At 46.8% G+C, this 57671-nt stretch carries 43 protein-coding genes and 3 CRISPR repeat arrays (1 of these 46 running past the window's edge); of the genes, 34 read left to right on the forward strand and 9 right to left on the reverse strand.

Going from position 1 to position 57671, the window contains the following annotated elements:
- A partial coding sequence (locus tag ACYVR3_RS09530) for a nuclease/transposase family protein (protein WP_461244048.1) occupies positions 1 to 590 on the reverse strand: 590 nt, incomplete at its 3' end.
- 977 nt (positions 591 to 1567) lie between these two features.
- Here ACYVR3_RS09530 and ACYVR3_RS09535 point away from each other — a divergent pair.
- The 4 genes from ACYVR3_RS09535 to ACYVR3_RS09550 are packed head-to-tail and all read left to right on the forward strand — an operon-like array spanning position 1568 to position 4469.
- A complete protein-coding gene (locus ACYVR3_RS09535) occupies positions 1568 to 2308 on the forward strand; it encodes an amino acid ABC transporter ATP-binding protein (protein ID WP_461244049.1) in 741 nt (246 codons plus the stop codon).
- A gap of 22 nt (positions 2309 to 2330) precedes the next feature.
- Positions 2331 to 3167, forward strand: a complete 837-nt coding sequence (locus ACYVR3_RS09540) for a transporter substrate-binding domain-containing protein (RefSeq protein ID WP_461244050.1) — start codon at positions 2331 to 2333, stop codon at positions 3165 to 3167.
- Positions 3164 to 3802, forward strand: coding sequence for an amino acid ABC transporter permease (locus ACYVR3_RS09545; RefSeq protein WP_461244051.1), 639 nt, complete (start codon positions 3164 to 3166; stop codon positions 3800 to 3802). The genes ACYVR3_RS09540 and ACYVR3_RS09545 overlap by 4 nt, the downstream gene beginning before the upstream one ends.
- 13 nt (positions 3803 to 3815) lie before the next feature.
- Positions 3816 to 4469: an amino acid ABC transporter permease gene (locus ACYVR3_RS09550; protein ID WP_461244052.1), complete on the forward strand. Its 654-nt coding sequence runs from the start codon at positions 3816 to 3818 to the stop codon at positions 4467 to 4469.
- A 424-nt stretch (positions 4470 to 4893) separates the two neighbouring features.
- Here the strand turns inward: ACYVR3_RS09550 and hflX are convergent, their stop codons facing one another.
- Complete coding sequence (gene hflX, locus ACYVR3_RS09555) at positions 4894 to 6180, reverse strand: GTPase HflX (protein WP_461244053.1); 1287 nt, start codon at positions 6178 to 6180, stop codon at positions 4894 to 4896.
- A 281-nt stretch (positions 6181 to 6461) separates the two neighbouring features.
- On the opposite strand from hflX, the gene ACYVR3_RS09560 reads away from it, so the two are divergent.
- The 7 genes from ACYVR3_RS09560 (at position 6462) to ACYVR3_RS09590 (ending at position 14957) form a co-directional block, all read left to right on the forward strand.
- Positions 6462 to 8117 carry a peptide ABC transporter substrate-binding protein gene (locus tag ACYVR3_RS09560; RefSeq protein ID WP_461244054.1) on the forward strand — a complete coding sequence of 552 codons (1656 nt, stop codon included), beginning with the start codon at positions 6462 to 6464 and terminating at the stop codon, positions 8115 to 8117.
- Positions 8118 to 8333: 216 nt separating this feature from the next.
- Positions 8334 to 8483, forward strand: a complete 150-nt coding sequence (locus ACYVR3_RS09565; protein ID WP_461244055.1) for a hypothetical protein — start codon at positions 8334 to 8336, stop codon at positions 8481 to 8483.
- Between the two features lie 640 nt (positions 8484 to 9123).
- On the forward strand, positions 9124 to 10758 hold the full coding sequence (locus ACYVR3_RS09570) for a peptide ABC transporter substrate-binding protein (RefSeq protein ID WP_461244056.1): 1635 nt from the start codon (positions 9124 to 9126) through the stop codon (positions 10756 to 10758).
- A gap of 162 nt (positions 10759 to 10920) precedes the next feature.
- The gene (gene opp3b, locus ACYVR3_RS09575; RefSeq protein WP_057151586.1) at positions 10921 to 11850 is read left to right on the forward strand and encodes an oligopeptide ABC transporter permease; all 930 of its coding nucleotides are present in this window, start codon (positions 10921 to 10923) and stop codon (positions 11848 to 11850) included.
- A gap of 15 nt (positions 11851 to 11865) precedes the next feature.
- The gene (locus ACYVR3_RS09580; protein ID WP_461244057.1) at positions 11866 to 12888 is read left to right on the forward strand and encodes an ABC transporter permease; all 1023 of its coding nucleotides are present in this window, start codon (positions 11866 to 11868) and stop codon (positions 12886 to 12888) included.
- Between the two features lie 12 nt (positions 12889 to 12900).
- Positions 12901 to 13998: an ABC transporter ATP-binding protein gene (locus ACYVR3_RS09585; protein ID WP_461244058.1), complete on the forward strand. Its 1098-nt coding sequence runs from the start codon at positions 12901 to 12903 to the stop codon at positions 13996 to 13998.
- A complete protein-coding gene (locus ACYVR3_RS09590) occupies positions 13998 to 14957 on the forward strand; it encodes an ABC transporter ATP-binding protein (RefSeq protein WP_057151584.1) in 960 nt (319 codons plus the stop codon). The genes ACYVR3_RS09585 and ACYVR3_RS09590 overlap by 1 nt, the downstream gene beginning before the upstream one ends.
- A gap of 854 nt (positions 14958 to 15811) precedes the next feature.
- On the opposite strand, the gene ACYVR3_RS09595 is transcribed toward ACYVR3_RS09590, so the two are convergent.
- Both ACYVR3_RS09595 and ACYVR3_RS09600 read right to left on the reverse strand, forming a co-directional pair.
- Positions 15812 to 16471, reverse strand: a complete 660-nt coding sequence (locus tag ACYVR3_RS09595; RefSeq protein WP_461244059.1) for a histidine phosphatase family protein — start codon at positions 16469 to 16471, stop codon at positions 15812 to 15814.
- A 16-nt stretch (positions 16472 to 16487) separates the two neighbouring features.
- Positions 16488 to 18344: a cation:proton antiporter domain-containing protein gene (locus tag ACYVR3_RS09600; RefSeq protein ID WP_461244060.1), complete on the reverse strand. Its 1857-nt coding sequence runs from the start codon at positions 18342 to 18344 to the stop codon at positions 16488 to 16490.
- Positions 18345 to 18801: 457 nt separating this feature from the next.
- Here ACYVR3_RS09600 and helD point away from each other — a divergent pair, with 457 nt between their 5' ends.
- The 6 genes from helD (at position 18802) to ACYVR3_RS09630 (ending at position 26537) form a co-directional block, all read left to right on the forward strand.
- The gene (helD, locus tag ACYVR3_RS09605) at positions 18802 to 21099 is read left to right on the forward strand and encodes an RNA polymerase recycling motor HelD (protein ID WP_461244061.1); all 2298 of its coding nucleotides are present in this window, start codon (positions 18802 to 18804) and stop codon (positions 21097 to 21099) included.
- A gap of 529 nt (positions 21100 to 21628) precedes the next feature.
- A complete protein-coding gene (gene coaA / locus ACYVR3_RS09610) occupies positions 21629 to 22555 on the forward strand; it encodes a type I pantothenate kinase (protein WP_461244062.1) in 927 nt (308 codons plus the stop codon).
- Positions 22556 to 22785: 230 nt separating this feature from the next.
- Positions 22786 to 24336 (forward strand): glutamine-hydrolyzing GMP synthase, encoded by a 1551-nt coding sequence (gene guaA / locus ACYVR3_RS09615; RefSeq protein WP_191982974.1) that lies wholly within the window; start codon positions 22786 to 22788, stop codon positions 24334 to 24336.
- 203 nt (positions 24337 to 24539) lie between these two features.
- A complete protein-coding gene (locus ACYVR3_RS09620; RefSeq protein WP_461244063.1) occupies positions 24540 to 25544 on the forward strand; it encodes an NAD-dependent epimerase/dehydratase family protein in 1005 nt (334 codons plus the stop codon).
- A gap of 12 nt (positions 25545 to 25556) precedes the next feature.
- Positions 25557 to 26093 carry a MerR family DNA-binding transcriptional regulator gene (locus tag ACYVR3_RS09625; protein ID WP_461244064.1) on the forward strand — a complete coding sequence of 179 codons (537 nt, stop codon included), beginning with the start codon at positions 25557 to 25559 and terminating at the stop codon, positions 26091 to 26093.
- A gap of 81 nt (positions 26094 to 26174) precedes the next feature.
- On the forward strand, positions 26175 to 26537 hold the full coding sequence (locus ACYVR3_RS09630) for a DUF1304 domain-containing protein (RefSeq protein WP_461244065.1): 363 nt from the start codon (positions 26175 to 26177) through the stop codon (positions 26535 to 26537).
- A gap of 60 nt (positions 26538 to 26597) precedes the next feature.
- Here ACYVR3_RS09630 and ACYVR3_RS09635 read toward each other — a convergent pair whose 3' ends face one another.
- The gene (locus ACYVR3_RS09635; RefSeq protein WP_461244066.1) at positions 26598 to 27974 is read right to left on the reverse strand and encodes a hypothetical protein; all 1377 of its coding nucleotides are present in this window, start codon (positions 27972 to 27974) and stop codon (positions 26598 to 26600) included.
- Positions 27975 to 28132: 158 nt separating this feature from the next.
- On the opposite strand from ACYVR3_RS09635, the gene nfsA reads away from it, so the two are divergent.
- Positions 28133 to 28873 carry an oxygen-insensitive NADPH nitroreductase gene (gene nfsA, locus ACYVR3_RS09640; RefSeq protein WP_461244067.1) on the forward strand — a complete coding sequence of 247 codons (741 nt, stop codon included), beginning with the start codon at positions 28133 to 28135 and terminating at the stop codon, positions 28871 to 28873.
- 14 nt (positions 28874 to 28887) lie between these two features.
- A complete protein-coding gene (locus ACYVR3_RS09645; protein WP_461244068.1) occupies positions 28888 to 29406 on the forward strand; it encodes a GNAT family N-acetyltransferase in 519 nt (172 codons plus the stop codon).
- 67 nt (positions 29407 to 29473) lie between these two features.
- Here ACYVR3_RS09645 and ACYVR3_RS09650 read toward each other — a convergent pair whose 3' ends face one another.
- The gene (locus ACYVR3_RS09650; RefSeq protein WP_054736931.1) at positions 29474 to 29923 is read right to left on the reverse strand and encodes a universal stress protein; all 450 of its coding nucleotides are present in this window, start codon (positions 29921 to 29923) and stop codon (positions 29474 to 29476) included.
- Positions 29924 to 30172: 249 nt separating this feature from the next.
- Between ACYVR3_RS09650 and cas4 the strand changes: the two genes are divergently transcribed.
- The 11 genes from cas4 to ACYVR3_RS09705 all read left to right on the forward strand — a co-directional run bounded on the left by cas4 (position 30173) and on the right by ACYVR3_RS09705 (position 50260).
- Positions 30173 to 30829 (forward strand): CRISPR-associated protein Cas4, encoded by a 657-nt coding sequence (gene cas4 / locus ACYVR3_RS09655; protein ID WP_461244069.1) that lies wholly within the window; start codon positions 30173 to 30175, stop codon positions 30827 to 30829.
- On the forward strand, positions 30826 to 31857 hold the full coding sequence (cas1c, locus tag ACYVR3_RS09660; RefSeq protein WP_461244070.1) for a type I-C CRISPR-associated endonuclease Cas1c: 1032 nt from the start codon (positions 30826 to 30828) through the stop codon (positions 31855 to 31857). The genes cas4 and cas1c overlap by 4 nt, the downstream gene beginning before the upstream one ends.
- A 12-nt stretch (positions 31858 to 31869) precedes the next feature.
- Positions 31870 to 32160, forward strand: coding sequence for a CRISPR-associated endonuclease Cas2 (gene cas2, locus ACYVR3_RS09665; RefSeq protein WP_461244071.1), 291 nt, complete (start codon positions 31870 to 31872; stop codon positions 32158 to 32160).
- Between the two features lie 443 nt (positions 32161 to 32603).
- On the forward strand, positions 32604 to 32906 hold the full coding sequence (locus ACYVR3_RS09670) for an IS607 family transposase (RefSeq protein WP_461244072.1): 303 nt from the start codon (positions 32604 to 32606) through the stop codon (positions 32904 to 32906).
- A 284-nt stretch (positions 32907 to 33190) separates the two neighbouring features.
- On the forward strand, positions 33191 to 33922 hold the full coding sequence (gene cas5c, locus ACYVR3_RS09675) for a type I-C CRISPR-associated protein Cas5c (protein WP_461244073.1): 732 nt from the start codon (positions 33191 to 33193) through the stop codon (positions 33920 to 33922).
- A 1-nt stretch (position 33923) separates the two neighbouring features.
- Positions 33924 to 35870, forward strand: a complete 1947-nt coding sequence (cas8c, locus tag ACYVR3_RS09680; protein ID WP_461244074.1) for a type I-C CRISPR-associated protein Cas8c/Csd1 — start codon at positions 33924 to 33926, stop codon at positions 35868 to 35870.
- A gap of 4 nt (positions 35871 to 35874) precedes the next feature.
- Positions 35875 to 36765, forward strand: a complete 891-nt coding sequence (gene cas7c / locus ACYVR3_RS09685) for a type I-C CRISPR-associated protein Cas7/Csd2 (protein WP_461244075.1) — start codon at positions 35875 to 35877, stop codon at positions 36763 to 36765.
- 177 nt (positions 36766 to 36942) lie between these two features.
- A CRISPR array of direct repeats spans positions 36943 to 39860; the repeat unit is 34 nt; unit sequence CGTGCCTCTTCGTAGGAGGTACGTGAATTGAAAT.
- A 191-nt stretch (positions 39861 to 40051) separates the two neighbouring features.
- Entirely contained in the window at positions 40052 to 42730 is a 2679-nt protein-coding gene (cas3, locus tag ACYVR3_RS09690) for a CRISPR-associated helicase Cas3' (RefSeq protein ID WP_461244076.1), read from the forward strand.
- Positions 42731 to 42894: 164 nt separating this feature from the next.
- Positions 42895 to 45077: a CRISPR direct-repeat array (repeat unit 32 nt; unit sequence GTCTCATCCTTCGTGGATGAGTGAATTGAAAT).
- A 100-nt stretch (positions 45078 to 45177) separates the two neighbouring features.
- A CRISPR array of direct repeats spans positions 45178 to 45676; the repeat unit is 32 nt; unit sequence GTCTCATCCTTCGTGGATGAGTGAATTGAAAT.
- A 185-nt stretch (positions 45677 to 45861) separates the two neighbouring features.
- Positions 45862 to 48396, forward strand: a complete 2535-nt coding sequence (locus ACYVR3_RS09695; RefSeq protein ID WP_461244077.1) for a M1 family metallopeptidase — start codon at positions 45862 to 45864, stop codon at positions 48394 to 48396.
- A gap of 236 nt (positions 48397 to 48632) precedes the next feature.
- The gene (locus ACYVR3_RS09700; RefSeq protein WP_461244078.1) at positions 48633 to 49742 is read left to right on the forward strand and encodes a GGDEF domain-containing protein; all 1110 of its coding nucleotides are present in this window, start codon (positions 48633 to 48635) and stop codon (positions 49740 to 49742) included.
- Between the two features lie 122 nt (positions 49743 to 49864).
- Complete coding sequence (locus ACYVR3_RS09705) at positions 49865 to 50260, forward strand: iron-sulfur cluster biosynthesis family protein (protein ID WP_461244079.1); 396 nt, start codon at positions 49865 to 49867, stop codon at positions 50258 to 50260.
- Here the strand turns inward: ACYVR3_RS09705 and ACYVR3_RS09710 are convergent.
- Both ACYVR3_RS09710 and ACYVR3_RS09715 read right to left on the reverse strand, forming a co-directional pair.
- Complete coding sequence (locus ACYVR3_RS09710; protein ID WP_054737448.1) at positions 50257 to 50571, reverse strand: hypothetical protein; 315 nt, start codon at positions 50569 to 50571, stop codon at positions 50257 to 50259. The genes ACYVR3_RS09705 and ACYVR3_RS09710 overlap by 4 nt on opposite strands.
- 106 nt (positions 50572 to 50677) lie before the next feature.
- Positions 50678 to 51379, reverse strand: coding sequence for a DUF3658 domain-containing protein (locus tag ACYVR3_RS09715; RefSeq protein ID WP_461244080.1), 702 nt, complete (start codon positions 51377 to 51379; stop codon positions 50678 to 50680).
- Between the two features lie 127 nt (positions 51380 to 51506).
- On the opposite strand from ACYVR3_RS09715, the gene ACYVR3_RS09720 reads away from it, so the two are divergent.
- A complete protein-coding gene (locus tag ACYVR3_RS09720) occupies positions 51507 to 52943 on the forward strand; it encodes a hypothetical protein (RefSeq protein ID WP_461244081.1) in 1437 nt (478 codons plus the stop codon).
- Positions 52944 to 53036: 93 nt separating this feature from the next.
- The gene (locus ACYVR3_RS09725; RefSeq protein WP_461244082.1) at positions 53037 to 53492 is read left to right on the forward strand and encodes a hypothetical protein; all 456 of its coding nucleotides are present in this window, start codon (positions 53037 to 53039) and stop codon (positions 53490 to 53492) included.
- Positions 53493 to 53937: 445 nt separating this feature from the next.
- Here the strand turns inward: ACYVR3_RS09725 and ACYVR3_RS09730 are convergent, their stop codons facing one another.
- Positions 53938 to 55350: a sugar porter family MFS transporter gene (locus ACYVR3_RS09730; protein ID WP_461244083.1), complete on the reverse strand. Its 1413-nt coding sequence runs from the start codon at positions 55348 to 55350 to the stop codon at positions 53938 to 53940.
- Between the two features lie 484 nt (positions 55351 to 55834).
- Here ACYVR3_RS09730 and ACYVR3_RS09735 point away from each other — a divergent pair, with 484 nt between their 5' ends.
- A complete protein-coding gene (locus ACYVR3_RS09735; protein ID WP_461244084.1) occupies positions 55835 to 57586 on the forward strand; it encodes a thiamine pyrophosphate-dependent enzyme in 1752 nt (583 codons plus the stop codon).
- A gap of 17 nt (positions 57587 to 57603) precedes the next feature.
- On the forward strand, positions 57604 to 57671 hold the 5' end (the start) of the coding sequence (locus ACYVR3_RS09740; RefSeq protein WP_461244085.1) for an RluA family pseudouridine synthase. 808 nt of this gene lie beyond the right edge of the window; 68 of the gene's 876 nt are visible here — the first part of the coding sequence; it begins with the start codon at positions 57604 to 57606; its stop codon lies beyond the right edge, outside the window.

The raw sequence follows: 57671 nt of genomic DNA on the forward strand, positions 1-57671 counted from the left end.
ATTTGAAAGGACACATACCAAGCACCATTCGGTTCCTGTTTAATGGTGGTTACGCCAATTCGGACACCTTTTTCATGTGGCAAATGCTTAATATTGTTAGCCGACGCTTTTAAACGCCCAACTTTAGGGATTTGAATATGGTGAGAATCAGTCACTTTAACTTTCGCACCATTAAAAATATCCTCACCAGCTTTACGAGACTTAGCCGGATAGCTGTTCTTTGTTTGATAACTGAATCGATATTGGTCTTTACGTTTGGGTTTTGGTGTCCCGGCTGAGTTGACCTTGCGCCACATGTTCCAAGACGCTTGATAATTGCGGATCGCCATGCTCGGCATGTTGGTATCTAACCGAGAATCAGTGTTCAGCCATTTCGCGTGTTGCTTAGAGCCCCAATCTCGAAAGACTTTGGCGTTATAAATGTAGCGAGCAGTATGGCAGTTGAACAACATAATATCAGCTTGTTGCGCACTGGGGTAGACCCGAATTTGGAAACCAAAACTGTAAGTGAAGGTTGCCTTAACTGCCTTCATTCGAGCCTTGATAGCCTGTTTACGTTCGTTAGACATTTTGCCTTTGATGATAAGCACCTCCCTTTGTAATTTATAAGTTAATTTTAATAAGAAAAGAAGTGTCCATCAAGAACGTATGTTCATTTTAGACAAAGTCGGTGCACCAAGAAAAAATTGCCCCATTTCTTGTCGATTATATCAAGATGTGCGAAACAACCACCAGAATGCTAAAAAGTGGAAAAATTTTAAAGCTAAGTATCAAAATAGCGTTAAGCAAACGGGCTTACATCCCCGGTTTAAAAACCGGGGCATTACGCCTAACTTTCAGTAAAACACTAAACAACCGAACTTCGTGGTCAATAATAATAGTAGCAATCACCAATACCACTCAAACACAAAGCTGATTAAAGGCGATATTGGTAAACAGCAAACCAGTTTCTCAACTCAAAGTAAGCTAAAAATTTGATTGAGTATCAAGACTATTACCGAGCCTAAACCTGCGCCAAAACTCAGGCCCCGGCCATATAAGAGAAAGGTCCCGTAGATTCCAAAACCAGGAATCCACGGGACCTTTCTCTTATATTCTGGGACCTAAACGAGTTTTGGCTCACCCTCAATCAAGCACACCAACCATATTTATGCTATAATAAAACCTTATTGTTACAAGTTATCAGTTAGATAATCTAACAATAACGGTTGCCAATGGTCATTAAACCGCGATTCTAAGCCAAATTTAATGCGTTATATAAGCCAGTTAAATAAATGAATAAATTATCGCATTTTTGATAAATATCATATATCCTATGAAGCCTTTTATAACGCATTTTTCGGTCGATGATAGGCCGGAACTACGCGCTTTTTGCCAATAATTATTTTGACCAACTGATGATTTTGGTTTAGAATTATTATTGAGTTAAAATTAAAAGCGAATGAAATTGGGCACCGAATTGTCGGTTGTTCCTGCGATGATCACTTGCAAAATTAGCGAAACTCAGAAGAACGGCAGTCTCCAGGATGCCGTTCTATTATTCATAAAAGGCGGAGGGGAAACTATTATGTCAATGATTGAATTTCACGATGTTGAAAAATACTACGGCGATTACCATGCCCTGCACGATATTAACTTAACGATCGATTCAGGGGAAACGGTTGTGCTGATCGGCCCATCAGGTTCTGGGAAGTCAACCTTGATTCGGACGATCAACGGCTTGGAAACAATCCAAAAGGGTCAATTGATCGTTAACGGTCAAGATTTAGCCAACAAGAAAACTGACATGAACCGGATTCGTAAGAACGTCGGGATGGTGTTCCAACACTTTAACCTGTACGCCAATAAAACGATTTTGGAAAACATCATGCTGGCACCACGGATGGTGCTGCATCGACCAGAAGAAGAAAACAAGAAGTTTGCGATGGACCTGTTAGACCGAGTTGGTTTAGCGGACCAAGCACCTAAATTACCAGCCCAATTATCTGGTGGGCAACAACAACGGATCGCCATCGCGCGGTCATTGGCAATGAAGCCTAAGGCACTATTATTTGATGAACCAACCAGTGCGTTGGACCCTGAAATGATCGATGATGTGTTGAACGTTATGAAGGATATTGCACGAGATTCCGATATGACCATGCTGGTGGTGACCCACGAAATGGGCTTCGCGCGTGAAGTGGCCAACCGGGTTATCTTCATGGCTGACGGTCAGATTTTGGAAGATGACAGCAAGGAGAAGTTCTTCGACGGGCAACCATCCAACGAACGTGCGCGTCAGTTCTTAAGCAAGATCATTACGCACTAAACGAGCGGAGGGGACGAAAAACATGAAACAGTTATTCCGAAGAGTCGGATTAATCGTGTCGGCCTTAGCGGTGCTGTTGGTCTTAACGGCGTGTGGTTCGGGTAAAGCGTTATCCGACCAAAACGTTGTGACGCGGGCCAAGCAAACCAACACGATTACTTGGGGTGTCAAAGCCGATACCAAGTTATTTGGGTTGATGGACGTTAAAGACGGCCGAATCAAAGGATTTGAAATCGACTTGGCAAAGGCGTTGACCAAGCAGATGTTGGGATCAAAGGGGAAGGCAAGCTTTGTTCAAGTAACAAGTCAAACCCGGATCTCACTGTTAAATAACGGGAACATTGATGCCATCATGGCCACGATGACCATTACGCCAGAACGGGAAAAGCAAGTTGACTTCTCCCGGTCGTATTTTGATGCCGGCCAATCTCTCTTGGTTAAGAAGGGGAGCGGCATTAAGAGCGTGAAGGACCTCAATAAGAAGGGCGCAACCGTCCTTGGGGTTGTTGGGTCAACTTCCGTTCAAAACATGGCCAAGGCCGCACCAAAGGCCAAAGTGCTTCAACTATCTGATTACGCGCAAGCTATGACGGCTTTGAAATCCGGTCAAGGTCAAGCGTTGACCACTGATAACGGGATCTTAGCCGGGATGGCAGTTGAAAACCCAGGTTACGAATTGGTTGGCGGCTCCTTTACCAAGGAACCTTACGGGATCGCCATCAACAAGGGCCAAGGCGAATTTAAGGGCGACATCAACAAGGCGTTGACACAAGTCGAAAAGAGTGGCGAATATAACCGACTATTGAAAAAGTGGTTCGGCAGCGTCGCTGGGTTCAATTATAAGGAGATGGAACGATGACAGCAATTTTCGCTCATTACGGTGGTGACTTGCTTTATGGATTCGGTCAGACCTTACTATGTAGTGTCATCGCACTGTTCTTTAGTTTGATTATTGGATCGATGTTTGCGATTTTTGAAACCACCCCAATTAAGACGTTACGGGTTATTGCCCGGATCTACATTGAAGTTTTCAGAAACATTCCACTGTTGGTTATCACGATGTTCTTCTTCGTGGTGATTCCAATGTTTGTGGTTAAAATCAACGGTTTCGCCGCCGGGACGATTGGGTTGACGATCTACACCTCAGCCTTCATCGCTGAAACGGTTCGGGCCGGGATCCAATCAGTTGATCCTGGTCAAATGGAAGGTGCACGGGCGAACGGCCTGACCTTCTGGCAATCGATGCAACACGTCATCTTGCCACAAGCTTTCCGTTACGTCATTCCACCATTGGGCAACCAATTCATTAACTTGGTGAAGAACTCATCAGTCCTTGCCTTCGTGGCTGGATTTGACCTGATGTATCAAGGTAACGTCATCGCATCAGATTCATTGAGTACCATGAGCACTTACATTTGTGTCGGGTTACTCTACTTGATCATTACGTTACCATTGAGTTACTGGATGCGTTATCTCGAAAAGAAATTAGCATAGGGGGTGCAATCGAATGAAAGACTTTATTGACGCATATTCATGGATCAACCTGCGTTACTTACTGGAAGGCCTTTGGATCACGGTACTCGTGTCGATTGCCTCCATTGCTGGGAGCTATGTGATTGGCTCGATTTTAGGGATCATTCGTTACGTGAACATCAAGGTCGTCTCACCAGTGGTTGGGGTGATCATTGATATTATCCGGAACCTGCCATTGCTGTTGATCATCTTCTTTACCTACTTCGGTTTGCCTAACCTGGGCTTCCGACCAAGCAGTGTCTGGGCCACAATTTTAGCCATGATCATCTTCGAATCAACGATGATCGCCGAAATTGTCCGTTCAGGGATCGTTGCGGTGGATCCTGGCCAAATGGAAGGCGCTCGGGCTAATGGTCTGAGTTATAGCCAAGCCTTGTTCAAGATTATCTTGCCACAAGCGATGAAGAAAATGTTACCAGCGTTGGTCAGCCAATTTATCTCACTGATCAAGGATACCTCATTGGCCACCATCATCGTCTTACCAGACCTGATGCATAACGCGCAAATCGTGTATGGCCAAAACACGACGTATATCTTACCAATGTTCTTGATGATCGCCATCATGTACTTTATTGTTTGTTATGCGCTGTCGTTGGTTTCGAGGGGATTGGAAAAGAGACTGAGCTAAGTCGTAGAGAGTGGAACAAAACGGTTAGAGACCGGAGCATAAGCCCATCTCACCATAAACCCCGGTTTTTGGGGTTTGTGGTGAGATGGGCTTATGTGCAGGTCTCTGTTTTGTAAAACTCGTTTCGGCGCAGGCTAATCAAAACGGTAACGTTAGCAAGCCTCACAAACATAACCAATTATTGCCAACAAGAAATTCAAATGGCGCCGAAATTATGTAATCGTAATGAACATTGCCAATTCCACTTGGTATTCTTAACGCCGTATCCCGGGCTTTGGGCGGTTTTACTGAAGTTGCCTTACATGCAGCTCTCTGCCTTGCGGAATTCGTTTAGTCTCGAGAACATCGACAAACCAAACAAAAAAACGTACGACCACCACGGCCGTACGTTTTTTGCTGTCCAATAATCTAAACTCAAACTCAACTAATCCTTACCTTCATCCACCAAATACGCCTCAAACCGATGAAAATCGATCGTCGTCACCTCAGCAGTGACCTGAGTGCCCTCAGCCAGATAATCAGTCTTCAAAACTGAAGCATGGTCATTCAGATAAGAAACCACGTCACCCTTCGCAAACGGAACCAAGAAGGTCGCCGTTACGTAGTTCGTGAAGACCTTTTCCTTGATCACGTCAACCAGCATGTCGATTGAAGCCTCATCCTTAGCTGAAACGATCAGTTCATCACCCGCGCGACTTGGAAAATCGGTGTCGGTCAAATCGGCCTTGTTATAAACGGTGATCATTGGCAGATCCGGGACGCCGATTTCAGTCAGTGTTTTACGGGTCGTGGCCATCATGTCCGCTTTATTGTCGCTGGAGTAGTCGACTACTTGAACCAAGAGGTCGGCGTTAGCAGCTTCATACAACGTGGATTTGAACGCTTCGACCAAGGTGGTTGGTAATTGTGAAACGAACCCAACCGTGTCGCTTAGCAACAACTTCTTGGCATCGGCGAACTGAAGCTGACGCACGCTGGTATCCAACGTGGCAAACAGCATGTTTTTCACCATGACTTGCTTGTCATCGTTCATCCCAAAGCGCTTGATCAACTCGTTCATGATGGTCGACTTACCGGCGTTGGTGTAGCCAATCAAAGCCACGTTAGGTAAATGCACCCGCTCACGCTGCTGGCGTTTAACCTCAGCCGATTTGTTAACATCCTTGAGTTCATGACGGACGTGGTTGATCTGACGCTGGATAGTCCGTCGGTTCAATTCGACTTGCGCTTCACCAGCCCCACGGTTGGTAAAGCCACCGCCAGCACTGGTCCCAGTTTGTTGGTCCAGTCGTTGATTCATGGCCGTGTGTAAACGGGGCATCTGGTATTGCAACTTCGCCAGTTCAACTTGGAGCTTCGCTTCTCGGCTTTGTGCCCGGTTGGCGAAGATTGCCAGAATCAGGCCAGTCCGGTCCATCACGGGGACGTCAACGACCTTTTCTAGGTTCCGAATTTGACTAGGGGTCAATTCATCGTTGGCAACGACGATTTCAGCGCCGGTGTCAATGACGGCATCGCGAAGTTCTTCAACTTTACCGGTCCCAAAGTAGGTGCCGGCAACTGGTTGGTTTAAGTTTTGTACGATGGTTTCGACGACGTGCATGTTATTGGCCACTGAAAGGGCCTTTAATTCAGCCATGGCGTAGTCGAAGTTATAGCGGCCTGTGTTCAACCCAATATTGAGTACGGGAACAAGTTCGCTTTGATCCATGTTGTCACCATCCTTAATCATTAATTGGTTTCTGTTAGTTCAGTATAGCACATCTTGGGCGCTGACCTGGTTATCAGGCCACGTCCCGATGATGGCGATACCGAAGTGGCCTAGGTCGTCAGGCAAAATCAGAAATGGATGAGCGAAAATTGGATATTAATTACAAAATCCACAGTAAAATAATAGTATTCACCATTGATTTTAATATAGACCAAAGCTAAAATTAATGGCGTACTTATTTAACAGCAATTATTTTAAGTTGTGATTGGGGAGGAACTTCAATGAAAGTTTCAAAAATATTAGGGTTAGGGGCTGTTGCGGCAGTCGCTTTAACGTTGACGGCCTGTGGCGGTAAGTCATCAAGCTCGTCATCAAGTAGTAATGGGAGTTATGCGTCAGATCAAACGGTTAACTGGATGGAAAGTTCGCAGTTACCGACCATGGATATTTCGCTGGCAACGGATGAAATCAGTATGAACATGCTGAACAACACCAACGAAGGCATTTACCGACTTGGGGAAAACAACAAGGTTGAACCTGGGTTGGCGACGAAGACGACCACTTCCAAGGACGGTAAAACGTGGACCTTCAAGTTGCGTCATGCCAAGTGGAGTAACGGTGATCCAGTGACGGCCCAAGACTTCGTTTATAGTTGGCAACGGACGGTGAATCCCAAGACCGGTGGCCAGTACGCCTACATCTTCTCCGGTGTGAAGAACGCCGATCAGATCATGAAGGGCAAGAAGGCTGTTAGCACGTTAGGGGTCCAAGCAACTGGCAAATACAGTCTGAAGGTCACCTTGGATAAGAACATTCCATACTTCAAACTGTTGTTAGGCTTCGTGCCATACTTCCCACAACACGAATCATTCGTGAAGGCCCAAGGCAAACAGTACGGGACTAAGGCAACTGGCGTGTTGTCAGATGGTCCATACAAGATCAAGGGCTGGACTGGGACCAACGATTCATGGTCACTGGTTAAGAACAACAGCTACTGGGATGCTAAGAACGTCCACTTGAAGACCTTGAAGGATCAAGTCACCAAGGATTCCGGGACTGCGTTGAACCTGTTCCAGAGTGGCAAGCTTGACGAAGCCGTCTTGAGCGGTAGTCAAGTGAAGAACATGCTGAAGGACTCGAAGATGAATGTGCGTCCCGAAGCCCGTTCTGGGTATTTGGAAATGAACCAAAAGAAGGTTAAAGCCTTCAAAAACTTGAAGATTCGTCAAGCGATGTCATACGCGCTTGACCGCAAGACGTTTACCAAGAACGTGTTGGGCGACGGCTCAATTGCCGCACCAGGGTTTGTCACTAAAGGTTTGGCCAAGAACCCTAAGACCGGCGCTGATTTTACCACCGATGCTGATAGCAAAGGCGTTGGCATTACCTTTAACGCCAAGAAAGCCAAGCAACTTTGGAAGGAAGGCTTAAAGGAAATTGGCAAGAAGTCACTGACCATCAACCTGATGTCTGACGACACACCACGTGAAAAGAACACCGCCGAATACGTCCAATCACAACTCCAAAAGGAATTGCCAGGCTTGCACGTGACGGTTTCAGCCATTCCTTACAAGCAACGGTTGGATAAGTCAGCTAAGCACCAATTCCAGATGGTCTTGACCCTCTGGGGGGCCGATTACTCAGACCCATCCACTGACTTGGACATCTTGACCTCAACCAACTCGTACAACAACGGTCAATGGACCAATAAGCAGTACGACGCCTACATCAAGGCTGCCGATAACGCACCTGCTGGCCAAGACCAACAACGTTGGAACGATATGGTTTCAGCTGAAAAGGTTTTGTTGAAGGACCAAGGGGTCATCCCACTGTATCAAGTCACGATGCCACAACTGTTGAATCCAAAGGTGAAGGGCTTGATCTACAACACGGCCGGCACACCATTCAACTTTAAGGAAATGTACGTGGCGAAGTAACGCGGTTACCTCACCAGGTTAAAATCGAAAGTCGCTCACTTTGTGGTGGGTGACTTTTTGGTCATATAGGGGATTATTTAGTTATGCCACTTTATGAAGCACTATGATTTGTATTAACTGTCGATTCCGGTAAGCGGCTAAGTTCATATTGGTGTGAGTTGTTACTATCGGGGATCATCTCATGGGCGTAGCTACACAACCTGCCGCAGAATTGCCATGAGTGATGTTGATTCGACAATCGTTAGAATCGGTTATCAGTTGATGTCTCATAACGGTGATGAACAAACTGCAATCCATTCTGATATTGGCTTAACGCACTTGAATGTGTTATTCACCCGATACGATAACGTTGCTGTTCAACGTTGATTGAGACGTTCCGCAATTATCATCGTACGACAGTTTAGCCCTTCATGATGAATTTTCGGGAGTGCGGTTTCGCTGCCGAAAGTCCGCAAACAAGAGGTCGGTCTGAAAATTGGGCCTCAGCCATGAAATTTCACTTAGCTGGTGAACTTCCAGCTTAGTGAAAGGCCGTATTCTGAGACGTGTTCTTCGGCTCAGAATCGTGCCCATGGCGTTCCAGCGCCCAAATTTTCAGATCGACCGGATGTGCCCACAATATCACCCATGATTAACGCGCAAACGAGGCCAAATTTCACAAGCCTTGACCGTTATCACTCATTACTAGCGACACGAACAACAGGTGTCATAAACGAGCCCCGTTCACCCGAAACGTTGCGTTATCAACTTTACGAAAACTTATTCGACAAAGCGAAAAAATATGCATTTCGGTGAACCCTTATAAATCAAGCGATTAGGGCTTTTTATACGATTAAGATGATAAAGCAACATTGATTTTAATGGTTTTTTAATATACAATATACACATTATTGCTTGTACTATACTTGTAGGATGTTTATGCGTGTGCATCGTGACACGCAGGGCTGTTACTTAGTGGTAGACGCTTGCACTAAGTAACTGTGGCGATACGTAGGGAGTGATCACCATGAAATTTGGGAGAGCGTTGCAATTAGGGATCGTTGCTGGGGCTTCCGGGCTGTTGTTAGCGGCCTGTGGGTCTAAGAACAGTCAGCAGCATTTAGCCGCTCATCAAACCCTGAACTGGGTCGAAACGGCTAACTTGCCCACCATGGATCCGTCTAAATCGACCGATGTTGTGAGTGGCAAAGCACTGAATAACGTGGATGAAGGGCTGTTACGTTTGGCGGCAAACGCTAAGGTAAAGCCCGGCGTTGCGAAGTCCTATGATGTCTCAAAGGACGGGAAAACCTGGACGTTTAATCTGCGCCATTCCAAGTGGAGCAATGGCGATGCCGTCACTGCGCAGGACTTTGTTTATGGTTGGCAGCGGACGGTCAAACCAAGTACGGCGTCTCAGTACGCTTATTTGTTCGACCACGTGGCCAACTATGATGCGGTGAATAAGGGTAAACTGGCACCGTCTAAGTTGGGGGTTAAGGCCGACGGTAAGTATAAGGTTGTTGTGACCTTGTCGAAACCCCAGAGTTATTTCAAATACCTCGTGGGCTCACCGGCCTTCTTCCCGCAAAACCAAAAGGTCGTTCAAAAGTACGGCAGTAAGTACGCGGCTAACGCAACTGACGCCGTGTACAACGGGCCGTTTAAACTGACCGGTTGGACGGGGACCAATAATAGCTGGCATTTGGTGAAGAATAAGCAGTACTGGAACGCCAATGCCACGAAGCTGAACCGCATCAACTTCCAAGTCATCGAGGATCAAGGGACTTGGTACAGTCAGTATCAGGGTGGCAAGGTGGATGAAATCATCACCGATGGCACCCAGTATCAACATTTGAAGCATGATAAGGAAATGCAGCTTCGTAACGGGGCCTCGACCTTCTATCTGGAATTGAACCAGCGCAAGGGCTTCTTCAAGGATAACGTTAATGCGCGGAAGGCCATCTCATTAGCAATCAACCGTCAGCAGTTAACCAAAAACGTGTTGGCGGATGGCTCGCAACCAGCCAAGGGCCTTGTCCCAACGAATTTAGCTGAGTATAAGGAGACTGACTTTGCGAAAGCCGCTTACGTTAAATCCGGGACGGCGTACAACCTGAAACAGGCAACGGCGCTCTGGAAGCAGGCGCTGAAACAGTCTGGTAAATCCAGCATCTCGCTGGAATTGTTGGCGGATGATACGCCAAACGGTAAGAAGACCGCGGAATTTATCCAAAGTCAGTTGACCAAGTTACCGGGATTGAAATTGTCTACCAGCAACGTGCCGTTTAACGTTCGGTTGAGTCGCTCTAATGACGGCGACTTCGACATGGTGATTGGTGGCTGGATCGCCGATTTTCCAGATGCGATTTCGTTTAGTTCACTGTTTACATCGACCAACGCCTACAACCGTGGCAAGTGGCAAAACAGCACTTACGACACGGCGGTGAAGAACGCTGAGGGGAAGGACGCTAACGATGCGACGGCGCGCTGGCAAGACCTGACCACAGCTGAAAAGACCCTGATGCAACAACAAGGGGTCGTGCCACTGTATCAACAAACCCAAGCGCAGATGCTGAAGACCAAGGTCAAAGGGGTCGTGTACTTCCCAACTGGCGCCCAATGGGACTTTAGTCACGCTTATATCAGCGATGCGAAGTAGAGTCAATTAAGTTAACCAACGGCTGATTTAGGTCAGTTGCTGAAAATTCTAGTGGAGGTAAGGATCGACCTGCGTCAATCCTTACTTTTACATAGCACTCATTTTTGAGCAATCGTGCTCAACGCGTTTAATTAATAGTTAGTAGAATGGAGAGGTAGCTTCATGGCGAAATATTTAGGCAAGCGGATATTTTATCTGCTATTAACGTTATTCATCGTCATCACCGTCACGTTCTTTATGATGAAGCTGCTGCCCGGGACACCGCTGACCAACCAGCAAAAACTGTCACCGGCGCAACAACACTTGATCTTGAAGCAGTACGGGTTGACAAAACCGGTTTGGCAACAGTACCTGATTTACGTGGGCGGGATCTTCCACGGTGACTTTGGGACCTCGTTCCAATTTAGTGACCAACCCGTCTCATACCTGATCTCTAGCCGGATCGGACCATCATTGATCTTAGGGGCACAAGCCATGATCTTAGGGGTCATTCCCGGTATCTTAGTCGGTGCGTTAGGGGCCATTAAGAAAAATACCTGGGTTGACTCGACCACAACCATCGTCTCAATTCTTGGGATCTCCATTCCAAGTTTCGTGTTGGCGGTTATCTTACAGTACTACGTTGGCTTGAAATTGGGCTGGTTCCCAATTGCCGACTGGGGCGGCTTCTCCTACACTGTCCTACCAACGATTGCGTTAGCGGCGTCACCGTTCGCCGATACGGCCCGGTTTATCCGGACGGAAATGGTGGACGTTTTGAATTCGGATTACATTGAGCTGGCAACGGCTAAAGGGATGAGTAAGTGGGGCGTGATTTATCACCATGCTTTGCGGAACAGTCTGATTCCGGTGGTCACCATCATCGGCCCATTGGCCGTTAACATCATGACCGGGTCAATGGTTATCGAAAACATTTTCTCAGTGCCTGGGATCGGGGAACAATTCGTTAAGTCGATCTTGACCAACGACTACCCAACCATCATGGCCGTCACGATTATGTATAGTGTGCTGTTGATGTTAGTGCTGTTACTGACCGACATCGTCTACGGCATTATCGATCCACGAATCCGAATTACGAATACCAGTAAATAAGTGGGAGGAAAATAAATGGCTGATGAAGTTAAACTGCCAGCAGATAGTTTTGAACCGTTAGATAAGTCAAAACACTTAGACAGTGAAAAAATTGCCGCGCCTAACCTGACGTTTATGCAGGATGCTTGGCGGCGGTTGAAGAAAAATAAGGGTGCCATTATTGCCATGATTTTACTGATTCTCTTCTTCGTCATGGCGTTTGGGTCAGCGTTCATTTCACCACATGATCCCAATGCGGTTCACCCACAGTTTGCGAACTTACCACCAAAGTGGCCGGGCATCGACATCAACGGCTTTAACGGGACGTTGGTACAAGCTGGTTCTCGAGTTGATGCTTACCAAGCTGCCGGGGCTGCGAGTCACGTGCACTACTGGTTAGGGACCGACTACCTTGGTCGGGATATGTTATCTCGGATCCTTTACGGGACTCGAATCTCACTGACCGTTGCCGTGGTTGCGACCATGGTTGACCTGTTATTCGGGGTTACCTTCGGCCTCTTCTCAGGCTGGAAGGGCGGCTGGGTCGATAACTTGATGCAACGGATCATCGAAATCATCATGTCGATTCCCAACCTGGTTGTCGTTGTGCTGTTGATCCTGGTGTTAAAACCCGGGATGATGTCGATTACGATCGCCATTGCCTTTTCAAGTTGGACCACCATGGCCCGGCTGATTCGGGCGCAGACGTTGGAGTTAAAGGAGCAAGAGTACGTGTTAGCGGCTAAGACGCTGGGCGAAAGTTCCATCAAGATCGCCTTCAAACACTTACTGCCGAACCTCTCAAGTATCATTATCATTCAAACGATGTTTACCATTCCAAGTGCCATCTTCTTCGAAGCGTTCCTATCCTACGTTGGGATCGGGATCAGTTCACCAAAGGCTTCCCTTGGGACCTTGCTGAACGATGGGCAGAAGAACTTCCAATTCTTGCCGTATCAAATGTGGTATCCAGCAATCGTGCTGTCGATCATCATGATTGCCTTTAACGTTTTCGCCGATGGCCTTCGGGATGCCTTTGATCCGCAAACGAAAGAGTAGGTGAACCCTGAAATGGAAAGTAACGAAACCATTTTGTCCGTGAAGGACCTCAAAATTAACTTTAAGACCTACGCTGGGACGGTCAAGGCGATTCGTAATGTCAGCTTCGATTTGAAGAAGGGCGAAACGCTCGCCATCGTCGGGGAATCTGGGTCGGGTAAAACCGTCACCACCCGGTCGATCATGGGCCTGTTAGCCAACAACGCTGAAATTGCTGGCGGCGAAGTTGATTTTCACGGCAAAGATATTTTAAAGATGTCGCAAAAGGAACTTGAAAACCTCCGGGGCGCGCAAATCGCCCAAATCTTCCAAGATCCAATGACCTCACTGGACCCAACCATGCGGATCGGCCGTCAAATCGCCGAACCACTAATGGTCCACAAAGGCGTCAAAAAGGATAAGGCAATGGCGCAGGCGCTGGAAATGATGAAGCTGGTTGGCATCACGGATGCTGAGCACCGGATCAACGACTACCCGCACCAATTCTCAGGTGGGATGCGCCAACGGATCGTGATCGCGATTGCGTTGATTAACTATCCCGAAATCCTGATTGCCGACGAACCAACTACCGCGTTGGACGTGACGATTCAAGCTCAAATCTTGGATTTGATGCGCGAATTACAAGATAAGATCTCAACCTCGATCATCTTCATCACCCACGATTTAGGCGTGGTGGCCGGAATGGCCGACCGCGTGGCGGTGATGTATGCCGGTAAAATTGTGGAAGACGGTACAGTTGACGAAATCTTCTACAACCCAAAGCACCCCTACACTTGGGGTCTGTTGAGTTCAATGCCAACCTTGGATACCAATGGTGAGGAATTACCATCGATTCCAGGGACGCCACCAGACTTACTGGATCCACCAGCTGGGGACGCCTTTGCGGCCCGGAACCCATATGCGTTGAAGATTGATACCGAAAAGGAACCACCGTTCTTCAAGGTGTCACCAACCCACTATGCGGCAACCTGGTTGCTCCATCCGGATGCACCAAAGGTAACGCCACCGGTTCAAATCTTACAGCGCCAAGAGCAGTTTGCGAAGTTGCAACAACAACTCGCCGATGCTGACCTGCACCACCAAGTTCAAGAACAGGAGGAGCAGCAATAATGGACGAGCTAAACCGTAAAAAAGTCTTGGAAGTCAAGCACCTCAAGCAGTATTTTAACGTTGGCAAAAAGGACGAAGTGAAAGCCGTCGATGATATCTCCTTTGACATCTACGAGGGTGAAACGTTCGGGTTAGTTGGCGAATCTGGCTCTGGGAAAACCACGGCTGGGCGGGCGATCATTCACCTGTACACGCCAACGAGCGGGTCGATTAAGTTCAACGACCAAGAAGTGATCGGGATGCGCGATAAGCAAAAGATGCAACAATTCCGGCGTGACATGCAGATGATCTTCCAAGATCCGTACGCATCGTTGAACCCGCGGATGAAGGTCAAGGATATCATCGCTGAAGGCATCGACATCAACCATTTGGCTAAGGACGACGATGATCGAAGCAAGCAAGTGGCTGACCTGCTGGAAACGGTTGGGTTAAACCGCGACCACGCTAGTCGTTACCCCCACGAATTCTCTGGTGGGCAACGACAACGGATCGGGATCGCCCGGGCGTTGGCCGTGCAACCCAAGTTCATCATCGCCGACGAACCAATCTCCGCGTTGGACGTGTCGATTCAAGCCCAAGTGGTCAATTTGATGAAGCAGCTCCAGCGGGAACGTCACTTGACGTACCTGTTCATCGCCCATGATTTATCGATGGTCAAATACATCAGTGACCGCATCGGCGTGTTGCACTACGGCCGGATGCTGGAAGTCGGCACAGCGGATGAAGTCTATAACCACCCGTTGCACGACTACACCAAGAGCCTTCTGTCCGCCGTTCCCGTACCTGATCCAGAGTACGAGCGGACCCGGACCCAAATTGACTATGATCCAAAATACGAAGATGGCTCTAAGAAGCGTGAACTCGTTGAGATTGCGCCACACCACTTCGTCCAAGCCAGTGAAGACGAAATTCCAATGTATCGCGACCGCGCGAAAAAGATGGGTCTGGAGCTGGTCTAACTAAACAGCAACTGGGAAGCTGAACCTGTGTCTGGGTTCGGCTTTTTTTGTTGTGTGAAGTGCGGTGATTTGCGTAATCTTTCGATTCCGGCAGGCGGTTAGGTTCCAGCTGTGGGGACCGGCCTGAGCCGAAGGGCGGTCTCAGACCTCGAAGTTAAGCCTCGCCAAAGCCCGCGCGAGTCTTAACTTCGTCCCCGATGATTGGCGGTTGCTGGAAGCCCGCCATCAACCACCAATCATCGCGGCACAGCAGGAACCTAACCGCCTACCTCCATCTTACGTGGTGCAATTCGGTACTATCGCGAATCATCTCAAGTGCTTAGCTGAACGGCTTGTTGCAGTATTGTAACGACTGGCGTTAATTCGATAAATCGCAAGCGCTGGTCAGCAGTCAATGCTTCGGAATCGCGATGAGCAAACATCGTCTTGTTCTGAACGTTGACTTAACGCGTTTGAATGCACTGATGACGCAATGCTGTAACGTTGTCATTCAACGTTTACTGAGATGTTCGCAATTGTCAGCGTGCGACAGTTTAGCCCTTCATGATAAATTTTCGGGAGCGCGGTCCTGCTGCCGACAACTCGCAAACAAGAGGTCGGTCAGAAAATTGGGCCTCAGCCGTGAAATTTTACTTGGCTGGCGGTCCTTGCCAGACTAGTAAAAGGCCGTATTCTGAGACGCGGGTTTCGGCTCAGAATCGTGCCCACGGCGTTCCAGCGCCCAAATTTTCTGACCGACCGGCTGTGCCCACAATATCAACCATGATTAACGCGTCGATGAAGCCCAACTTCACAAATCATCAAACAAAAACCGCCACCCGTAATTGAACGAGTGGCGGTTAGCTAGATTAAGATTAAAGTTCCTGATCCGCATTGTTGTAGTAATCAACGCTGATCTGGCCGTCTGTGACGGTGAGTTTAGTGACGGCACCGTTCAGAGCTGAGACCGCAATGTCGATGTCCGGCGCGAAGCGGGAGACGATACTGCGGATGGTGGTGCCGTGGGAGGTGATCAGGACGTTGTCGCCATCATTGGCGTTGGCGATGACGGTGTCGAACCCGGGCTGGAGCCGCGCCCAGAATTGGGCGTTGGTTTCGGCGTCACCGGTTGGGTCGAGGTCGTGTAACATGTCCTTGATGGTTTCGATGGAGTAGGTGCTGATCAAGTCGTTGAAGGTGTTATGCGCTTCAGGACCGCCAACCAAGTGCCACGTTGCCACGTCGTCGTTGCCTTCGTAATAGCCGAAGTTTTCTTCCCGGAAAGCGGTATTTGGAATCGCCGTAGTCAACGGGCTAGGATTGCGGGCCAAGATAGCTTCGGCTGTTTGGCGGGCGCGGGGTAGGTCGCTGGTGTAGGCTTGGTCGAAGGTAATTTTGCTGAGGCGGTCACCCGCGTGGGCGATGTCGGCCAAGCCAGTTTCAGTCAGCGGTGCGTCGATCCAGCCTTGGAGCCGGTGGTATTTGTTCAAATACGTTTGGCCGTGGCGGACGAGGTAGATGTTAAAGGTTGTCATGAAAGTTCCTCCTGAGTTAGTTCAATTTGCCAAGTTCCCGACGGATGCGGGGAGCTTCGGCTTTACTGCTGGTGAATAAAATGCGGTCGTTCAGCTTCAACGGGGTATCACCACTTGGGCGAACAAAGCGCTTCTCCCGGTAGATTTGGGAGATGGTGATGTCGTCGATGAACGGCAGGTTGCGAATCTGAATATCGGTATACTTGTGATTCCGGAGTTGAACTTCGAAGACGCCGGATTCGGTAGCAGTGAGCAGTTGAATGGTCGATGGCGTTTCAATCAGCCCGCGAAGCATGCTGATGTTGACGTCTGGGGTGCTGTAAACTTCCACGCCCATTTTGACCAGCGTTTCTTTTCGCTCATCGAGAATGTTAGGGTCTTCGAACCGGGCAATGACGCGGTTGACACCATATTGTTTAGCCGCCTTAGCGAGTCGGTAGTTTTCCTTAGAGTTACTCTGCCCCAGCACCACGATGTCGGCGTCAAAGACGTTTTCAGCAACGAGGTCGTCCGGCACTAAGTTTTTCAGTAGGTGCACGTCGGTTTCACTATTAAAGGCCCGGTAGTTCGGCTCCTGGTCAGTATACATATGAATATCATACCAGGATTTGGCCAACTGTTGGGCAACTGGAACGGTTAAGAGGTTGGTGCCGATAAAATGCACCGTGGTTGGCTTCTGGTCTGCAGCCTCAGTTGAATAGCGCTTGTTGAAGAGGAGCGGCCCGACCACGCAGGTGATGATGGCGGCTAACAGAAAGGCGCCGGACTGCTGACTGGTGATTTTGTGCAGGTGTTCGGCAACTTGCAGGATGGCTAAAACCACGGTCAAAGTCGTGCTGGTCATGGCAGCGCCCGCGAAGGCATTTGCCGTTTTAAAGCGTAGTTTCAGCACCGGGAAGACCGCCAGTTTGGCCACGAAGTAGGCGATGAGAAATACCGGGATCAGGATCAACGTTTGCCGGTCGTTCAGCAGGGTGCGCAGGTTGAGCCCCACGCCACTCATGATGAAGAAAATCGGAATGAAGAAGCCGTAGCCGATGGAATCCAGACGCACTTTGGTTTCTTCATGGGGTTCGAGTAACTTGATGACGATCCCGGCGAGGAAGGCGCCAAGGATGCCTTCAGCCCCAACCGATTCAGCGGTGGTGACCAGCGCAACGATGACGAAGAATGAGAGGCGAACGTCCAGTTGAGTGGTGGACTTGTTGATGCGGTCGAAGAACTTGAAGAAGGCTTTGAACCGCCAAACGAGAGCGGCTGCGGCGAGAAGAATCAGCAGTAACAGCCACAGTGACTTGGAGGTTGGGCTGTAGACCGAGGCGTAAAAGGTCAGTCCCAGCATGGGCACGACTTCACCTAACGCGGAGATCAGAAGCACGGTTTGACCGAATGGGCGACTGAGGAGTTCCTTTTCCTTGAGTGCCGCAATCACGATGCCCAGTGAAATGGTCATGAAGAGGATCGCTGATAACCACATGTCGCTGAAGAAGCCGGTGGCTTGCAGCAGCCAGCCGAGACCGATTGATAAAACAACGATGGTGCCGTAACTGATGAAGGCTAGGGCCACTGGCGAGTATTTCGGCGCGTCTAAGGCCTGCTTTTGTTCCAGCGGGGTGAGTTCAGTGTTTCGCTTTCGAAACAGGCTAAAGTCGATTTCTAGGCCACTGAGGAACAACAGCACGATGACGCCGACGTTTTTGAGGAGGTCGAGGGTCGTGTTGGCTGTAATCAGGTCGAACACGCTGGGGCCGAGAATCACGCCGACGATGATTTCGATGACGGCGGTTGGCAGCAGCGTGAGTTTGAAGCGCGCCATGATCAGTGGGATGAGCAGAGCGGCTAGTAAGATGATGACTAAGGAGATTTGGTCCATTGGTTGACACTTCCTTGGTGAATTTGGTATTTTGTGTGAGCTATTTGGGGTGGTGCGGGTTAGGTGGTGGTGAAGATGATGTGTGTTGAGGCTGCTTTGTGTTCGGCAGCATTGGGGCTGATGTTTTTGGTAAGTTGGGGGCACTTTCTTTGCAACGTGAGGATTGCTTTCCATTTTTGTGATTGGCGACGAGCGTTCAGGCAACGTTGTTTTCGTCGCGAGGATGATTGGATTTTTTAGTAGTCAATACAATAGAGGGGTTGTCGTCATTGATGTTTCTGGCTGCCGCGCCGAAACGTGCGGCGGGAAGCAGATAGCTGCATGTAAGGCAATTAGGCAAAATGCCCAAGCCCGGGGCTTTTTGCCTAATTGCCTTACACTCCGCTATCTAAACGCTTCCCTCCGCACTCTAAACGTGTTACACTTATACATCGAAATTCACGATTGGAGGTTCATTATGGCAGCGACAATTAAGCAACAAGAGCAAGCCCATCTCGATTCAGTAGTTGATAAGATCAAGGTGGCTCAGACCAAATCACAAGAGCGGATCGATCAAGCAGCTTCGGACGAAACAGCCATTCGTGATAATTTCTCAAATGAGCTCCGATTGAAGACCGATTCATACGGCGGCATGATGGAGACGGCCCTTTCCGTTCGGCAGCAACAACAGCTACTGGGCGAACGGCAACACAGCTGGCAACACGCTACAAACGAGTTGGCCACGTTAAAGAAAATGGAAAAAACACCCTACTTTGCGCGCATCGATTTTCACGAAGCGGGCGAAGATCGCAGTGAAACAATCTACATCGGCTTAGCGTCATTTTCAGACGAGCCGGATCGCTTCCTAGTATATGACTGGCGGGCGCCAATTTCTAGTGTTTATTATGACGGTGGGCTGGGCGATGTGACCTACCAGACGCCGGATGGTGAACAGACCGTTACGGTGAAATTAAAACGCCAGTTCCAAATTGAAGACGCAACCATTAAAACGGTGTTCGATACCGAAGAAGCCGTTGGTGATCAGATGCTGTTGGACGCTTTGAGCGAACAGTCTGACACCAAGATGAAGAGTATCGTCACCACCATTCAAAAAGAGCAAAACCAAATTATTCGAGACACCAAGTCGGATCTGCTGTTCGTTCAAGGGGCCGCTGGTTCCGGGAAAACGGCAGCCGTGTTACAACGGGTGGCTTACCTGCTGTACCGGTACCGGGGCAAGTTAACGGCTGGTCAAGTGGTGCTTTTCTCACCCAACCAGTTATTTAACGATTACATCGACCAAGTGTTGCCTGAACTTGGCGAACAAAACATGGTTCAGATGACGTATTACCAGTACTCGGGTCGCCGGGTACCGAAGTTGGCGATCGAAACGTTGTCACAGCGGTTTAGCGAAGATTACACGGATGCGCAAAAGCGAATCGATTCGCTGAAGGGCAGCTTAGACTTCTTTGATGCCGTGACCGCTTACGCCAACCATCTGGAAAAGGAAGACATGATCTTCAAGAACATCAATTTCCGGGGTAAACCATTCTTCACCAAGGAAAAGATTGCGGAAATCTACTATAGCTTTAATGAAAACTATCGCTTAGGGAACCGCCTAGACGGGACCCGCGAACAGTTGATCAAACAATTAAACCGCCGGATCAGTGCCGAAATGCGGACGAAGTGGGTCGAAGAAGCCGTTCAAAGCCTCAGCAAAGAAGACCTCGATAACCTGTTTGACAACCAACCGCGCGAATTTGAATCCGAAGATAAGGAATTTCAGTTCTTAGCACGGAAGATCGTTATGAAGGCCTTTACGCCAATTCGTCAAGCGGTGGTGCGGAACCTATTCTTGAGTATCAACGCGCAGTTCGTGCACATGCTGCGTTCGATGCCAGCTATCATTGACTTGCCAGCATTTGGCATCAGTCGCGAGGACTGGAAGGCTAGTGTTGCGCGGGCGGTTGATAGCCTGAAAAACCGGCACATTACGTTGAGCAATGTCTCAGCCTACCTCTACTTGTACGATAAGATCACTGGTAAGCACGGCGAACGCGATATGCGGTACGTGTTCATTGACGAAATTCAGGATTACACGCCGTTCCAATTGGCGTTCCTGAAGTTCAGTTTCCCACGGGCCCGCTTCACGCTGCTGGGGGACTTGAACCAAGCCATCTTCACCAAGGAAAACAGTCGCACGCTGTTGAGCGAACTGAGCACGATGTTTGATCCGGAGAAGACCCGGGTCGTTCAATTGACCCAATCGTACCGGTCAACGCAGCAGATCACCGACTTCACCCGCCACATTCTGGTGAACGGGGAAGCCGTGACGGCGTTCAATCGAAGCGGGGCGCTACCAGTGGTGAGCGTTTCGGCGGATGCGGAAAGCACGATTGCGCGCTTGAAGCAGCAGCTGGACGCCAACAACGCCGCCAAGGAAACCACGGCCATTATTGGCAAATCCTTAGCTGACTGCCGCGCCTTAGCTGACCGACTTCAAGCCGATGGCGTGAAAGTCACGTTGATTCAATCCGAAAACCAACGTTTGGCGCCCGGCGTGATCATCGTGCCATCCTTCCTCGCTAAGGGGTTGGAATTCGATGCGGTCATCGTTTGGGAAGCTTCTAAGAAGACTTACTTTGATGATGGTGAACGGCAATTGCTGTATACGATTTGCTCACGGGCGATGCATCAGTTGACCGTTTTGGCGACTGGTGAGTTGTCGCCGTTGTTTGGGACGGTGCCGGCTGAGGAGTATGTGTTGGAGGGGTAGGTTGCTGACCTGACTATTTGATTTAACTGCATTGGTACGCTTGCGAGTGTTTCGATGGGGTTAGCTAGCGCAACTGTTTGGCTTGGTAAGTATCGAACTGACTTCTTAACTGGACATTATTGATGAGGTTACTTTCACATCGAGACTGTTATATAGCCTAAACGTGTGAAAAGTTGCAGACCTCGGCCATATAAGTAGTGGATACCACGAACTTCCAAAACTTGGGAATTCGCGGCGCATGGTTCGGAGTTTTCTATTGGTAAGAATCGAACTGACTTCTTAACTGAAGATTGTTGATGAGGTTACTTTCACCTCGAGACTGTTATATAGCCTAAACGTGTGAAAAGTTGCAGACCCCGGCCATATAAGTAACGGGCACCACGAACTCCCAAAGCCCGGGAGTTCGCGGTGCCCGTTACTTATATTCTGGGATCTACCCGCAACTTTTCACACTCTCTACAAAAATGATAGCGCTTCATGTATAATAAACACAATGCATTTTGCAACGAACGGATTGAGGCGGACACTGATGACGAATGATTTAATTAACTATGATAGTTTTACCAAGGCAGAGTGGCGTGATTTTTACCAAGACGCGTCGGTGCCCCTGACACAGGCTAGTTTGAAGCAGATTCAAGCGTTCAACGACCAGATTTCGGTGCAGGACGTGCAAGATATTTATATTCCGCTGATCCACTTCCTCGGCTTGGAGATCAACCAGTTTGATCACTGGCAGAGCGTGAAGGCGAAGTTTCTGCGGCAAAAAGCGCGGCACGTGCCCTACATTATCGGAATCGCCGGGAGTGTGGCGGTGGGGAAGAGTACCACTGCCCGGCTGCTGAAGGTACTGATGAACCACTTTTTTGGCGATCAGCGGGTGGAGTTGATCACGACGGATGGGTTCTTGTATTCGACGGCTGAGTTAAAGAAACGCGGGATCCTCGACCGGAAAGGGTTCCCGGAAAGCTATGACATGAAGGCGCTGATTAAGTTCTTGAATAACGTCAAATCCGGTAAGAAAGTTATGGAAGTGCCAGTCTACTCCCACAAGGTGTACGATATCGTGCCGGATGAGGTGCAAGAAATCGTTCAGCCCGACGTGTTGATCGTTGAAGGGATCAACACCCTACAACTGCCAAGTACCGAACAAATCTACGTGTCGGACTTTACCGACTTTTCGATTTACGTGGACGCAGAGCCGGATATGATTGAAACGTGGTATTTGGAACGGTTTAAGGCGTTGTTGACGCTGGCGGCGGATGATCCGGATAACTACTATCATCACTATACCGAGGGTGATCTGGATACCGCAGTGGCAGCGGCTAAGCACATCTGGAATACGATTGACCTGCCGAACTTGGAAGAATACATTCTCCCAACCAGAAGTCGAGCGGACATGATCATTCATAAGGGTGATGCCCACATGATCGACCGGGTGATGTTACGGAAATCGTAATGTGTGCGTTACCGATTTTGGTCTAGCCGAATAATGAGAAATTAACGTTAAACCGAACAAGTTGAGTGAAACGCTTTCAATTCAGCCAGTTACCATGAATTTGCTTAAAAAATCCGGTTGGAGAAAGCCGAACAATAAAAAGTTGCTAATTTTAATTGACCGGCATTCGAAATACCCGTATGATAGTGGCATAGTGATAATTTCAGGTTTAATAAAAAGGAGTGAACGGATTGGCAAAGGTGGATTTATCGTCCTTTGATAAGATCATTGTGCTGGACTTTGGTAGCCAGTACAACCAATTGATTACACGACGGATCCGTGATTTAGGCATCTATTCCGAATTGATGTCCCATAAGATCACGGCGGCCGAAGTCAAAGCCCTTAATCCTAAGGGGATCATCTTTTCTGGTGGCCCAAACAGTGTGTACGCTAAGGACGCACTGCGGGTGGACCCAGAACTGTTCGAGTTAGGGATTCCGATTTTGGGGATCTGCTACGGGATGCAGTTGATGGCTTACACGCTGAATGGTCAAGTGGACTCAGATAATGGCCAATACGGCCGGGCAGCGATCACGGTTACCAGTGATGATGCCAAGTTATTTGCCAACACACCCAAGGAACAAAACGTTTGGATGAGCCATGGTGACTTGGTAACCAAGGTACCTGAAGGGTTTGAAGCTGTCGCAACCAGCCCTGAATGTCCAATCTCTGCGATGCAGGATACCACCCGCAACTTCTACGGGATTCAATTCCACGCCGAAGTTCGAAACACCGATTACGGTAACGAGATCCTGAAGCACTTCGCCTTTGACGTCTGTGGCGCCGAAGCAAACTGGTCAATGGATGACTTCATTGATTTACAAATTCAACACATCCGCGAAACTGTCGGTGACAAGAAGGTCCTCTTGGGCTTGTCTGGTGGGGTTGATTCCTCAGTGGTTGGCGTGCTCTTGCACAAAGCCATTGGTAACCAACTGACCAGCATCTTCGTTGACCACGGTCTGTTGCGGAAGGGTGAAGCAGAACAAGTGATGGACAGTTTGAAGGGTAAGTTCGGGTTGAACATTATCCAAGTCAACGCCCAAGAACGGTTCTTGTCGAAGCTGGCTGGTGTCAGTGAACCTGAAAAGAAGCGGAAAATCATTGGTAACGAGTTTATCCAAGTCTTCAATGATGAAGCCCAAAAGCTGGACGGCATCGACTTCTTGGCTCAAGGTACGTTGTACACCGACGTGATTGAAAGTGGGACCGACACGGCGCAAACCATCAAGTCTCACCATAACGTGGGCGGTTTGCCAGAAGACATGCACTTCCAATTGATCGAACCACTGCGTTCACTCTTCAAGGATGAAGCCCGTGAATTAGGTGAAAAGTTAGGCATGCCATCCGACTTAGTATGGCGCCAACCATTCCCTGGTCCTGGTCTGGGCATTCGGGTTATCGGTGAAATCACCGAAGAAAAGCTCGAAATCGTCCGTGATAGTGACTTAATCCTCCGGGAAGAAATCAAAAAAGCCGGCTTAGACCGCGACATCTGGCAATACTTCACCGTCTTACCAGGGATCCGTTCAGTCGGTGTCATGGGTGACGGCCGGACCTACGATTACACCGTTGGTATCCGGGCCGTAACGTCTATCGATGGGATGACTGCCGACTTCGCACACATTCCATACGAAGTCTTAGCTCAAATCAGTACGCGAATCGTTAACGAAGTGAAGCACGTTAACCGCATCGTGTATGATGTTACGAGTAAGCCACCTTCGACTATTGAGTGGGAATAAACGCCTAGTTTCTTAGGCTGAGTTCTTGCTCGGTAAATGATTAAGATGAAATTTGAAAGCTACTGTGAGTACTTAGCGATAGGTGCCTACGGTAGCTTTTTTATGTTGTTTTGAAAGTTTATTGAGCAGAATTTTTAAATACCGCTTGCCCTCAAGTGCACTTGACCGTTTAAAGTGTCAGTATAGATTAGGAGGATGAGTAAATGAAAAAAATGATTGTAACGGGCGGTTCTGGGTACGTGGCAGAGTGGGTAATCAGTGATTTATTGAATCATGGTTATCAGGTGCATGCCAGTTTGAGAGATTTGGCCAAAGCGACAAAGGTTCGAACTGCAGTTGGTCGGCAGGTTTCGGCTGAAGGTCTGACTCAGTTATCGTTTTTTCAAGCCGATTTAACCAGTGCTGATGGCTGGGCGGATAATTTGGTGGGAGCAGATGCTGTGTTTCACGTGGCTTCTCCACTCGGAAACGGGACCGAAACGGTTGCCGAACTGGTTAAGGTTGCGAAAGGTGGCACCCTAAATGTACTGAATGGTGCTAAAGTCGCTGGTGTTAAAAGAATTGTAATGATCAGCTCACAGGCAGCTGCCACAGCACCACGCTCGGTCGGCGCCGTTGAGCTCGGTAATGATTACTGGACGGATATGCGTAACCCCGAACTCGTGCCCTACTACGTGTCGAAGGTAGAAGCCGAAAAAGCGGCGTGGGAATTTGCGAAAGACAATGGACTTGCGTTAACGACGCTATTACCGGGTGGTATTTTCGGACCATTGCTTGATCCGCATGTCCAAAGTAGCAACGCGTTGGTAAGTGAACTGGTTCAAATGCCGTTGGTACCACAGGTCAACATTGAGGTGACGGATGTGCGTGACTTGGCAGTTGCCATGCGGTTGGCATTAACGACCTCAACTGCAGTCGGCAAGCGGTATAATGTGGGGAGTGAGCCGACAACTTTTCCACAGATCGTGCGTGCTTATCAGCAAGCTGGTCTTCGAAATAAGAAGTTGGCACTGACGGTTCCCAATTGGGCCATCAAAGTTGCTGCTAGAATTCAGCCAGCCTTGCGACAGTTATTGCCGCAATTAGGCGTTAGCTATTGGCATAACCGGACGCAAGTTCAAAACGACCTGCAATGGCAGACGCGTCCTTGGCAGGAAACGATGACCGATAGTGTAGCCAGTCTGAAAGATTGGGGGCTATTGAAGTAAGGAGTGTGCGTGATGAGTGAAAGCATCCAACAAGTGTCAAAACGATACGGCGTTTCGGTGGCGACTTTGCGTTACTACGATGAACTCGGATTGTTGCCACGGTTAACGCGTAACAGTAGTGGTTATCGGCAATTTAACGAAGTTGATTGCAGTGATTTGGAGATGGTGATCTGTTTTCGGCATTTAGGCCTTGGTGTTAAAGAAATCGCTTCGGTGATGGCGCCGGTTACGGATGACACCGCTCGTAATCGTAAATTGGACTTAATTGAAAAGCAGAAACAGCGCTTGTTGGCGCAAGCGGTCGACTTGCAGATGGGGCTGTTGATGATTGCAATTAAAGAACGCATTTATCGGCAACCCGAAATTGAGTCGAGGCAACATGCTCGAACGGTGATTCGAAAGTTTGTTGATGGAAAAATACGGTCATCAGCGCCTGATAGTGCGCTTGAGTTGACGCTGGCGGGTAGCGGTGAAGTTGATTGGTTTGCGGCCGAAGATTGGCCGGTGATTTCACGAGTTGTGCGGTTGTACGGTACGGTTCAAGATTGATCAGAAGTGGTACCGATTGAGTCAGGGATGCTATACTGGGTCGTAGTTGCAAAATCTGATTGATCAAAGGAGTAGGGGAAAGTGAACATCGTTAGTTTAATTTTAGTCGTCATCTTAGGTATCCTGCACATCGGCATTATGGGGTTGGAAATGTTTGCGTCACCGGCCACCCAGGCTAAGAGCTTCGGTATGCCAGAACGCTTTGTTCACCAACCAGAGGCGCAAACGGCGCTGAAAAATCAAGGCATCTATAACGGGATGCTGGGCGTGCTGTTTCTGTTGAGTTTAGTGTTGTTTAGCGGTAGTGCGCAGGTGATGGCGTTCCGGCTGCTGAGTGCGTTTGTGCTGGTGGTTGGTTTGTATGGTGGGTTTACTGCCACGAAGAAAATCTTTTTGATTCAGGCGTTGCCGGGGTTGGTGGCGTTGGTGAGTTTGTTTGTTTAACCAGAAGTTGAAAAAGCGATTATGGCGGACGAATTGGTCCACTATAATCGCTTTTTTAGTCTAAAAATTGAGTTTTAAGAGTTCATCGTGCATAGCGGTTCGTCTTGGATACTGTGCGATCACTTTGGTCCGCCATTGGTCGGCAAGTTTCACGTTTCCCGTTTTGGCAAATGCCGTCAAAATTCGGCCAAGGTGGTAATAGGCACTACGCCTATTGGCACTCTGAACTCGGCTGTTAAGACAATTGAGAAACAATGCCGTGACCTGAGTTGGGTGACTTGGGTAGGCGGTTGCACCATTGGCAATCAATAATTCAAAGTCGTCAGGGTATTTAGATAACAGGGTAAACAATCGGTCATACTCGTGTTCATCCGTAAAGATTTCGGCCGCAGTGGTCGAAAAAACAGTCGTCATAATTCGGTTCAGCAAGTGCTCTCGTTGCGTGTCCCATAGTGAGGCCTGTTTGAGAACCCCACGAAGGGTTTGAAAAGCATCGAAGGTATCCTGTTCGAAAAACTTTTTCTCTAGAACACCAGCTAATTTTGGATAGTCCTGAATCTGACGGTAGTGCTCAATTAAGGATTCTTGCCATGCAAAAATACTACTCTGATCAGCGAGTCGTTCTAGTGATTGGAAATCAGCTTCTGCCTTAATAAGCGCTAGGCGTCTTTGCTGCATGCCTATATCAGCGAAATACAGTTCCGTAAACTGCTTAGCGGTTTCAACGTCCCCTTGTGCCAGTAAGAGATCGACGTGGAGGTCGTTGAGAACGGATGTCACGAATGGATAGGGGTTCGGATCATCTAAAGTTTGGGCATACTGGTTTGCAGCAGCTTCTAACGTTGGGCTATCATCGGGGCCAAAGAAGGTGAGAAAGCCATCGAGTGCACGGATGGGCGTTGGCCAAGGGTATTTGGTTGTGAACTGTTTAAAGTGAGTTAAGATGATTTTACGAATTTGGTTTTGAGTTGATTCGTTCAGAGCTTGAAGTAGTTGAACCTCAGTTTCAATGAGATTGGCAATACTATTCGTTGTAGCGTTGGGTTCGTACATCTCATTAAGTCGCGTTCGTGTCATGCTGAGTAGTAGCACTTCCGGTAGAAACGCTAGTGGGTCTGTTGATAATCGATCGATGAGGGTGGTGACGTAGCGTTTAATGTCATCGAGATCATCATCGAAGTCCTCTTGCTCATCGAAATATAAATCGTCAGTGTAATAATCGTCAGCGTCAAAGTAATGGTCTTCGCTAAGATGTTCCGTAAATCCAGTTAAATTGAATGGTGGTTGAGTGGTTTGTTTCGGCGGTAGATATTGTTCGATTAGCGAGTGACCGATGATGTCATTTTGATTGGCGATGTCGAGAATTTTATCGATTAGATCTGCTTTTTTGAGCTTATTCAGCGCCTGTCTTAGGGCGTTGGTATCGGTAATCAGCATGGATGGCCTCCTGGGTGTTTGTTCTAGATAGGACTAAGTTACCGGAATATCGCGTTTGATGCAACCCGAGCTATGGGGCAATGAGAAACTAATTGACCGCTGCGTTTGAAAAATGCTACCTTAAACTTGAGAGAAAGCTATCGAAACGGGGAGAAATCGTGAATCCAACTATCAACTTAATCAGAAACCACGTATCAGTCAGATCGTTTACGGATGAGACACTATCAGCAGACCAAATCAAAACGCTAGTCTTAGCAGCACAGGCGGCCTCAACCGCCAGTTATCAGCAGGCCTATGCCATCATCGGCATCGATGATCCGGCGCTACGGCAAAAAATCATGCCACTAGCTGATGGCCAATCTTTTGTAGGCAAGGGTGGCAATCTGTTCATCTTCTGTGGTGATTTTAACCGCCACGCTAAAATGGCTGAACGGGTGGCTATTCCGATCACTGAGACGATTGAAGGGATCGATGCCGTCATGGTAGGTGCCATTGACGCGAGTTTGGCAGCACAAAACATGGTGATTGCGGCTGAGTCGATGGGACTGGGTGTTTGTTTTTCGGGTGGCATTCGTGATGGTATCGAAGGTATTTCGCCACTACTTAACATCCCTGACCACGTCACGCCACTGTTTGGCCTCGTGATTGGTTATCCGACCGAGAAGAACGACTTGAAGCCTCGACTGCCGTTTGAGGAAGTCTACCACGTCAACGGTTATCAGCAGAAACCGGCTGAATTGATGGCCAAATACGAGGAGGAGACCGCCCACTACTACGCGACTCGAAATGGTCACAAGAAGCCGGGTTCGTGGGCCCAAACGGCACTGGGAAGTTTACGGCGCTTGCCGCGGACGTTTATGAAGGACTATTTGAACCGGCATGGCTGGGCAAAACACTAATGGGAGTGAACAACATGCAAATTGAAACTGTGAGTAACGCAACGTTAGCATCGAGTTTAGAAGTGATCACTACGGCGTTTGCAACCGCATCCTATTCGGACGGCCACGAAGCAGAGTTGGTTGCAGCATTACGGCAAAGTGAACACTATCATCCAGAGTTCGACGTGGTTGCAATCGTTGATGGACAGGCTGTTGGACATGCGTTGCTGAGTGAAGCGCGGGTTGGTGCTGATGAGGCACTCGTGTTGATATTAGCACCGCTGGCGGTTTTGCCGGCGTATCAGAGTCGAGGAATTGGTGGTGCGTTAATTCGGGAGTTGGAATTGCGGGCGGCCGATTCGCGGTTTTTGGCGATTTCGATTTTGGGTGATCCGGACTACTATGGACGGTTTGGATATCGGTCCGCTGTTGAGTTTGGGGTGACGGCGCCGATGGCTGTTGAGTCGAAGTATTTTATGTTGAAGGCGTTGGGTGATGGGCGACTGGATGGGGTTGCTGGGGAGTTGGTTTATGATCCAGCGTTTGGTATTTAGATGAAATGAAAAAATCCGCTCAAAGTCAGTGATTGGCTTTGAGCGGATTTTTGAGTTGAATTTTGGTTTACCGAACAACGATGACGGATGCGGTAGATTCACGGACAACCGCTGCCGCAACGTGACCGACACGGTGGTGATGTGAGCCAAGTACGATAAGGTCTGGTTCGAAATCAGGAATCAAAGTATCGAGTAAGACGTGTTCTGGTCGGCCTTCACCAAGTCGTTTTTCGGCATTTTCAACACCGAATTCTTTGGCTTTTGCGAGGTAGGTATCAAGGTGCGCTGAAATTTCAGCCCGGCGTTGATCAAGTACGTCAGGTGATAGTGATTGAAAAATGTTCATGTCGCCAGTTTCTAGAACGGAAACGATGGCGAGTGGCAGGTTGGCCATTTTTGCAATCGTGCAGGCGTAGTTGAATGCCTTTTGTGATGAAATATCGTCGTCATCATCGACGGCTAGTAGTACACGATGTGGATACATTGAAGTGACTTTAAAGTCGTTTTCGGTAAGCATTGGGTTCCTCCAAATAGTTGTTTTGTTTCTCTATGTGTTAATCATATCATGGATGAGATTAGATTCAAGTGATTTTTAGGCATGCCGAATAATTGTTTTTGCTATTGATTGAGATATTGGAATGCTAAAATATTTAAGTGGAAAAAGAAAGCGCTTTCAACTGACTATATTCGGGCTTATATTGAATTTATCGAACAGTAAGATAATACTGAATCTTTTACGCAATCAATGATAGTGAGAGTGAATAAGATGGTATATGACGAATCAGATTATTTAATGATTTCGGGATTGCAACACTTTGTATTTTGCAGACGACAATGGGCATTAATTCACGTAGAGCAAGCGTGGCAGGACAACGTATTGACCTTCGAGGGACAACAGCTGCATCATAAAGCGGATCAACCAGAGATTCGGGAACATCGCGGCGATACGGTTGTTATTCGAGCACTACCCGTTCATTCAGTTGAGTATGGATTAACGGGTATTTGTGATGTCGTTGAGTTTAAACGTCAAGCAGAAGGAATTAAAATTCAACAAGCAACTGGAACTTATCAGCCGATTCCGGTTGAGTATAAGCACGGTCATAAAAAATATGATTCATCAGATGCGTTACAGTTACTTGGCGAAGCGATTTGTTTAGAAGAGATGTTAGGGTGCGCCATTGATAGTGGTGATGTTTTTTATCAAGAAACCCGACGACGAGAAACGATTCCGTTTACACCAGAGTTGCGAACGCAGTTTAAGCAAGTCGTTGCGGAAATGCATCAATATTGGCAACGGCGGTACACGCCCAAGGTAAAAACGGGCGCTTGGTGTCGTAGTTGTTCACTAAAAGAAATTTGCTTACCTGAAATGATGAAAAAACAATCGGTTTCAAGTTATCTGAGAAAGAAGCTGAGTGAATGAGACGTCTGTTAAATACACTATATATTACACAACCGGAGTCATATTTGATGCTGGATGGTGGCAATGTATCCGTCAGTGTAGATCATCAACTAATTGGCAAAATTCCGTTGATTAATTTGGAAGGTATCGTGACGTTTGGTCGATCAGGTGCCAGTCCAGCGTTGATGCAGGAATGCCTATCACAGAACATTGCGCTTTCGTTCTTATCACCTCACGGAAAATTTATTGGTCGGGTTGTCGGACCAAGTTACGGCAACGTTGTTTTGAGAAAAACACAGTATGCACGGTCGTTTGATAAAGAGCAGAGTTGTGAAATTGCTCGAAACTTTATTATCGGTAAACTCTATAATCAACGTTGGCAACTGGAACGAATGACCAGAGATCACGGATTAGTAGTTGATGTAGACGAGTTCAAAGCAGTTTCTAAAAAATTAAATGAAACACTTCAAACGTTGTCTGAGGTTAACGACTTAGAAACACTACGAGGAATTGAAGGTAATGCCGCGACACAGTATTTTGCATTGTTTCCGAAGATGGTTTTACAACAACGGGATGACTTTAAGTTTAATGGGCGTAATCGCCGACCTCCGAAAGATAGAGTAAATGCGCTGTTATCTTTCGCGTATACGCTATTGGCTCACGATGTTGCATCAGCGCTTGAAACGGTTGGACTTGATGCTTACGTTGGCTTTATGCATCAAGATCGACCAGGGAGAATGTCTCTGGCCCTAGATGTTATGGAAGAATTGAGAGGTGTTTTTGCAGACCGGTTTGTCTTGCGGCTAATTAACCGTCAAGTCATTAAAGCAGATCAATTTGTGATGGCAGAAAGCGGCGCAGTCACTTTGAAGGATGATGCCAGAAAACTATTTTTAAGCGAATGGCAAAAACGGAAGCAGGAACAAATTGTCCACCCCTATCTCGGTGAAAAAATTATGTGGGGACTTGTGCCGTTTTGTCAGGCAATGTTATTGGCGCGTTATTTGCGTGGTGATTTAGATGAATATCCACCGTTTTTATGGAAGTGAGGTTGGTTATGTATGCTGATTGTTGCAGCCTATGATATTTCGATTACTTCTGATGGCGGTCCAAGACGCCTAAGTAAAGTTGCGAAGATTTGTTCACGGTACGGCCGACGGGTACAGAATTCGGTTTTCGAGTGTAATATTGACACTCTGGCGTTTACTAAGATGCGGGCAGAGTTAGATGCAGTTGTTGATTTGAATCGAGATAGCTTGCGGTTTTATAATCTTGGAAAACATTATCAGTCTAAGATTATTCATGAAGGGACGAAGGATGTTCAGGATATTGAGGATCCTTTGATATTGTGAGAATTAGTTTTTCCAGACTACGGTAGATAATAGTATTGCTTATAAATTAATATTGAGGCACTATAGTATAGTTAGCATGCTATAGACGTCCATCAGGGATGAACATCTACGGTGTGTCGCATTTGACTATAAGTGCGTGAATTGAAATGTTTTTAAGGTTTACTGTAGTTAAGTATGGACGTTTTAAACCTTAGTTTTAACCTAAGTTGAAATTTTTAGACGTCCAATGAAAAAACTAATCCAAATTTTGGGTTAGTTTTTTTATTTTCTCTAGAGGTATCTAATTGAGGATGTCTTTGAAGATTAAGTGCAAAAATAACGATGAAAATCGTAATTGAATATGGTATGATGACCTTGGTTGATTAGACCTTAAAAACGAACTAAGATATTGACGATTCTGTTAATTTGAAATTGTAGGATGTTTGACTGAAGGAGGAATAAAAGTGAAAAATTGCGTAATTTACGCGAGTATTCTTCAAGAAAATCAATATCGTGATTTAGAAAGTCAAATAAGTTTTCTTCAGGGGTTTGCAAAGGGAAAAGGGGATACGATTAACAAGGTTTTGTTTGATGTTGGGAAAGACTTTAACCGTACTAATTGGTGTCTTTTAATGGGGCAAGTATTCAAGAAAAATATTAGTCGGATTTATGTTACGACGCCAGATCGATTTATTACGCAAAGTTTTGACCGGTTTCTACAACTTTGTAATAGTTATGGCACAGAAATTGTAATTGCTGACAAATAAAAAAATAAAAATCAATTTATTTACGTAGTTTTGGGTAACAAGTAGCTTTTATGAAAAAAGGAGTAATTATGCGACAAATTGAATTTCAAATTAACAAAATGCGTAGTTCGATAACGGAAAATGAATTCGAAATAAGTTGCACATTTGAATGTAATTCAAATGATTTGAGTAGGGATGGACCTATTCATACGAAACTACATGCTTAGAAATTGAAAATGGTGATAAAAGTAATTTTTTAGCCCAAATGGTGCAGAATCTGTGCCAGTTACAGACGGAGGTACTTTATGGCATATGAAAACAATACAGTCGAATTTGAAGTTTTCGGCAGAGAAGCACTATTTTCAGACCCATTATCCCGCGGAGGCGAAAAACTCAGTTACAGCGTGCCAACGTACCAATCATTGATTGGTATTTCAGAAAGCATTTACTGGAAACCTGGACTAATATTCCGCATTGATAAAGTAAGGATAATGAATGAAATTAGTGTTACATCAAAAGCAGTTAGACCATTTGATAAGCGATTAGCGCTAAATCACAATACGTTGGCATACTATTCATATTTAGCAAACGTAAGATATCAAGTTCAAGCACATATTGAATGGAATTTACAACGTAGTGATTTAGCAAATGATCGTAATTATAAAAAACACTTAGCTATCTTTAACAGAGCGCTAAAGGCTGGTGGTAGACGCGATATATTCCTTGGTACTCGAGAATGCCAGGGGTATGTTCGCCCAATGACGTTTGGAATGAATGATGGTTATTATGATGATCAAGATGCCTTTCCTGTGGGATTGATGTTTCATGGGTATAACTACCCAAATGAAACCGGAAATAGTATGCTTGAAGCTCGATTTACACGACCAATTATGCGTCACGGCGTTATTGAATTTGAGCAACCGCAAGATTGTACAATTGTACGGCCAATTCGAGAAATCAAAGATGTTGGTGGACATGATTTAACTCGATTTGAGTCTGTAGATGATTTGGATAAAAGATTACGAGGAGGTGAATAAGTTGACGATTTTTCAGGATTTGGTGAAGGTTTACGATAATAACCAAAACCAAGCTGGTAAATTTGAAGTTGACCGATATGGTAAACAATATACATTATTACCTTCTAGTCATGTTTCCGTGAGTATACAGTTGGAGGTAACCCTAGATTCAAAAGGAAATTTTATAACGGCAAACAAAGTAAATAAAGATGATAAAACTACGGTGATTCCGGCAACTATTCAATCAGCTAACCGTTCTAATAAACCAGTGGCACACCCATTGCAAGATAAGATAAAGTATGTTGCCGGAGATTATGATCAATATGCTGTAGCGGATAAAGATGCCGCTAAATGTCGAAGCTTATATTATGAATTATTAGCTGAATGGGCAGAATCACCTCAATCTAATTCTAAAATTCAGGCTATTTATAATTACCAAAAGAAGAATTGTTTAATAGGTGATTTAGTTGAAACCGGTGAAATTGAATTAGACGATAAAGGGCAACTTAACCCAAAGGATAAGGATTTATTTGTGCGTTTTAATATTAATGATAAAGATCCGAATTCACCGGTAGTCTGGCAAGATCAAGTATTATTTCAATCTTGGATTGATTTTTACACATTAAAGTTGGTTGATACACAGCCGATTGATGTTGATTATTTGACAGGTGAACGTGTGCCAACAACTAAATTGAGTGAAAAAAATATCAATCCCGCAACAAGTGGTGCAAAATTAATATCAGCCAATGACGCCGCAAATTTCACTTATCGTGGTATTTTTCAGGGAGATGATTTTTATAGCGTGGGTTATGATTCATCTCAAAAAATGGTACATGCATTAAAATGGTTGATTCAACGTCAAGGATTAAAAAGCGGATCACGAGTATTTCTTTTTTGGATGGATAATCCCGATGACAATCGAGATGTAATGGCAGTTACGGGTAGTTGTATTGATGGACTTGCTTATTTAGATACGTTGGATGAACAGGAAAAAGACACCACTGTAGACGGATTAGATTATTTAGATTCAATCAGTGAGGAAGATAGTACTGATACTGACGATTCTCACCCAGAAACGGGAGCGTCAATTGCTAAGGCGTATCGGAGACGTATTCAAGGCTATTCAGATAAGTTAGATGAACGCGGTACTGTTCATGCTATGTTTTTAGATGCTGCAACTACCGGTCGAATGGCCACTGTTTATTTTAATGACATGGTCGGTGGAACCTTCAAAAAGAACTTAGAATTATGGACAAATAATTGCGTTGCAGTTTTAGCTGGTCAAAGGATATGGCAACCTAGTGCCCGAGCGTTAGTTCGCAGTACGTATACTAATGGTCGCGGTGGCCAACGTACCGATGTTATTGAAAAACAAGCATTAAGTCGAATTATTATTAATATCATAAACGGTCAATCAATTTCTGATGATTTACTGAGAACACTGTATATTAAGATTCTTCATCCGCAAAGCTACGAAAAATTGAAGCAGTGGCAAAATGATCTATACACATACACCGCAGTTGATTTTTATAATTATAGTGTACGAGGAGGTAAACCAAACATGACATTAAATCGAGCAGAAACAGATCGATCTTATCTGTATGGTAGATTGTTAGGAATTGCTGACGATGTCGAAAGTAAGGCACTTGAGTTAAAACGGCGGAAAAATAGTAACGTTTCAGATAGAATGACGACCGCATTAAGATTTTTTACCAATTTTGCTGAAAGACCTGCAACAACTTGGACTCGAATTTTACAGAGCCTAATTCGTTCATCATTCCCGCAAATTAAAAATGAAGAACAAATCTATTACAAACAAGAAATTAAGGAAATTTCAAATTTTTTAAATGATTTAAATGATGACCAGCCGTTAAATAATAGCTATGTTAAAGGATTTATGCACCAACAAGTGGCTGACGATGATTATATGGCATCACTTAAAGCGGAAAAACATTCCAAGGAGGAATAATACGATGACAGAATTAAAACACAAAATTGATTTTTCACTAATTATTGGTGTTAAAAATGCAAATCCTAACGGTGATCCATTAGACGGAAACCGTCCGAGAGTGAATGCAGATAATTATGGCGAAATTAGTGACGTTGCCATCAAGCGTAAAATTCGGAATCGTTGGCAGGATATGAACAAACCGATTTTAGTTCAGATGCAAGAGCGGGTTAAAGATGGTGTCATGAACATTCGTGATCGGGTTAAAATGAGCGAGTCGGTACAGGAGGCCATTAAGGCAAAGAAAGAGAAGAAGAATCATTGGCGTGATGAATTTATTGGTGCTGCTTGCAAAGAGTGGTTAGATGTCAGAGCATTTGGGCAAGTCATGCCATTTTCTAAAAAGAGTCTTAATGACGGTCTTGATGGTGTTTCAATTGGTATTCGTGGACCTGTATCAATTCAAGCAGCGTACACAACTGAACCTATCATGATTAAAGAAGAACAGATTACAAAATCGATTAATTTGGAACCAGGTGAGGGCAAGGGGAGTGACACGATGGGAACAAAAGCCGCCGTACCTTTCGCTGTATATCAGTGTAATGGTTCCATTAATGTTGAGCAGGCACAACAAACTGGTTTTAGTGTGGAAGACGCTGAGGATTTGAAACAAGCCCTAAGAACTTTATTTGTAAATGATTCCTCATCGGCTCGTCCAGAGGGATCAATGGCCGTTCTGAAATTGGTTTGGTGGGAACACAGCACAATGCTAGGGAAAGTACCGCCATATGTGTTACATGACCTTGTTAGTGCGAAGGTTAATGCTGGTGTCAATAAATTTAGCGAAGTTGAAATTTCGATTGGTGAACCAGATGATATGACTGGAATTACTCGGGATGTCATTGATGGATATTAAAATCCACGTTTTATGGATGGTGCGAAGGTAAAGTGCACATGTATTTTAAGAGGGTTTCGCACCGATAATATATGACAATTTAGAGTTTAAAGTTAATTGAGCGGCTTTAAATTGTTGATTAGTTTAAGTATTAGGCTACATCTAGTGATAAGTTATTTTTAAACACTAGATGTAGCACGTGCCTCTTCGTAGGAGGTACGTGAATTGAAATACTTAATTGTGATGCGGGAACTTTGACAGTAGTTCGTGCCTCTTCGTAGGAGGTACGTGAATTGAAATCAGCATTTGAGCCTTGCCGGAACCATCGGAGTAACGTGCCTCTTCGTAGGAGGTACGTGAATTGAAATTCGTGTAATTTAGTGTTGACAGTTATGTAATCATCGTGCCTCTTCGTAGGAGGTACGTGAATTGAAATTGCAGGTCAAGGGTGATTCGTTTGCCAAGATTGTCGTGCCTCTTCGTAGGAGGTACGTGAATTGAAATCAAGTATTTCCCAGTTAATCCCCGATTGTAGGGAACGTGCCTCTTCGTAGGAGGTACGTGAATTGAAATAACAATCCTTTAGTCGACACTGGGAAGTTGCATGACCGTGCCTCTTCGTAGGAGGTACGTGAATTGAAATGTACAAAAATGTTTTGTTGACCGAAACAGATTTTCGTGCCTCTTCGTAGGAGGTACGTGAATTGAAATCCCAACTGGAGTGGTGATGATCGCAACTGGACCTCGTGCCTCTTCGTAGGAGGTACGTGAATTGAAATGACAGCGTAAGTGTAGTATGAGTTAGAGTTAAACCGTGCCTCTTCGTAGGAGGTACGTGAATTGAAATCTATATAAACCCCAAAAACGGCGACAAGCGCCGATCGTGCCTCTTCGTAGGAGGTACGTGAATTGAAATAGGCATTGATTGCTGAAATGGCTCCGGCCTATGACGTGCCTCTTCGTAGGAGGTACGTGAATTGAAATAAGACGCAACTGTAGCGACAGGGTTTCAACCATCGTGCCTCTTCGTAGGAGGTACGTGAATTGAAATAAAAAACACACTGGAAGCGGGAACGATATATAACGCGTGCCTCTTCGTAGGAGGTACGTGAATTGAAATCAAAGAATCAGATGAAAAATATCGACTTATATAACCGTGCCTCTTCGTAGGAGGTACGTGAATTGAAATACGAATTTGTTTAGATGCTTGGATAAGAACTCCGCGTGCCTCTTCGTAGGAGGTACGTGAATTGAAATAATTATCCTTTTTCGTTCAGCCTTGTAGACTTTACCGTGCCTCTTCGTAGGAGGTACGTGAATTGAAATAATCACTTGGAATGAAGCCATTGCGGAAGTTAAGCGTGCCTCTTCGTAGGAGGTACGTGAATTGAAATAAATTTGTAGTGAGTAATTCTGGGTACGTTGACCGCCGTGCCTCTTCGTAGGAGGTACGTGAATTGAAATGGCGCGTGGTGGCTGCATCAGCGTCACTGACCTGCGTGCCTCTTCGTAGGAGGTACGTGAATTGAAATAAACGCGCCGTCTACAAACGCTTCCGGCTTGTCGGTCGTGCCTCTTCGTAGGAGGTACGTGAATTGAAATGGTAATCGTGCCATACGGCGATTCGGCGACTAGCCCGTGCCTCTTCGTAGGAGGTACGTGAATTGAAATCATCATCACCAATGCTCACATTAAACACGGTACCGTCGTGCCTCTTCGTAGGAGGTACGTGAATTGAAATTTTTCGGTGTAGCTCACCTTGAAAATGTAGCCCCGTGCCTCTTCGTAGGAGGTACGTGAATTGAAATAATGGGTGATACCTACCAGCGTTTCGGGGACCAACCGTGCCTCTTCGTAGGAGGTACGTGAATTGAAATCGCTAACCCTTGAAGCACTGATTACTCAGTTGCGTCGTGCCTCTTCGTAGGAGGTACGTGAATTGAAATACCGCGTCCACACAATCATCAATTCGGCGCTTATCGTGCCTCTTCGTAGGAGGTACGTGAATTGAAATTTTCACCTGCGCTTCGATTTGGTCGGCGGTCATGACGTGCCTCTTCGTAGGAGGTACGTGAATTGAAATCCAGTAACGGTCAAAGTCCAGCTCGAACGGTGTCCGTGCCTCTTCGTAGGAGGTACGTGAATTGAAATAAACAACTTGGCGCCTAAAGCGTGTTGTTGAAAGTCGTGCCTCTTCGTAGGAGGTACGTGAATTGAAATACACACAATTATTGGCAAGTTCAGCAATCGAAGACCGTGCCTCTTCGTAGGAGGTACGTGAATTGAAATGTGAGCATAAATAGCCCACGATTTAGCAACAAACTTCGTGCCTCTTCGTAGGAGGTACGTGAATTGAAATCAGCCCAATAAATGTAGCTGTGACCAAAGCTATTCCGTGCCTCTTCGTAGGAGGTACGTGAATTGAAATGAGGAGGCTGCGGGCATGACGTGGGATAACCTCGACGTGCCTCTTCGTAGGAGGTACGTGAATTGAAATGCTTCAAAGGGACCGACAAGTCCCGGAAAATGAACGTGCCTCTTCGTAGGAGGTACGTGAATTGAAATAAAAGCCGGTTGAGGGGTCATCCATGACCCACAAATCGTGCCTCTTCGTAGGAGGTACGTGAATTGAAATTTTTAGCCACCCTCCGGAAAGGGGGCCGTTTTATCGTGCCTCTTCGTAGGAGGTACGTGAATTGAAATCCGTAATCGCGTGTGATTAAACCGGGTTGACCGACCGTGCCTCTTCGTAGGAGGTACGTGAATTGAAATGTCCATAGGTATATCCGTAAGCGATAGATTATCCTCGTGCCTCTTCGTAGGAGGTACGTGAATTGAAATTAACCAGAGTAGTAACAGAATCAAGTGTAAAAAGCGTGCCTCTTCGTAGGAGGTACGTGAATTGAAATTACGCGCATTAAAAGGATCAGGGCAATCACTACGCCGTGCCTCTTCGTAGGAGGTACGTGAATTGAAATCGGGTTGGTATCAACTGTTGGAACATCTGCAACTACGTGCCTCTTCGTAGGAGGTACGTGAATTGAAATCGGCACCAAAAGTGGGCACACCACAGGTGCCACAGCGTGCCTCTTCGTAGGAGGTACGTGAATTGAAATTGGGGGATTGGGGGTTAGGGTCCCAGTGTCAAGCCGTACCTCTTATAGGAGGTACGTGAATTGAAATTCCGCTTGTGCAGAGGTTATCCTTTGAGGGGAAAACATTCTAAAATCAGTTTTTATGTTCAAAGGTAAACTATAATTTGATTGATACGGTATGTTGTTTAGATGATAAAAAGGAGATTATACCTATGAACTATATCGCTCATATCGGTCGAGATGATGATCGAACGCAATCACTAAGTGAACATCTGATTACTGTTCGTACGATGTGTGAAGAGTGGGGACAAACTATTGGGTTAGAACATGTATGTGGTTTAGCTGGGTTGCTCCATGATATGGGAAAATTTAGTGATGATTTTCAACAATATATTCGAAGGGCACATCGAAAAGACCCACGTGCAGTTCGAGGTTCAGTGGATCATTCTTCTGCTGGTGGTATTTGGCTAATGCAAAAGTTTCAGAAGGAAACTAACCCCGAACGACGGCATTTTGCCGAATTACTTGCCGAATTAGTTGGTAATGCAATATACGCGCATCATAATCCTGCGGGGGCATTAGATTACAACGGATTTTTGTCACAATCAGCTGATGGAAAGCAACCGGTTTTGAAAAATAAGTATCCTTTTTTGGAACGGATGGATAAACTTAATGATCCTGATTATGGAAAAGCTTATTCGGAAAGCAAAGAACGCTTTTTGACAATTGTTAATCAATCAGAGTTTAACGAATATTATGATAAAGCGTTGAAGGAACTCCAAAAGATTGGACTGCATCAGTTAATTGACAATCAGTATTTTTACTTACGATTTATACTAAGTACCATTATTGATGCGGATCATACTGATACAGCAGATTTTGAGACAAAAGCCCCAAAGCGAAAGCCAACGCCTTCTAATTGTATATTAAAACATTACTATAAAGTGAACGAAAAGGTAGTAACGCAGCAGATTCGAGATAATCAAAGAATTGCTTCAAAACAACTGAAACGTTTGAACGCATTACGTCAAGAGATGTCGGATGCCTGTGTGGAAGTGGATAGTATGCATAATGGTATTTATACACTTTCTGTACCAACTGGCGGAGGAAAAACGTTTTCTAGTCTACGTTTTGGGCTTAATAAGGCAAGTAAGAGTGAAACGGAGCGATTAATATATATTGTGCCCTTTACGACAATTATTGAACAGAATGCAGATGCTATCCGTGACCGTTTGAATGGCGATTCGAAAAATTCGGCAAATATTTTAGAGTATCATTCTGCAGTAAATGACGTTGCAAAAGACGTGGCTGACCATGCAAAAAGTGATGCACAAGGAAAAATCATGGATGGTTCTAATTTAGATACAGCCTTTTACTATATGCGTGATACGTGGGACGCACCGATCATTTTAACAACTCAGGTGGCATACTTGGATGCACTTTTTGGTAGTGGTAGTAAGAATATTCGACATATGCATCGTTTGGTTAATTCAGTATTGATATTTGATGAAATACAGGCCATGCCGTTGAAATGTATTGGTTTGAATAATTTAGCAATGACATGGTTGAGTAAGTGTAAAACAACTAGTTTACTTTGTACGGCAACACAACCAGCGTTAGAAAACGTGAAAAATGGTAATGAGAGTGATAAGAATGGTGAGGTTCATGGAATTACCATTGAAAAAGAAATTGTTCCTGATTTACCAACAGTAGAAGAAGCTTTTAAACGAGTCGAAATCGTTCCGGATTTTACGCAATTATATGATTTGACAGCCCTAATGAACTTAATTGATGAACGGTTGAAAACAGCACATAGTCTATTGGTGATTTTAAACACTAAATCAGCGGTGAAATCGGCTTATGAGGCTTTCCAAGACGGAGAAGATGCAATTAAATATCATTTATCAACGTCAATGTGTCAGAAAAATCGACAATATAAATTTGCCCAAATTAAGGAATCCTTGGCGCAAATTGATAATCAGAAAGTAGTCGTTTTTTCTACGAACTTAATTGAAGCCGGGGTTGATTTAAGCTTTGAAGCGGTGATTAGATCATCTGCGGGGTTAGATAGCGTTATTCAAGCGGCGGGGCGGTGTAATCGAAACCACGAAACCGATATGGGAAAGGTTAATCTGATTAGATTGACGGATGACTTCGAACATTTGAATGGCTTACCTCAAATCCAACTTGCTGCTGAAATTACGGAGATAATTGCGAAAGATAAATCCAATTTGGTTAATGGTAAACTGAATTTAATGACGGCATCAGTGATAAAGAACTTTTTTGAAGAGTTCTATAAACGCTGTAAATCACAACTTAGTTATCCCATTTTCGATCATCTCGATTTATATCATCTTATATATGGTGACCTTAGCAAGAAGGAGCATCCTAGCAAACAGATTATAAAGGCGTTAAGCGAACATGTGGGTACCCGGAAATCGACGATGTTGACGGTTTCATCACAAATTATCTCAAAATGTTTTAATGTGATTGATAGCCCAACTACAGATGTGATTGTAGAATATTCGACGGACATGGAAAAGAAGTCCGAAAATCAGACTGACGAAACCGAATCAACGGATATTGATAATGTTGGGGAGGCGGATAAGGAAAAACGTGATACTGAAAGTCATGATATTATCACAGCGTTAATTTCTGAAAAAAGTGAATTCGGGAAAATTTCTGCTTTGCTCAAAGCAGCTCGACCGTATACAGTATCCGTGTATGGGAATACAAAACAAGGGACTTTGAAGAAATTAATTGATGAAGGTGCAATTAGCTATTATGAAAAGCAGAATATCTGGGTAGCGCTTAGGGATGCGTATGATGTTAATTTGGGATTAGGAAGTAAAGTTAGTAGCAATTTTGACCCTAGTCAGTATATTTGTTGATCTTAGTGCGAACCTTATGTGCTCACGTATTTACAGAGGGATTCGCACCCAGAATATATGACATTTTTTAGCGTTGTTGTTTATTTTGGGTGTGTGCTATAGTTTTGTTTAGTAACGCCGTACGATATCTAGTGGTATGTTGACATTCGTCACTAGATTTTGCGGTCTCATCCTTCGTGGATGAGTGAATTGAAATACCACGATACAGGTTAATCATTGCTGTGTCAGAACGTCTCATCCTTCGTGGATGAGTGAATTGAAATCTTGACACCTTGTGCAACCATGTAACCCAATCCAAGCGTCTCATCCTTCGTGGATGAGTGAATTGAAATGTTTTAGCTTTGGTGTACTTAGTCTTATCTGAATGTCTCATCCTTCGTGGATGAGTGAATTGAAATAGAAACATCTCTATGACGATTAGAAATGGTCGCGTCTCATCCTTCGTGGATGAGTGAATTGAAATATCAAAAAAGAACCCCGCCAAGGTAATCCCTTGAAGTCTCATCCTTCGTGGATGAGTGAATTGAAATACAGTGAACCCGGGTACATCCACTTTATCGGAATGTCTCATCCTTCGTGGATGAGTGAATTGAAATATCTAAAACGTATGTTCTATACTCGATTTAAACGACGTCTCATCCTTCGTGGATGAGTGAATTGAAATGTTTTTAAATCTGCCGTGGTGACGATTCCCGTGCCACTCGTCTCATCCTTCGTGGATGAGTGAATTGAAATACCCGTTGCTACTTTAGCACCATCATCGGTTGGCGGTCTCATCCTTCGTGGATGAGTGAATTGAAATTACAGTGAGCTAGGGACCCATTGCGGGTATCGGAATGTCTCATCCTTCGTGGATGAGTGAATTGAAATGATGGTTAAATTAATGGCGTCAGACGCCTTTTCTTGTCTCATCCTTCGTGGATGAGTGAATTGAAATCTATCATGGCTTTACCAAACGCCGTAGAGGTGTCAAAGTCTCATCCTTCGTGGATGAGTGAATTGAAATCACATAATCGTCATAAATCATAAAGGCAAAATCGTAAGTCTCATCCTTCGTGGATGAGTGAATTGAAATGATACGAGTTTTATCGGCGCTTTCGGCCCGATCTTGTCTCATCCTTCGTGGATGAGTGAATTGAAATGATTTTTTAACGCTTACTCACAGGTAGGCGTTTTTGTCTCATCCTTCGTGGATGAGTGAATTGAAATATCAATCACCTCAACAACTGACCCGGTGGATATGTCTCATCCTTCGTGGATGAGTGAATTGAAATGATTATCAGCCCGCCCCTCAGCCTTGTTGGCGTCGTCTCATCCTTCGTGGATGAGTGAATTGAAATATGTGTCAGCCTCCAAGTAACCCTCAACCGTGATTGTCTCATCCTTCGTGGATGAGTGAATTGAAATAGTCTTACTCTCGCCATTACGTTCAACTCCCTTACGTCTCATCCTTCGTGGATGAGTGAATTGAAATTATGAGTATCACCAAAACACTAGATGGTCAGTATCAGTCTCATCCTTCGTGGATGAGTGAATTGAAATAGATGATGCCACATCTGTCACTTGCAGCAATTGAGTCTCATCCTTCGTGGATGAGTGAATTGAAATAACGCGGCGGCCGCGGTTAATGGCAAAACGGCACGTCTCATCCTTCGTGGATGAGTGAATTGAAATCGGACTGTCAGGTAAACTTTCAGTAATTAATACATCGTCTCATCCTTCGTGGATGAGTGAATTGAAATTGCCGTAGTCTCCACCTCTCTTACTATCCAGTCGGGTCTCATCCTTCGTGGATGAGTGAATTGAAATTTGGAGCATGGGACGCCTACGATACGCGCCCGCAATTGTCTCATCCTTCGTGGATGAGTGAATTGAAATAAAGAATACGAGTTGCACACGTCCGATAGGGGTGGTCTCATCCTTCGTGGATGAGTGAATTGAAATCATCAATGCTTGGTTGGTGAGGTCGATGTTTGAGTGTCTCATCCTTCGTGGATGAGTGAATTGAAATATAATCTTGAAATGACGCGATTTGTCCCGCGCCAAGTCTCATCCTTCGTGGATGAGTGAATTGAAATACTGTCAATCCCGCCACTGCGGGCTAAGGAGGCAACGTCTCATCCTTCGTGGATGAGTGAATTGAAATCGTTTTTATGACGGTCAACGGATCATATTTAGAATTGTCTCATCCTTCGTGGATGAGTGAATTGAAATAATGAGTGACGATGGCGTGGAAAACTTGGATAGGTCTCATCCTTCGTGGATGAGTGAATTGAAATGGCTTGTAATATGCAAAATAAATCTTGCCTAAGTCGTCTCATCCTTCGTGGATGAGTGAATTGAAATACGAATTGGTGGCCACCGCTACTAAACGACTTCGTGTCTCATCCTTCGTGGGATGAGTGAATTGAAATATTAAATCAAGCTTACAACCAAGGCATTATCGCGTCTCATCCTTCGTGGATGAGTGAATTGAAATAACTTGCCACCTCCTTTTGCCTACCCACCCACCACGTCTCATCCTTCGTGGATGAGTGAATTGAAATGTGTCGTCAATTAGTACGGGCACAAAACCAGAGCTGTCTCATCCTTCGTGGATGAGTGAATTGAAATCGATAAGACTAATTTGCGGAAGTTCAGCGCTATTTGTCTCATCCTTCGTGGATGAGTGAATTGAAATCAAACTCAATTTGGCGAAATCACTAAGGCGCAAGGTCTCATCCTTCGTGGATGAGTGAATTGAAATAATACAGTTCCGACTTTGCCAAGTATTTTGATAAGTCTCATCCTTCGTGGATGAGTGAATTGAAATCAGAACTAACAGATGAATTCGTGCAGTCACTATTTGTCTCATCCTTCGTGGCTGAGTGAATTGAAATGTGATAATCATCGATTCCACCGCCATCTTCGTAGGGTCTCATCCTTCGTGGATGAATGAATTGAAATCGTGCGCCTTAAATCGCTCCTTGTGTGCTACGCTTATCATCCTGAGTGGATGATAAATATAATATTTACTTTCAGGAATTGTATGATCTTTGGCTTACGGGATACACAAATTCAAATGCAAGACAATCACCCAACTCCAAGCGTATAATAATCTTATTCTAATCAACTCGGAGGTAACCAACTAAATGACAACACCAACACACTTCTATGAAAAGTTCCACCCATCAAACTACAACGTCTACCTAGATATCAACCGCGCCACCAAACTCATCAGCGGCCAAACCACCATCACCGGTGACGCCCTAACCACCGAAATCTCAATTCACCAAAAGGCCCTCAAGGTAACCAGCGTCCAATCTCAAAACACGGACGTCCCATTCACCACGGACGATGCAGCAGAAGCCATCAACATCACGCTGCCATCAACCGGTGAAACAACCTTGACCATCGACTACACCGCACCCTTAACCGACGCCATGATGGGCATTTACCCATCCTACTACGAAGTCAATGGTGAAAAGAAGCAAATCATCGGCACGCAATTCGAAACCACGTTTGCGCGCCAAGCTTTCCCATGTGTGGACGAACCAGAAGCCAAGGCCACTTTTGACTTGGCGTTGAAGTTCGACGAACACGAAGGCGAAACGGTATTAGCCAACATGCCCGAAAAGAAGGTTGAAGCCGGCGTGCACTACTTCGACACCACTGTGAAGATGTCCACTTACCTCGTTGCGTTCGCCTTTGGTGAATTACAAGGCAAGCAAACCACTACCAAGAGCGGCGTTCAAGTTGGGGTATTTGGCACTAAGGCGCACAAGGCTAACGAACTGGATTTTGCGTTAGACATTGCCAAGCGGTCAATTGAGTTCTACGAGGACTTTTACCAGACGCCATATCCACTGCCACATTCTTGGCAGTTGGCATTGCCTGACTTCTCTGCCGGTGCGATGGAGAACTGGGGCCTTGTGACTTACCGGGAAGCTTACTTACTGCTTGATCCAGACAACACCGCTTTGGATATGAAGCAGCTCGTTGCCACTGTGATTTCTCACGAACTGGCGCACCAGTGGTTTGGGGATCTCGTTACCATGAAGTGGTGGGATGATCTGTGGTTGAATGAAAGTTTTGCCAACATGATGGAGTACGTGGCCATCGATGCCTTGGAACCGGATTGGCACATCTGGGAAATGTTCCAGACGTCTGACGTTCCAGCAGCGCTGCAACGGGACGCTACGGATGGTGTTCAGTCGGTGCACGTTAGCGTTGAAGATCCGGCTGAAATTGACGCTTTGTTTGATAGCGCGATTGTTTACGCTAAGGGTGCGCGGATGCTGGTTATGGTGCGGTCATTGATTGGTGACGATGCCTTGCGGAAGGGCTTGAAGGCCTACTTTGCGGCGCACCGTTACGGCAACGCCACTGGTGCTGATCTTTGGGCTGCCTTGGGCGAAGCCTCGAACTTAGACGTTGGGGCCATCATGAACTCTTGGCTCGAACAACCCGGCTACCCAGTCGTGGACGCCAAGGTTGTCGATGGTCAATTGACCTTATCCCAGCACCAGTTCTTCGTGGGTGACGGCGTTGATCAAGACCGTAAGTGGCAAATTCCACTGAACGGCAACTACGCCGCAACGCCACAAATCATGAAGGACGCACAAGTGGTACTCGGCGATTACGCTGATCTTCGCCAACAAGCCGGTGAACCATTCCGCTTGAACGTAGGGAATGAATCGCACTTTATCGTGAACTACGATGATACGTTGCGGGCTGATTTGTTGACGACCAGTGCGGACTTAGACGCCATTTCGCAATTGCAACTGCTACAAGATCTACGGTTATTAGCTGACGGTCGCCAAGTATCTTACGCTGACTTAGTGCCATTGTTGAAGGACTTTGCTGAAAGTCCAGCTACGGTGGTCAATGCGGCCTTGTACCGAATCGCTGGAACGTTGACGCAGTTCGTCACCCCTGAATCGACTGAAGAGGCGCAATTACGCAAGTTGTATGATCAACTGAGTGCCAAGCAGGTGGCCCGTTTGGGTTGGACCCCACGCGCTGGTGAGTCTAACGACGACCAATTGACCCGGCCATACGTGTTGAGTGCGGCCTTGTACGCTAAGAACCCAGCTGCAATTGAGGCGGCACACCAGTTATTTACCGATAACCAAGCGAACTTAGGGGCACTGCCAGCTGATATTCGCGCAATGGTGCTGGCCAACGAAGTGAAGCACTACGGCTCAACCGAACTGTTTGATTCATTATTAAATGCCTACCGTCAAACGCCAGACGCCAGCTTCAAGTCTGCCATTCGCGCAGCTTTGACCAGCACGCCGGATGCAGCGCTGATCAAGCGGGTAATCGATGCCTTTGAAGACGCCGATACCATCAAGCCACAAGACTTGCGTGGTTGGTATCGCGGCGTGTTAGCTAACCCTAAGGGCGAACAGGCCGCTTGGAACTGGTTGCGCGATGACTGGTCATGGTTGGAAGCAACCGTTGGTGGGGACATGGAATTCAGTACCTATATCACGGTAACGGCTGGCATCTTCCATACTGCTGAGCGGTTGGCTGAGTTCAAGGCCTTCTTTGAACCTAAGATCAACACCCCAGGCTTAACCCGGGAAATTACGATGGACATTAAGGTCATCGGCAGTCGGGTTGACTTGGTTGAAGCTGAACAAGCAGCGGTCAACCAAGCGATTGCGGCTGAATTGAACTAACCGAAAAATGTTCATTGAATTAAGTTAATTGAATCTAACGCATCAAAGGACCTCGCAGTCATTGCGAGGTCCTTTTTAATTGCTTAATCAATTACCAAACGCTTATCGGTAACCCAGATGAAAAATTGTGAAAGGAATCGACATTTAGGGTCGTTTTGACCACCAAAATGCGGTATTCTAATAGTAATTGAGAAAATATTGAATTGAGCTGAACATCCTCTGGAGGCAGCGAGTCTATGGAATTATTTGGCAATACGTTCTTCTGGTCATTCTTCTTTATGATCGGGTTTGTGGCGACGTTAGAGTTGATCGAAGACCTAGGTAATCAAGTCACGATTCGGCTGTTTCACCGTAAAATCGAAACGGTGTGGCTGCTGGTGGCTTACGTGGTGGTCGTGATCATCTTCGTTCGGGTGTTACGGCTGTTTGGGACGACCTACACCTGGACGGCGAACGCGCTTCGGAACGGGGCACTAATTTATATGAGTTTAAAATTACACAGCCACAAGGGGTACGCCGTTCTCCTCGGGTGCGTTTTCCTGTCGTTTTGGCCGTACTGGGACTGGAACATGGGAGCATTGGCGGGCTTTGTAGGCACACTGGTGTTGCTGTATGCGTTAAACTACTGGCAAAACTGGATCAGGCGCAATCAGCTCCGGTTGTTTGTGACGTTGTGCGTGACGAGTTTGGTCATTTGGCTGTTTGATATGTATTCATACGGATACGAACTGGGTCAGACGCTGTCGGTGACGGTTTGCTTTATCGCCGTCATGGTGGTGGCGTACCTCTACGACCAACTGTTGGCTTATCGTAAGCGCCGGGAGCAGGAGTTGACCTACGATACGCAGCACGATGCGCTAACTGGCGTGCACAGTCGAATTAAATTTAATAACGACTTTTCTCGGTACCGGCAACTTGTGAACGATGGTAAAATTCCGTCGGTTCAACTAGTGATGGTGGATATTGACCACTTTAAGCGGATCAATGATACTTACGGGCATTTAGCGGGTGATACGGTGTTAAAGACCTTTGCGCAGGACTTTACCGATTACCTTGATACGATGACCTTTCCGGCGACCCTGTACCGAACGGGTGGTGAGGAGTTCAGCATCATTTTAAACGGTGGAACAAGTGATGAGCAGGCCGACGTCATGTTGGCGAATTACCGCGAACACTTAGCGGACTTCAAAATCCATGCAGCGGGCGCGTCAATTAAGTTGACTATCTCGGCGGGCGTCACGCAAATTGCTGCGGCTGACAACGAAAATGATCAGGTCATTAGTCGGGCGGATGCTAACTTGTATGCGGCAAAGCGGGCTGGCCGAGATCGGGTCGTCAGTGATTGACTATAAATTAAATAAGCGTCCCCTAGATGCCAGATTAGGCATTTAGGGGACGCTTATTCAGTGTCATTGGGCGAGGTGCGCTATACTAACATTATCATGAATCGAAAAGGGAGTCCTCATCCATGCCAACCATCCGCATCACCCAAGCCGCCACTGAGCGCCTCAAACAACAGCACCTCCAAGACAAAATCCTCGTTCTCATCGCCGACGATGGCGGTGGCAAATACAGCCTGCAAGGTGGCGCCTGCACGATTGGCGCGGTCTTCACGTTAGTGGTGCTCGATGCGCCAGATCCAGATTATCCGATTCAACTCACGAATGAAGCAGGCGTTCAGCTCTACAGTGCCGAATACGACCTGTACTTCTTGGCGCCCGGATTAGTGCTGGACGTCCGCAACTTTCAATTTGCGATTCGCGATGATGCCCAACAGTTTGAGACGCCGGTGCAGGTCGTGAACGGCGCCGACATGGTGGCTACTCATAACCGGGGACTCACTGAATCGCCAAAGTCTTGCTAGTCCTGAGCGCCGAATTCTAATTCAGACATCGAATCTTCCATTTGTTCGATCAGGTTGGTTTGCTCAATAATTGCGCGCCAGGTTTCCGGGGAAGTGTTCCCGTGAGCCTGCTGCGCAATTTTTTGGTTCACGTCGTCTAACACTTGGTCAAATAACTTGTCGGCTTCCCGTTGGATCATGGTGTCGTTTAGGCGCCGAGCGGGGAGCTTATCCATGTTCTGCTCGTTCAAATAGGCTAAGGCCTTTTCCATGAAAAGGGGTTCGACCTGACTATTTTCCGCGAGGTAGGCTTGTAGTTCTTGATTATTCATTTTCAAAACTCCTTTAGTGAACGTATGTTCTTAACGTGCCAAAATAAAAGCCCACTAACTGCGGGGGCACTGGGTTCAGTGTACCGTATTTAGTAGGCAAATTCAATTAGTTTGCGGTGGTCAGGACAGTTAGGCGGTACCGCCACCACCAGTCCGGAACGGCGATGCGGTAGCGGCCCATGGTCTCGCCGATGATGCGGGTGGGAGACCAGCGCTTATGTTGTAGCTGCGGAAGTAAGAACGAGTCGTAGCAGTCAACGGCTGTGCCAATCAGTTGGCCGTTGATGCGCACGTGGAGCGGTTGGTGGTCTGAAGCAAGTTGCTGCCAGTCGTAGGCGTAGGCGGTTTGCTCGGCGGTGGTCACCGGTACTGCTTGTGGTAGCCATTCTGGAATGGTATCGGGGTCGAGTTCGCCAAGGTCGTTAAAGGTTTGGAGGCCGATTGCGCCCTCATTCGTCATAGGCTGGTTGATTGGGACGTTAATGCGGGTGAGTTCACCGGGCTGGTGTTGAAGCAGGTCGCATAAGTAGCGAAACCCAAGCGCGTCATCCGCCGTGGCCATGGTCCAAAGCCGAAGCGGTTCGCCCTTTTTTAACGCTGCCAGCAGTTGCGTCTGCGCTTGCTGAAGTGACGCAACCGTCACAGTTGAAAGTGGGTCGTAACGTTGCTTAAGTTGCCAAATCGGGTCATCCGGGTGAGCCAATTTGGTTAACTGGCCGAATTGGAACTCGGCAGGTAGTCCGAAAACTGGCGTGTCTAGCGTATTGGCTAAACTAGCCGCGAAACTTTCGTTGAAGGTGATGTCCATTGACCTATTGCTCCTTTTGTCGGGTGGATTGCGGGTTCAGTATACCATGCCAGTGAACCTGATTGCATTTGTGAAAGGCCCGTCCTTCGTGCTAAACTAAGACTAGAAACTTATCGGAGGCGCACTTATGGTGAAAGTTAAGAAACAACGATATCAACGTGAATTTAAGCAAGCTTGGACGCAATTTGCGAGCTTTCCGGGCTATCAGATGATCGAGGGGACTTATCCTGAGGGATTACCCGAAACGATTGGCGAGACCTTTTTCAGCGCGATGGATCAGGTCAACGGCTTACCGGTAGCGCAGTGGACGCAAGCGGACATTTTGGCCGGTTTAAAGTTGCTGCACGAACAAGACGAGTCGGTCGATCAATTCGACGAACAGTTCCCAGTGGTCAGCAGCCTACTGTTATTCATTGCTTCTCGAAGTGATAACGACCTCAACATGGTGCCGCTACGGGATGCGTTAACTGCCTATCAAGACGAATTGGCGAAAGCCGCAGCGGCTGATGGTCATCCGCGTTGGCAGAGTTCGGTTGCCGCTGAATTGAAGAAACAGTCCGTTGATTGGGCGAAGCAGTTTGTGAGCTCAGATGAATTTAAAGCGCTCTCAATCGCGCCCGCCAAAGCGCGCCTGTTAGTTCTCGTATTAGTTGGTCAGGCCTATGAAGAACTGCAACTAACTCCTAATCAGTGGACCGCTGCAGCCTTAGAGCAACTGCTCACGGGTTACGTGGTGAACGAAATGGCCTTTGAGCCAGCCGACTATGACCAATTGCCGGATTTGCTGGCGGCCTTCCTAGCCTTTGCACAGCGAGAAGACTTGTTATCTGACGCAGTGGTTGCTGAAGTGCAAACCGCAACGGAAAAGGTGATGGATCAAGTTGTGATAGCGGGTAAGGATGACGCCAACTACTCACCAGCCAAAACGGTGCTGCTGAAGATGAAGGCCGATGGTGTGGACATCAACGACCAAAAATTAGCGAAAAAATACCTCTCAGAATACGATGACGCCGTGCAGGTCCAACGCGTCCTCGATGGCGAAGTCGCTTATCCGGGCACCGTTTACGTGCCAAAGAGTGAAGTCGAGACCCGCCACCACGTGCAACAAACGGCCGACTACAAGTGGTACCAAGCCGTGGCAACCCGAACGCATGATGAAGGCTTGAAGACGGCCCGAGAACTTTGGGTCAAACCAGAACAAAAATCTGTCCGTCAAGCGCACAACCAAGCAGAAGTTGTGGACATCATCGTCAACTTCTACGATGTGATGTATGCGGATTACGTGGAAACGCCTAAGCGCTGGGAAGCCGACCATGTGGCGGCGTACTTAACCCAGTTAGCCGGTCAAACTAAGGTGGCCACTTACACGTTTACAACTCAGATGTTGCGGACGTTATTTGGTCAGTTGGCCGATGAAAAAGTTTTGACCAAGAAGATGGCAACCGCATTAGAACAGGTCTGTGACCGGCCATACCCACGGACGGCAGTGGCTGAAAAGCACGAGGTTCACGATTTGAGTAAGAGTCGGCATGGCAGTAAGTTACTTCGTCGCCGGAAGCGGTAGTTGATGCTTGTGTTTCGCCCAGAATCAGCCTAGAATAACGACCATTAAAGTGGTAGTGACGTTGTGAACTCACGCTTGTAATGGGGTGTTCAAATGTCGACGAAACAGCGGTTATTTCTATTGGCTGAAATGTGCCTCGGCATGGGGACCGTGATGAGCCTCGTCGGTAATTGCTTGGCGATGGGCGTCACGGTCAGGGCGTGGCATACGTTTCTGGTTTGGTGGGCGCCCACGGTAATCGTTTCGTTTGGCTACGCTGTGTTGGTCGTTAATCGGCTCGTGAACGGGTTGATCAAACGGTATACGGTTCAGCTATCGGGGACAGCATTGCAACGCCGAAGTAATCGAATTCGAAGCTGGACCATGCTGATTGTGATGTGCTTTAGCATGTGCACCTGGGGACTAGTGATTGCCGGCGCGATTCCGGGAATGCCGGTTGTCGTTATCTTTGTGGTTTGGTTGCGGTCGTTGCTGCTGGCTTACGTTGTTCGTGGGTTAGTGGTTCAACCACTGGCAATGTGGATCATGCGGCGGGTGGTGCCGGGATAATTAGTGAACTTATATGAAGGTCATCGACGAGTATGTTTACTTGTTGGTGGCCTTTTTGAGTTACTGTTGTTTGTGTCCAGCGATAGTGTGCGGAGCGAGACGGGTTGAGAGCGTAATGTAAGGGCACTTCGGTGAAAGCGCCCGGGCCTGGCGGTTTTATCGAAGTGCCCTTACATGCAGCTCTCAGTCTCGCGCAGCACCATTCGGCGTGGTGGCCAGAAAGCGCGTGGTTGACAAGTTTCTACAACTTCAGGAACCCTAAAAATAACAGCCAAAGTGGCGCCGAATTTTGTAGCCTGAACGAGCGCTTTTCAATGCGACTTTGGCGAGCGAAGCGATGACAAACAGCCAACACCCAAATCACACCCAACACTTACGCTGGACACAAGCGACAACAAAAAAGATCCCGCCACCTCAACAGGTAGCGGAATCTTTTCAATTCAAATTAACGATTTTCTTGTTCAGTCGATGCTTCATAAGCCGTGCGGTCACCAGTACCTTGGGCTTCGATTTCTTCAAGCGTTTTGCCACGAGTTTCAGGAACGGCAAAGCGGATGAAGGCGACACCTAAGAGACAGATGATGCCGAAGATGGCGAAGACGGATTCTTGGCTCATGTTGGCGGTCATCACTGGGAAGAGGAGACCGACTAACCATGATCCAATCCAGTTGAATGATGATGCGACGCCGGATGCGCGACCCCGAATTTGGAGTGGGAAGATTTCACCGACTAACACCCAGGTCAATGGGGCCCAAGTGAAGGAGTAAAAGGCAACGTAGACGCATAAGAAGACGACGATCAACATTGGACTGGTATTTGGTAATAGCCAGTTAATGACAGTTGGGAGTAAGAATGATAGTCCCATAACGGCGCCACCTAAGGTTAACAACGTCCGCCGGTTGAACTTTTCGGCGATGGCGATGTAGAGGAGGGAGCCTAACACGAGAATGATGCCTTGGATAATGGGCCACATTAAAGCGGAACTTGCGGCCTTACCAGTGGCTTTTTGAACGATCAATGGAATGTAGTAGAAGATGGCGTTAGCGCCTTGGAATTGTTGGAAGGTGGCAACGCCAACCCCAGCAATCACCAAGTAGCGGTACCGCTTGCTGACCAAGGTGCCCCATGAGGTTGACTTGGCAGCGGCAGATTCTTCTTTAGAAGCGGATTGGATATCGGCTAATTCGTCATCGATCGTGCTGGTATCTTTTCGGATGTAACTTAACACTTGGCGCGCTTCGTCTGGGTGACCGGTTTTAACCAAGAACCGTGGTGATTCTGGCAACTTGAGGACCCCAAGGAAGAGAATCGCAGCTGGAACGGCTGCTAAGCCAAGCATTAACCGCCAAGCGAGCACTTCTGGTAAGCCTTTAAGCACGAAGTCGATCACGTAGGACAGTAGCATCCCAGTCACGATCATCGTCTGGTTTAACCCAGATAGCGAGCCCCGCTTTTCAGCCGGTGACATTTCAGACATGTAGGCGGGAACGAGTGCTGACGCCGCCCCAACCGCAAGTCCCAAGAACATCCGCACGATAATCAAATAAATCTGACCATCATGAGGTGATCCGGCAGAAAGAAGTGACCCCGCTGCGAAAATCAGGGCGGAGAGCAGAATCATCTTCCGACGACCCCAACGGTCAGAAAGCTGACCAGCTAAAGCCCCACCGAAGATGGCCCCAAACATGACGGCTGAAGTGATCCAACCAGTGATGGTGGCGTTGTTTTGCAAGTGCCAATCAATTTGAAGAAATGGGAGTGCCCCGGTCATAACACCAATGTCATAACCGAAGAGGATGCCCCCGAATGAACCGAAGAAGTAGATAAATCCACTAGAAATCTTTTTCTCCTGTTGCATGAGTTTGTTGCCTCCTTGAGTTTAAGTTACAGACGAATTTAAATGAAAACGTTATCAATAACGGGTAATAGGTGGCATAATGGCGTGGCGAGTGTCGAGGTTTGTGTAAAAAACAACGAACGCGCACTCAGCCGAATAAGAAGAAGACACCGCTCTCATTGAATAAGATAACGCTAACACGTTATACTGTACGGTATTTATACGCATAAATCAACAGTTGTTTTATTTGTATTATAAATAATGAGCAAAGTTAAGCGCTTCCATGGTTGCGGTTTCATGGTTTTGGTGAATTTTAAATTATTTTCGCTGATAGACCAATGATTTGGTAATCAAACTAATTTATCAGACGAATCACAAACTGTGTTGTTTCAAAAAGTTTACCGAGACTGGAACTGCTTTCAATCCCATTCTTTGCTAAAATAGACCTGTTAGCCAAATTGGCGAAAGCTTGTTAAATCGCGGATGCGATGAACGGAGGCAGTTAATGACAGTAATGAAGGCGTCACAAGCGTTAGTTCAGGAACTTGAAAATTGGCAGGTCAGTCACGTTTACGGGATTCCGGCCGATTCATTGATTGATGGGTTTGCGGCAGAACAGGAGCGGATGGCCTACATCCAAGTGCGTCACGAAGAGGTTGGCGCGCTGGCCGCGGTTGCCGAAACAAAGTTAACCGGACAAATTGGGGTTGCCATGGCCTCGGTTGGTCCCGGTGCCGTTCATCTCCTATATGGGATGTGTGATGCGAAGATGGACCACACGCCGATGCTGCTGATCATGAGTACGGTTGCGACCGACATGATCAATACCCACTATATTCAAGACTTTGATGAAAATGAACTGTTTGCGGGATTGGATACCTATCACCGCCAAGTGAGTGACGCGCGGACGATTCCCACGGTGATTCGGGAAGCCATTCAAACGGCGTACGATACCCAATCACCGAGTGTGGTGTTGATTCCGGATGATTTAGCCAATCAAGAGATCGACTACCAGCCATTAGTGGTTGAGCAGCCGACCGTTACGCCTGCTGGTGGCAGCGTTGATCAGGTTAAAACAACGTTGGCGCTGATCAAGGATGCTGAGCGACCAGTGATGTTGGTTGGTTCTGGTGTCAAAGCGGCCAAGGCGGAAGTAGTCGCTGTATCGAAGCGGTTAGGCTTACCCGTGATTGCGTCGGCGCCCGCAGCTGGTTTAGTACCAACTGGCTTTGAGAATTTCATGGGCACTCAGGGACGAATGGGCACTCAGCCTGCCTTTGAGGCGTTACACATGGCCGACTTAGTGGTGATGGTGGGGACCGTTTATCCATTTATGCGGTATTTAGACCAACCCGTCAAAACGATTCAAATCAACCAACGCGCAGCGGACCTTGGCGTGCAAATTCATGCGGATCAAGCGGTGGTTGCAGATGCCGGGACATACTTACAGCAGTTGTTAGCAGCTCAGGCGGCGCAGTTACCGGAAACGGCCTTCTTGAAAGCCTGCCAGCAATCACGGCAGAACTGGTTGGCCTACCTTGATGAACGGGCAACTTTGACGGCTGATGCGCCCCTGACTGCTGAAGCAGTGTTGCGTCAGGTGGGAACGTTAAGCGAAAGCGATACGATCTACGGGTTAGATGTAGGGAACAACACGGTCTTTTCAACCCGGATGCTGCCGTTTGATCAACAACAACAACTCACGATGTCGGGCTGGTTTGGTGCGATGGGTTACGGCTTAGCGGCCGGAATCGCTGCCCAATTGAGCTATCCAAAACGGCGCGTGATCACGGTTTCTGGCGATGGTGGCTTTTCAATGGTTGTTCAAGACCTATTAACTCAGGTACAATATCAGTTACCAGTCATCAACGTGATCCTCGAAAATGGCGGGTACGGGTTTATTCGGCAGGAGAAGGCCAACAGTGGTCAGACGGACTACGGCTTGACCTTCAATAACGCCAACTGGGCCGGGGTTGCCACGAACATGGGGGCTTTAGGACTACGAGTGACGGATGCGGCTTCCTTAACGGCGGCGATCACAACGATTCAAGACCACTTGGCTGCGGGCAACCTCCAGCCAATCGTATTGGATGCCGTGATCACCGAAGAACCACCGCTGGAAACTGGCCAGATGATTTTGGATCCGGAACAGTATGAAGCCGACGCCATCGGTGCGTTCCGGCAACAGTATAATTTGCCAGCTGATAAATACCCCGCCCTGCGAACCTTACTTGCCCAGCAAGATGACGAAATCTAGTAATCGGAGCGATAAGCATGAAATTTAGTTGGAACGTGACCCATCCCGGCGCAACCGCCAAGACCATTTTGGCCGAACAGGGCGT

The sequence above is a fragment of the Secundilactobacillus muriivasis genome (assembly GCF_054785195.1).

Bases quoted from the DNA above. Each gene is read 5' to 3' on its own strand.
- ACYVR3_RS09535 (WP_461244049.1), top strand. From the start codon at position 1,568: ATGTCAATGATTGAATTTCACGATGTTGAAAAATACTACGGCGATTAC.
- ACYVR3_RS09540 (WP_461244050.1), top strand. From the start codon at position 2,331: ATGAAACAGTTATTCCGAAGAGTCGGATTAATCGTGTCGGCCTTAGCG.
- ACYVR3_RS09545 (WP_461244051.1), top strand. From the start codon at position 3,164: ATGACAGCAATTTTCGCTCATTACGGTGGTGACTTGCTTTATGGATTC.
- ACYVR3_RS09550 (WP_461244052.1), top strand. From the start codon at position 3,816: ATGAAAGACTTTATTGACGCATATTCATGGATCAACCTGCGTTACTTA.
- hflX (WP_461244053.1), bottom strand. From the start codon at position 6,180: ATGGATCAAAGCGAACTTGTTCCCGTACTCAATATTGGGTTGAACACA.
- ACYVR3_RS09560 (WP_461244054.1), top strand. From the start codon at position 6,462: ATGAAAGTTTCAAAAATATTAGGGTTAGGGGCTGTTGCGGCAGTCGCT.
- ACYVR3_RS09565 (WP_461244055.1), top strand. From the start codon at position 8,334: ATGAGTGATGTTGATTCGACAATCGTTAGAATCGGTTATCAGTTGATG.
- ACYVR3_RS09570 (WP_461244056.1), top strand. From the start codon at position 9,124: ATGAAATTTGGGAGAGCGTTGCAATTAGGGATCGTTGCTGGGGCTTCC.
- opp3b (WP_057151586.1), top strand. From the start codon at position 10,921: ATGGCGAAATATTTAGGCAAGCGGATATTTTATCTGCTATTAACGTTA.
- ACYVR3_RS09580 (WP_461244057.1), top strand. From the start codon at position 11,866: ATGGCTGATGAAGTTAAACTGCCAGCAGATAGTTTTGAACCGTTAGAT.
- ACYVR3_RS09585 (WP_461244058.1), top strand. From the start codon at position 12,901: ATGGAAAGTAACGAAACCATTTTGTCCGTGAAGGACCTCAAAATTAAC.
- ACYVR3_RS09590 (WP_057151584.1), top strand. From the start codon at position 13,998: ATGGACGAGCTAAACCGTAAAAAAGTCTTGGAAGTCAAGCACCTCAAG.
- ACYVR3_RS09595 (WP_461244059.1), bottom strand. From the start codon at position 16,471: ATGACAACCTTTAACATCTACCTCGTCCGCCACGGCCAAACGTATTTG.
- ACYVR3_RS09600 (WP_461244060.1), bottom strand. From the start codon at position 18,344: ATGGACCAAATCTCCTTAGTCATCATCTTACTAGCCGCTCTGCTCATC.
- helD (WP_461244061.1), top strand. From the start codon at position 18,802: ATGGCAGCGACAATTAAGCAACAAGAGCAAGCCCATCTCGATTCAGTA.
- coaA (WP_461244062.1), top strand. From the start codon at position 21,629: ATGACGAATGATTTAATTAACTATGATAGTTTTACCAAGGCAGAGTGG.
- ACYVR3_RS09620 (WP_461244063.1), top strand. From the start codon at position 24,540: ATGAAAAAAATGATTGTAACGGGCGGTTCTGGGTACGTGGCAGAGTGG.
- ACYVR3_RS09625 (WP_461244064.1), top strand. From the start codon at position 25,557: ATGAGTGAAAGCATCCAACAAGTGTCAAAACGATACGGCGTTTCGGTG.
- ACYVR3_RS09635 (WP_461244066.1), bottom strand. From the start codon at position 27,974: ATGCTGATTACCGATACCAACGCCCTAAGACAGGCGCTGAATAAGCTC.
- ACYVR3_RS09645 (WP_461244068.1), top strand. From the start codon at position 28,888: ATGCAAATTGAAACTGTGAGTAACGCAACGTTAGCATCGAGTTTAGAA.
- ACYVR3_RS09650 (WP_054736931.1), bottom strand. From the start codon at position 29,923: ATGCTTACCGAAAACGACTTTAAAGTCACTTCAATGTATCCACATCGT.
- cas4 (WP_461244069.1), top strand. From the start codon at position 30,173: ATGGTATATGACGAATCAGATTATTTAATGATTTCGGGATTGCAACAC.
- cas1c (WP_461244070.1), top strand. From the start codon at position 30,826: ATGAGACGTCTGTTAAATACACTATATATTACACAACCGGAGTCATAT.
- cas2 (WP_461244071.1), top strand. From the start codon at position 31,870: ATGCTGATTGTTGCAGCCTATGATATTTCGATTACTTCTGATGGCGGT.
- cas5c (WP_461244073.1), top strand. From the start codon at position 33,191: ATGGCATATGAAAACAATACAGTCGAATTTGAAGTTTTCGGCAGAGAA.
- cas7c (WP_461244075.1), top strand. From the start codon at position 35,875: ATGACAGAATTAAAACACAAAATTGATTTTTCACTAATTATTGGTGTT.
- cas3 (WP_461244076.1), top strand. From the start codon at position 40,052: ATGAACTATATCGCTCATATCGGTCGAGATGATGATCGAACGCAATCA.
- ACYVR3_RS09695 (WP_461244077.1), top strand. From the start codon at position 45,862: ATGACAACACCAACACACTTCTATGAAAAGTTCCACCCATCAAACTAC.
- ACYVR3_RS09700 (WP_461244078.1), top strand. From the start codon at position 48,633: ATGGAATTATTTGGCAATACGTTCTTCTGGTCATTCTTCTTTATGATC.
- ACYVR3_RS09705 (WP_461244079.1), top strand. From the start codon at position 49,865: ATGCCAACCATCCGCATCACCCAAGCCGCCACTGAGCGCCTCAAACAA.
- ACYVR3_RS09710 (WP_054737448.1), bottom strand. From the start codon at position 50,571: ATGAATAATCAAGAACTACAAGCCTACCTCGCGGAAAATAGTCAGGTC.
- ACYVR3_RS09715 (WP_461244080.1), bottom strand. From the start codon at position 51,379: ATGGACATCACCTTCAACGAAAGTTTCGCGGCTAGTTTAGCCAATACG.
- ACYVR3_RS09720 (WP_461244081.1), top strand. From the start codon at position 51,507: ATGGTGAAAGTTAAGAAACAACGATATCAACGTGAATTTAAGCAAGCT.
- ACYVR3_RS09725 (WP_461244082.1), top strand. From the start codon at position 53,037: ATGTCGACGAAACAGCGGTTATTTCTATTGGCTGAAATGTGCCTCGGC.
- ACYVR3_RS09730 (WP_461244083.1), bottom strand. From the start codon at position 55,350: ATGCAACAGGAGAAAAAGATTTCTAGTGGATTTATCTACTTCTTCGGT.
- ACYVR3_RS09735 (WP_461244084.1), top strand. From the start codon at position 55,835: ATGACAGTAATGAAGGCGTCACAAGCGTTAGTTCAGGAACTTGAAAAT.